Source organism: Roseomonas sp. 18066 (assembly GCF_902706185.1).
GTDB lineage: Bacteria > Pseudomonadota > Alphaproteobacteria > Acetobacterales > Acetobacteraceae > Pseudoroseomonas.
Genome location: NZ_CACSJM010000027.1, coordinates 1 through 47,572, shown reverse-complemented (window position 1 = coordinate 47,572; position 47,572 = coordinate 1). Strand labels below are relative to the sequence as shown.

General features: G+C 70.6%; 41 protein-coding genes and 1 pseudogene. 26 read left to right on the top strand and 16 right to left on the bottom strand.

Annotated elements, in window-relative coordinates:
* Positions 1-127, top strand: a pseudogene (locus tag GVN67_RS08065) (IS5/IS1182 family transposase); the annotation flags it as partial.
* Here GVN67_RS08065 and GVN67_RS08060 read toward each other — a convergent pair.
* A complete protein-coding gene (locus GVN67_RS08060; protein WP_200845167.1) occupies positions 124-1,341 on the bottom strand; it encodes an MFS transporter in 1,218 nt (405 codons plus the stop codon). The pseudogene GVN67_RS08065 and the gene GVN67_RS08060 overlap by 4 nt on opposite strands.
* 209 nt (positions 1,342-1,550) lie before the next feature.
* On the opposite strand from GVN67_RS08060, the gene GVN67_RS08055 reads away from it, so the two are divergent.
* The 3 genes from GVN67_RS08055 (at position 1,551) to GVN67_RS08045 (ending at position 3,775) form a co-directional block, all read left to right on the top strand.
* Positions 1,551-2,252: a helix-turn-helix transcriptional regulator gene (locus GVN67_RS08055; RefSeq protein ID WP_159994600.1), complete on the top strand. Its 702-nt coding sequence runs from the start codon at positions 1,551-1,553 to the stop codon at positions 2,250-2,252.
* A 141-nt stretch (positions 2,253-2,393) separates the two neighbouring features.
* Entirely contained in the window at positions 2,394-3,068 is a 675-nt protein-coding gene (locus GVN67_RS08050) for a ParA family protein (protein WP_159994598.1), read from the top strand.
* Positions 3,065-3,775, top strand: coding sequence for a hypothetical protein (locus GVN67_RS08045; protein WP_159994596.1), 711 nt, complete (start codon positions 3,065-3,067; stop codon positions 3,773-3,775). The genes GVN67_RS08050 and GVN67_RS08045 overlap by 4 nt, the downstream gene beginning before the upstream one ends.
* 173 nt (positions 3,776-3,948) lie before the next feature.
* Here GVN67_RS08045 and GVN67_RS08040 read toward each other — a convergent pair whose 3' ends face one another.
* The 8 genes from GVN67_RS08040 to GVN67_RS08005 form a co-directional block, all read right to left on the bottom strand.
* Positions 3,949-4,848: a replication protein RepA gene (locus tag GVN67_RS08040; RefSeq protein ID WP_159994594.1), complete on the bottom strand. Its 900-nt coding sequence runs from the start codon at positions 4,846-4,848 to the stop codon at positions 3,949-3,951.
* Between the two features lie 290 nt (positions 4,849-5,138).
* A complete protein-coding gene (locus GVN67_RS08035; protein WP_159994592.1) occupies positions 5,139-6,518 on the bottom strand; it encodes an aldehyde dehydrogenase family protein in 1,380 nt (459 codons plus the stop codon).
* A 38-nt stretch (positions 6,519-6,556) separates the two neighbouring features.
* Positions 6,557-8,194, bottom strand: a complete 1,638-nt coding sequence (locus GVN67_RS08030; RefSeq protein ID WP_159994590.1) for a hydantoinase B/oxoprolinase family protein — start codon at positions 8,192-8,194, stop codon at positions 6,557-6,559.
* Positions 8,191-10,266: a hydantoinase/oxoprolinase family protein gene (locus GVN67_RS08025; protein WP_159994588.1), complete on the bottom strand. Its 2,076-nt coding sequence runs from the start codon at positions 10,264-10,266 to the stop codon at positions 8,191-8,193. Before GVN67_RS08025 ends, GVN67_RS08030 begins: the two co-directional genes overlap by 4 nt.
* Positions 10,267-10,316: 50 nt before the next feature.
* Positions 10,317-11,681: a TRAP transporter large permease gene (locus GVN67_RS08020; protein ID WP_159994586.1), complete on the bottom strand. Its 1,365-nt coding sequence runs from the start codon at positions 11,679-11,681 to the stop codon at positions 10,317-10,319.
* Positions 11,678-12,313, bottom strand: coding sequence for a TRAP transporter small permease subunit (locus tag GVN67_RS08015; RefSeq protein ID WP_159994584.1), 636 nt, complete (start codon positions 12,311-12,313; stop codon positions 11,678-11,680). Before GVN67_RS08015 ends, GVN67_RS08020 begins: the two co-directional genes overlap by 4 nt.
* Positions 12,310-13,386 carry a TRAP transporter substrate-binding protein gene (locus tag GVN67_RS08010; protein WP_159994582.1) on the bottom strand — a complete coding sequence of 359 codons (1,077 nt, stop codon included), beginning with the start codon at positions 13,384-13,386 and terminating at the stop codon, positions 12,310-12,312. Before GVN67_RS08010 ends, GVN67_RS08015 begins: the two co-directional genes overlap by 4 nt.
* A gap of 229 nt (positions 13,387-13,615) precedes the next feature.
* On the bottom strand, positions 13,616-14,515 hold the full coding sequence (locus GVN67_RS08005; RefSeq protein ID WP_159994580.1) for a LysR family transcriptional regulator: 900 nt from the start codon (positions 14,513-14,515) through the stop codon (positions 13,616-13,618).
* 224 nt (positions 14,516-14,739) lie between these two features.
* On the opposite strand from GVN67_RS08005, the gene GVN67_RS08000 reads away from it, so the two are divergent.
* Together GVN67_RS08000 and zwf are read left to right on the top strand one after the other, a co-directional pair.
* A complete protein-coding gene (locus GVN67_RS08000) occupies positions 14,740-15,663 on the top strand; it encodes a DUF1796 family putative cysteine peptidase (protein WP_159994578.1) in 924 nt (307 codons plus the stop codon).
* Between the two features lie 147 nt (positions 15,664-15,810).
* Positions 15,811-17,286 (top strand): glucose-6-phosphate dehydrogenase, encoded by a 1,476-nt coding sequence (zwf, locus tag GVN67_RS07995; protein WP_159994576.1) that lies wholly within the window; start codon positions 15,811-15,813, stop codon positions 17,284-17,286.
* Between the two features lie 48 nt (positions 17,287-17,334).
* Here the strand turns inward: zwf and GVN67_RS07990 are convergent, their stop codons facing one another.
* Complete coding sequence (locus tag GVN67_RS07990) at positions 17,335-18,153, bottom strand: aspartyl/asparaginyl beta-hydroxylase domain-containing protein (RefSeq protein ID WP_235035154.1); 819 nt, start codon at positions 18,151-18,153, stop codon at positions 17,335-17,337.
* A 259-nt stretch (positions 18,154-18,412) separates the two neighbouring features.
* Here GVN67_RS07990 and GVN67_RS07985 point away from each other — a divergent pair, with 259 nt between their 5' ends.
* Together GVN67_RS07985 and GVN67_RS07980 are read left to right on the top strand one after the other, a co-directional pair.
* On the top strand, positions 18,413-19,324 hold the full coding sequence (locus GVN67_RS07985) for a dihydrodipicolinate synthase family protein (RefSeq protein ID WP_159994574.1): 912 nt from the start codon (positions 18,413-18,415) through the stop codon (positions 19,322-19,324).
* Positions 19,325-19,383: 59 nt separating this feature from the next.
* The gene (locus GVN67_RS07980) at positions 19,384-20,652 is read left to right on the top strand and encodes a hydantoinase/carbamoylase family amidase (RefSeq protein ID WP_159994572.1); all 1,269 of its coding nucleotides are present in this window, start codon (positions 19,384-19,386) and stop codon (positions 20,650-20,652) included.
* A gap of 63 nt (positions 20,653-20,715) precedes the next feature.
* Here the strand turns inward: GVN67_RS07980 and GVN67_RS07975 are convergent, their stop codons facing one another.
* Both GVN67_RS07975 and GVN67_RS07970 read right to left on the bottom strand, forming a co-directional pair.
* Positions 20,716-22,341: an FGGY-family carbohydrate kinase gene (locus GVN67_RS07975; protein ID WP_159994570.1), complete on the bottom strand. Its 1,626-nt coding sequence runs from the start codon at positions 22,339-22,341 to the stop codon at positions 20,716-20,718.
* A gap of 33 nt (positions 22,342-22,374) precedes the next feature.
* On the bottom strand, positions 22,375-23,172 hold the full coding sequence (locus tag GVN67_RS07970) for a DeoR/GlpR family DNA-binding transcription regulator (protein ID WP_235035150.1): 798 nt from the start codon (positions 23,170-23,172) through the stop codon (positions 22,375-22,377).
* A 139-nt stretch (positions 23,173-23,311) separates the two neighbouring features.
* On the opposite strand from GVN67_RS07970, the gene deoC reads away from it, so the two are divergent.
* The 7 genes from deoC to rbsK all read left to right on the top strand — a co-directional run bounded on the left by deoC (position 23,312) and on the right by rbsK (position 30,695).
* Positions 23,312-23,992 carry a deoxyribose-phosphate aldolase gene (gene deoC / locus GVN67_RS07965; protein ID WP_159994568.1) on the top strand — a complete coding sequence of 227 codons (681 nt, stop codon included), beginning with the start codon at positions 23,312-23,314 and terminating at the stop codon, positions 23,990-23,992.
* 62 nt (positions 23,993-24,054) lie between these two features.
* Entirely contained in the window at positions 24,055-25,122 is a 1,068-nt protein-coding gene (locus GVN67_RS07960) for an autoinducer 2 ABC transporter substrate-binding protein (RefSeq protein WP_235035147.1), read from the top strand.
* Between the two features lie 73 nt (positions 25,123-25,195).
* Positions 25,196-26,692 carry a sugar ABC transporter ATP-binding protein gene (locus GVN67_RS07955; protein ID WP_159994566.1) on the top strand — a complete coding sequence of 499 codons (1,497 nt, stop codon included), beginning with the start codon at positions 25,196-25,198 and terminating at the stop codon, positions 26,690-26,692.
* Positions 26,689-27,681 (top strand): ABC transporter permease, encoded by a 993-nt coding sequence (locus GVN67_RS07950; protein WP_159994564.1) that lies wholly within the window; start codon positions 26,689-26,691, stop codon positions 27,679-27,681. Before GVN67_RS07955 ends, GVN67_RS07950 begins: the two co-directional genes overlap by 4 nt.
* A gap of 13 nt (positions 27,682-27,694) precedes the next feature.
* The gene (locus GVN67_RS07945; RefSeq protein WP_159994562.1) at positions 27,695-28,687 is read left to right on the top strand and encodes an ABC transporter permease; all 993 of its coding nucleotides are present in this window, start codon (positions 27,695-27,697) and stop codon (positions 28,685-28,687) included.
* A 4-nt stretch (positions 28,688-28,691) separates the two neighbouring features.
* Positions 28,692-29,774 (top strand): aldose 1-epimerase family protein, encoded by a 1,083-nt coding sequence (locus tag GVN67_RS07940; protein WP_159994560.1) that lies wholly within the window; start codon positions 28,692-28,694, stop codon positions 29,772-29,774.
* A gap of 9 nt (positions 29,775-29,783) precedes the next feature.
* Positions 29,784-30,695, top strand: a complete 912-nt coding sequence (rbsK, locus tag GVN67_RS07935) for a ribokinase (RefSeq protein ID WP_159994558.1) — start codon at positions 29,784-29,786, stop codon at positions 30,693-30,695.
* Here the strand turns inward: rbsK and GVN67_RS07930 are convergent.
* Positions 30,682-31,860 carry an MFS transporter gene (locus GVN67_RS07930; RefSeq protein ID WP_159994556.1) on the bottom strand — a complete coding sequence of 393 codons (1,179 nt, stop codon included), beginning with the start codon at positions 31,858-31,860 and terminating at the stop codon, positions 30,682-30,684. The genes rbsK and GVN67_RS07930 overlap by 14 nt on opposite strands.
* A gap of 116 nt (positions 31,861-31,976) precedes the next feature.
* On the opposite strand from GVN67_RS07930, the gene GVN67_RS07925 reads away from it, so the two are divergent.
* On the top strand, positions 31,977-32,846 hold the full coding sequence (locus tag GVN67_RS07925; RefSeq protein WP_159994554.1) for a LysR family transcriptional regulator: 870 nt from the start codon (positions 31,977-31,979) through the stop codon (positions 32,844-32,846).
* Positions 32,847-32,851: 5 nt separating this feature from the next.
* Here the strand turns inward: GVN67_RS07925 and GVN67_RS07920 are convergent, their stop codons facing one another.
* Positions 32,852-34,351, bottom strand: a complete 1,500-nt coding sequence (locus GVN67_RS07920; RefSeq protein WP_159994552.1) for an amidohydrolase family protein — start codon at positions 34,349-34,351, stop codon at positions 32,852-32,854.
* A 297-nt stretch (positions 34,352-34,648) separates the two neighbouring features.
* On the opposite strand from GVN67_RS07920, the gene GVN67_RS07915 reads away from it, so the two are divergent.
* The 10 genes from GVN67_RS07915 to GVN67_RS07870 all read left to right on the top strand — a co-directional run bounded on the left by GVN67_RS07915 (position 34,649) and on the right by GVN67_RS07870 (position 44,861).
* Positions 34,649-35,698: an alpha/beta hydrolase gene (locus GVN67_RS07915; RefSeq protein WP_159994550.1), complete on the top strand. Its 1,050-nt coding sequence runs from the start codon at positions 34,649-34,651 to the stop codon at positions 35,696-35,698.
* Positions 35,699-35,776: 78 nt separating this feature from the next.
* Positions 35,777-37,597 carry an allophanate hydrolase gene (gene atzF / locus GVN67_RS07910; protein ID WP_159994548.1) on the top strand — a complete coding sequence of 607 codons (1,821 nt, stop codon included), beginning with the start codon at positions 35,777-35,779 and terminating at the stop codon, positions 37,595-37,597.
* Between the two features lie 54 nt (positions 37,598-37,651).
* Positions 37,652-38,512: an alpha/beta fold hydrolase gene (locus GVN67_RS07905; RefSeq protein WP_159994546.1), complete on the top strand. Its 861-nt coding sequence runs from the start codon at positions 37,652-37,654 to the stop codon at positions 38,510-38,512.
* Between the two features lie 138 nt (positions 38,513-38,650).
* Positions 38,651-39,394: an ABC transporter ATP-binding protein gene (locus GVN67_RS07900; RefSeq protein WP_235035145.1), complete on the top strand. Its 744-nt coding sequence runs from the start codon at positions 38,651-38,653 to the stop codon at positions 39,392-39,394.
* Positions 39,391-40,101, top strand: a complete 711-nt coding sequence (locus GVN67_RS07895; protein ID WP_159994542.1) for an ABC transporter ATP-binding protein — start codon at positions 39,391-39,393, stop codon at positions 40,099-40,101. Before GVN67_RS07900 ends, GVN67_RS07895 begins: the two co-directional genes overlap by 4 nt.
* Positions 40,102-40,137: 36 nt before the next feature.
* A complete protein-coding gene (locus GVN67_RS07890) occupies positions 40,138-41,346 on the top strand; it encodes an ABC transporter substrate-binding protein (RefSeq protein WP_159994540.1) in 1,209 nt (402 codons plus the stop codon).
* Positions 41,347-41,351: 5 nt separating this feature from the next.
* The gene (locus GVN67_RS07885; RefSeq protein ID WP_159994538.1) at positions 41,352-42,215 is read left to right on the top strand and encodes a branched-chain amino acid ABC transporter permease; all 864 of its coding nucleotides are present in this window, start codon (positions 41,352-41,354) and stop codon (positions 42,213-42,215) included.
* Positions 42,215-43,120, top strand: a complete 906-nt coding sequence (locus GVN67_RS07880) for a branched-chain amino acid ABC transporter permease (protein ID WP_159994536.1) — start codon at positions 42,215-42,217, stop codon at positions 43,118-43,120. Before GVN67_RS07885 ends, GVN67_RS07880 begins: the two co-directional genes overlap by 1 nt.
* Positions 43,117-43,581, top strand: a complete 465-nt coding sequence (locus tag GVN67_RS07875) for a GAF domain-containing protein (protein ID WP_159994534.1) — start codon at positions 43,117-43,119, stop codon at positions 43,579-43,581. The genes GVN67_RS07880 and GVN67_RS07875 overlap by 4 nt, the downstream gene beginning before the upstream one ends.
* Positions 43,582-43,637: 56 nt before the next feature.
* Positions 43,638-44,861: an amidohydrolase family protein gene (locus tag GVN67_RS07870; protein ID WP_159994532.1), complete on the top strand. Its 1,224-nt coding sequence runs from the start codon at positions 43,638-43,640 to the stop codon at positions 44,859-44,861.
* Between the two features lie 36 nt (positions 44,862-44,897).
* Here the strand turns inward: GVN67_RS07870 and GVN67_RS07865 are convergent, their stop codons facing one another.
* Entirely contained in the window at positions 44,898-46,511 is a 1,614-nt protein-coding gene (locus GVN67_RS07865; protein ID WP_159994530.1) for an ABC transporter substrate-binding protein, read from the bottom strand.
* An 84-nt stretch (positions 46,512-46,595) separates the two neighbouring features.
* The gene (locus GVN67_RS07860; protein ID WP_159994528.1) at positions 46,596-47,498 is read right to left on the bottom strand and encodes a LysR family transcriptional regulator; all 903 of its coding nucleotides are present in this window, start codon (positions 47,496-47,498) and stop codon (positions 46,596-46,598) included.
* Between the last annotated feature and the right edge of the window lie 74 nt (positions 47,499-47,572).

The window sequence follows — 47,572 nt, the reverse complement described above, 5'->3', positions numbered from 1 at the left end:
CTTCAATCGAATGAAGCACTTCCGACGCATCGCCACCCGCTTCGACAAGCTCTCGCGCAACTACCTCGCTGCCCTACACCTTGTCGGGTCAAGGCTATGGCTGCGGCATTATGAGTCCGTGACCTAGCGCCGCGCCAGGATCAGCGCGCCGGCGATCAGCTGCAGCAGCCCCGCCGTCAGGAACAGGTACGGCGTCTCGAAGCGCAGCAGGCCGAAGGCCGCCGGCGCGAAGGCATAGGCCGCCTGGCCGGTCGCAGTGACCAGGGCCACGGCGCGCGGCAGGTCCTCGGCGCGGAAATCGCGCTGGGCGATCAGCGGCGGCAGCGAGGTGGCATTGCCGATGCCCAGGCCAAACAGCGCGCAGCCCGCCAGCATCAGCGGCACCGAGCCGAAGGACCCGGCCAGCATCAGCGCCGATCCCGCCGCCTGCACCGCCCCGTTGAGCGCCGCCGCCTGCCGCCGGCTGGCCCCGGGCCGCAGCAGCCGCCCCACCACCATCCGCCCCAGGATGGCGCAGCCCGTCGCACCGCCCATGGCCAGCCCCGCGGCGCCGGCGCCCAGCAGCGGCACCAGGATGGAGAAGAGATGCGCCACCAGCCCGATCTGCGCGAAGAGCGCCAGGCTGGCCCCGGCCGTCAGGGTCAGGAAGCGTTTTTCTGTCCAGGGGTTCTGGCCCAGGGGCGCGGCCTCGACGGGTGGCTTGGCCGGGGTTGCCGACAGCGCCTCACCATCCGGCTGCTGGCCCAGCATCGCCGGCGTCGGCGCGAAGAAGCGCCCGGCCATCCACCACAGCAGCCCGGCGAAGATCAGCCCGACCAGGGTCGCGGCCGCCGGAAAGCCGAGCCCGCCGATCAGCGCCACCCAGAGCGGCGACAGGATCAGCCCGCCGAAGCTGGCGCCGTTGAAGGCCATGCCCAGCGCCATGGGGCGGCGATGGACGAACCAGGGCGCGATCGCCGCGTTCAGCGCCGCCGAGCTGGTCACCGCCCAACCGGCTGCGCTCAGCGGCGCCGCCAGGAACAGCTGCCAGGGTTCCCGGGCCAGCGCCCAGCCGAGCAGGCCTACCGCCGTCAGCAGCCCGCCCGCCCGCAGCACGGCGACCTGGCCGAAGCGGCGGTGCAGCCCGGCCAGCTGCGCCACCACCAGCGCGCCCAGCAGGAACTGGGTGGTGATGGCGGCCGAGAGCAGGCCCACCGGCCAGCCCTGCCGCTCGGCCAGGGTCTGGAGGAAGATCGGCGGCCCGTAGAAGCCGATGCCCCAGGCGAAGAAGGCGGTGACGAAGCCGGCCCGCACCACCTTCCAGCCAAAGAATTTTTGTCCGGTCTGCATCGCCGGCAGCATGGCAAAGCCCGGGGCCGCCGTCTGCCCTGGGGTTGTGGAATCTGGTTCCGCCCGGGCGACCGAGGGCGCTGAATTGCTGGCGAAAGTCATGGCGGCGCTCCTGTTATGGCCGCTTGTCTCGCGCGGTTCGGGCCCGCGATGCTACGGCGGCGGCCGAAGCGTCCTGCGCCGGCGCGTGGTAGACAGGATGCCGCACCAGGAGAAAGCGCATGCTGAGCACCGCAGGCTTCGCCGGCATCGCCGCGCTGATCGGCGACCCGGCCCGCGCCACCATGCTGGCCGCGCTGATGGATGGCCGCGCGCTGACCGCCAGCGAGCTGGCCGCCGCCGCCGGCATCACCCCGCAGACCGCCAGCGCACATCTGGCGCGGCTGACCGAGGCCGGGCTGCTGGCCATGGAACGGCAGGGCCGGCATCGCTATCACCGGCTGGCCTCGACCGCGGTCGCGCAGATGCTGGAGAGCATCATGGCCGTGGCCGCGAGCCAGATGGCGGTCGCGCCGGCCCGGCCGCGCACCGGCCCGCGCGACGTGGCGATGCGGCGGCTGCGCAGCTGCTACGACCATCTGGCCGGCCAGGTCGCCGTCGCCATGGCCGATCGCATGATTGCCCGCGGCCAGATCGAGCTCTCTTCGGATGGCGGCGTGCTGACCGAGGCCGGGCGCGGCTTCTTCGCTGAGCTCGGTCTAGCGCTGCCCGAGGCGCGCGGCGGCCGGGTCTTCTGCCGGCCTTGCCTGGATTGGAGCGAGCGACGGCCGCATCTGGCCGGGCGGCTGGGCACCGCGCTTTGCGGCTTCTGCCTGGAGCAGGGCTGGATGCGCCGGGTGGGCGACAGCCGGGCCATCACCGTCACCCCCACCGGCTGGCAGGCGCTGCACCAGCGCTTCTCCCTGTCGCCGCAGGATTTCTGAGGCGGCCCGGTTTTCCCTTGTAAAACCCGGTCGCGGAAAGCCCGGCGCGGGCTGCGCCCCGCAGAAATTTTCCCTTGTAAAACTGGTGGGGGCTGAAGGGCGCGTGTAGCTTGTGCCGATACAGCTACGACGAGGTCGCCCATGCCCACCCGCGCGCCGAAGAAAACCGAGCGATGCCGGATCATCCTGGTCTCCAGCCCCAAGGGCGGCGTCGGCAAGTCCTCGCTGGTGCGCAATATCCTAGTGGCGGCGGCGCGGCGCGGGCTGCGGGCGGAGGGGATCGATTTCGACCCCCAGGGCACGCTGCATAAATGGGCGATCCGCCGCGAACGGGTGCGCGAGAGCTTTCCCGAATGCCCGGAAGTGCCGGTGCGCGAGGCCGAGCTCGGCAATTGGCGCAACGCGCTGAAGCCGGGGGAGGGGACCCAGCTGCTGGTGCTGGACACGCCGCCGAGCATCGAGGTGCATTACAGCGCCGCGCTCAGCCTCTGCACCTCGGCTGATTTCGTGCTGGTGCCGACCGGGGCGACGCAGGACGATGTCGACAGCGTCATGCCCTGGATGGCGACCCTGGCCTCGGCCGAGGTCAAGGCGGCCTTCATCCTGAACAAGGCCAATCGCCGCACCAAGAGCTATGAGAGCATCCGCGCCAAGCTGCTGCAGGGCGGCGCGCTGTGCCCGATCGAGATCCCGCTGCTGGAAGACATCCATGTCAGCGCCGGCAAGGGCCTGGGCGTGCTCGATTTCAACCGGGGCCGCGCCAACGACACCTTCGAGGCGCTGTGGTCCTATGTCGCGCGGGAGGCCAGCCTGTGAAGCGCCCTGGATTGTCGCGCAACGCGCTGAAGTCGCTGGATGTCGACCAAGCCGCCGCCGGCGCGCCGCCTGATCGCCGAGCCAAGGACATCGCCGAGCTGATCACGGTCGACGAGGAGGCGCTGCGCACCATCGCCGAGGTCTTCGCCGGCACCAGCCTGCCGAAGGATCCGCGCAAGGTCCGCTCGCTGCTGAAGCTGCGCGGCGAGGTGACCGAGGCCTGGAGCCAGGCGCGCAACGCCTTCGTGCAGATCGGCCGCGCGCTGAACGACTTGGACAGCGAGCTGACCCGCGACGAGCGCGACCGGCTGCGCCTGGGCTTCCAGCAGCTGTTCCCCTTCAGCGAGACGGTGGCCAGCCAGTTCCGCCAGATCGCGCTGGCCGTCGACGAGGGCCGGCTGCCGCTGGAGGTGCTGCCGGGCTCCTACGGCACCGCCTATCAGCTGGCGCTGCTGAAGCCGGCCGAGCTGGAGGAGGCGCAGCTGCGCGGGCTGCTGCGCGCCGACGTCACGCGCAACGCCGTCATCCAGTTCCGCCGCGAGGTGCTGGCCGTCGCCCGACACCGCCCGGTCGGGCTGGACCGCAACCGGCTGCTGGCCGAGATGCGGCGGATCGAGGCCGATCGCCGCCGCCTGGTCGAGCAGCTGCTGAAGCTGCGCCTGCGCCGGCGGCAGATCAGCGCCATCCTGACCGGCGAGGGCGAGTAGGACGTGGAGTCTGGTGCCAGGCCTTGGAGTCTGGTGCCGCGGCGGGCGTGGAGTCTGCTTCCACCGCCGTGGAGCCTGGTTCCGCTTGGAGTCTGGTGCCACCCCGCCACAAGCCCATGAAAAAGGCGCCCCTCGCAGGGCGCCTTGGACCTTCCCGGGGCAGGGGAGGGGGGTCAGAGCTTGGCGATGGCCGGGCGCGAGGGGGACAGGGTGATGCCGCGCTCGGTGACCGAGACCTTCGCATCCGGGTAGGCGGCCAGCGCCAGCTCAAGGCATTCAATGAAATGCGCGCGGAACTTGCGGATCAGCTTGAAGCCGCCGCCGAACTGGGTGTGCAGCGCCATCCAGCTGACCTCGACATCCTTGGTCAGCACGTGCAGGCGATAAGCCAGCCAGATATAGACATCGATCACCATGGAGCGCGGCCCGATGGCCCGCAGCGCATTCTCCGAGACCGGGACCGGATGGTCCTTCAGCGCCCGGTAGAACTCCTCGTTCAGCAGCACCCGGTCCTGCCACAGCGCCGGCTGGTCGGAGACCAGGTTGGACATGCTGATGCTGCCATCGACGAAGCCGCCATGGCGCATCACCTCCTTGCCGGCGCGGTCGGTGAAGAACTGCAGGCGGCAGTTGGAGATGCGCTTGGCCTGCTCGTTGACCAGCTTGTAGGTGGTGCCGCCGATCGACAGCCCCATGCTGCCCAGCCAGACCCGCATGCTGCGGCCGAGCTCGATCTCGCGCGAGCCCGAGCGGACCGCCTCGCTCTGCAGGAACAGCAGGATGAAGCGGGCATAGGAGCCGTAGGGAATGCCGGTGGGCTTGCCGGAGCGGTCGTAGCCGGATTCCAGCAGCAGGGTCAGGTTGTGCCCCTCGCGGCGCCAGACCACGTCGGTCTGCGGCTTGTGCGGGAAGGAGGTCAGGGCGAAACCGCTATAGGTGAAGCCGATCTTCTCGGCATCCTCGGAGAGCACCTGATAGGCGGCCTCCACCATCAGCCGCTCATGCTTGCTCTCGGCCTGCTGGCGGGCATGGTCGATGCCATGCCGGATGATGAGCTGATGTATCTCGGCCATGGCGCAAAATGGTCGCCAACAACCCCCGCCGTCAATTTGGAGTCTGCTTCCGCAAGCAATTCGAAGGCTATTTGATTCTTCTATTTGTTATGTGGACCCAGGCTCCACGGGAGAAGCGCGAGTCGCGGACCCAGACTCCATGAAAAGCGGAAGCTGACTCCTGGGGATCTTTTGCCGGCGCTGTGGATATCCTGGCGCGTCGCCGTGGAGTCTGCTTCCGCCAGCAGCCGATTCGCAGCGGTTCCAGCGGCTTGGCGACTCGCGGCCGGTTGGGTCACAGGCCGGCTTGGTCACAGGCCGGTGCGGCGGAAGATCCGGCGTAGCCAGCGCAGCTGGTCGCCCGGGCGCGGATAGCGGAAGGGCAGCTCGAGCCGCGCGCTCTGGTGGTAATGGCTGCGCAGGCTGCTGAAATCCTGGAAGCCGGCCTGGCCATGCGCGCGGCCCTGCCCGCTGGGGCCGACGCCGCCGAAGGGCAGGCCGGACACCGCCGCCTGCAGCACATTGTCGTTGCGCACCAGGGCGCCGGAGCGCGTCGCCTGCTGCAGCCGCTGGGCCAGCGCGTCGTCGCGCCCGTGCAAATGGATGACGAGCGGCGAGGGCGCCGCCTGCAGCTGCCGCAGCAGGGCATCGGCGTCGGTCCAGGGCACCACCGGCAGGATCGGGCCGAAGATCTCCTCGCGAAGATTGCTGGCATCGGCAGCAAGATCGACCATCAGCGTCGGCGCGACATGCAGCCGCGCGGCATCGACCTGGCCGCCCTGCAGGATGCGCCCCTGGTCCAGCCGGCCGACCACACGGGCGAACTGCGCCGGATGCGCCAGGCGTTGCGCGCGCTGGCCGTCGGCGCCGTGGAAGGCGACCATCGCGGCGCGCAGCTCGTCGACCAGCCGGTCCCGCAGGCTGGCATGCACCAGCACATGGTTGGGCGCGATGCAGGTCTGGCCGGCATTGAGGAACTTGCCCCAGACGATGCGCCGCGCGGCGATGCGCGGATCGGCGCTGGGCTCGACGATGCAGGGGTTGCAGCCGCCGAGCTCCAGCGTGCAGCTGGTCAGGGTTGCTGCGGCCGCCAGCGCCACCCGGCGTCCCGTCGCCGGCGAGCCCGTGAAGAAGATATGGTCCCAGGGCAGGGCGGTCAGGCGGCCCGCCAGGCCGGCGTCACCCTGCAGCAGCCGCACCTGGCCCGGGTCGAAGCAATCCGCCACCAGGCGCTGCAGCAGGGCCGCCGTGGCCGGCGCGAATTCCGAGGGCTTCAGCAGCACCGTGTTGCCCGCGGCCAGGGCGCTGATCAGCGGCATCAGCGTCAATTGCAGCGGGTAGTTCCAGGGGCTGAGGATCAGCACCGCCCCGCGCGGCGCGTGCTGAACGGCCGCGCGGGCCGGCCAGTGCAGCCAGCCGGTGCCGACGCGCTGGCGCCGCATCCAGCCGGCGAGGTGCTTGCGGACATGCGCCAGCTCCTGCCGCAGCGGCAGGATCTCGGAGGTCCAGGCCTCCAGCTGCGGCTTGCCGAGATCGGTGTGGAGCGCGTCGAGGAAGGCGTCCTCCCGCGCCACCAGGCCTTCGGCGAGGCGCCGCAGCGCCGCCTGCCGCGCGGCCAGCGGCAGGGTCGCGCCGCTGAAGAAGCCGTCGCGCAGCGCCGCCAGCGCGGCCGTTTCGGGGCAGGGGTCCATCCCTGCCCAGATAAGGCCTGCTGGCGGCGCCGCAAGGGTCAGGCGGCGACGTAGCCGAGGCGCTGGTCGAGCGCGCGCGCCACGGCCAGGCGTTCGGCCGCGGCGCCGAAGCCGCCGCCGCCCGAGGTTTCCAGCCGGATGGTGTCGCCCTGCAGCAGCCGCAGGTTGTTGACCTTGGAGCCCAGCGCCTGGCGTTCCCCGCCGCGGATCAGCCACAGCGCGCCGGCGCGGCCGGGCTCGCCGCCTTCGAGGCCATAGGGGCGGTGCTTGAAGCGCTCGAGATTGGCGGTGAAGACGGCCTCGGCGCTGTCGATGCGCCATTCGCGGAACAGGCCGAGCCCGCCGCGCTGCCGCCCGGCGCCGCCGGAGCCGGACAACAGCCCATAGCCGGTGAGCGTGATCGGCAATTCGCTCTCGATCATTTCCACCGGAATGTTCGAGTTGTTGTGCATGCCGTAGGTGTAGCCGTTCAGCCCGTCGGTATCGTCATGCGCGCCGCTGCCGCCGACCTCGATCTCGACCAGCACGCCGCGCTCGCCCTGCGCGCCGATGGTCTGGAAGGAGCAGACATAGCTGACGCCGTAATAGGCCGCCGGCACCCGCCCCGGCACCGCCTTGTGCAGCGCGCCGAGCAGCGTCGTCGCCAGGCGATGCCCGGTCGCGATGCGGTTGGCGACCGGCGCGGGGTGGCGGGCATTGACGATGCTGCCCTCCGGCGCGATCACCTTGACCGGACGATAGCAGCCGGCATTGGGCGGGATCTCCTGGTCGGCGATGGCCATCACCGCATAGGAGACGGCCGAGCCGGAGGAGGCCAGCGTCGCATTGACCGGCCCCACCGCCTGCGGGCCGCAGCCGGAGAGGTCGATCACCATCTCCTCGCCGCGGACCTCGATCACCGCATGGATGCGGATCGGCTTGGCGTCGATGCCGTCATCGTCGAGGAAATCCTCGAAGTCGTAGATGCCGTCGGGGATGCGGCCGATCATGGCGCGCATGGCGCGTTCCGACCCGTCGAGGATGCGGGCGCAGGCCTCGGTCAGCGTGGTGGCGCCGACGCGGTCGGCGAGCTTGCGGATATTCGCTTCCCCCACCGCCAGCGAGGCCAGCTGCGCCTGCAGGTCGCCCCACAGCATGTCCGGGCGGCGGACATTCTGCTTCATCATGGCCAGCAGGTCGTCATTGATGACGCCGGCCTTGACCAGCTTCAGCGGCGGGATGCGCAGCCCTTCCTGGAAGATCTCCGTCGCCGTCGCGGCATAGGAGCCGGCGGCCATGCCGCCCATGTCCAGGTGGTGGCACAGCGTGCCGACGATGGCGATGCGCTGGCCTTCGGCGAAGACCGGGCGGAAGGCCAGGATGTCGGGGATGTGCTGGCCGCCGCAATAGGGATCGTTGGTGATGACGACATCGCCGTCTTCCCAGCGCTCCAGCGGCAGGTGGTCGCGCAGCACGGTGCGCAGCCCGGTGCTCATCGAGTTCAGGTGCTGCGGGATGCGTGCCGATTGCGCGACATTGTCGCCATGCGCGTCGAAGATCGCCGTCGAATAGTCCAGCAGCTCGCGCACGATGGTGGAGCGGCTGGTGCGCCAGACGGTGACATCCATCTCGGCGGCGGCGGCGGTCAGGGCGTTGCGCAGGATTTCCAGCGCGACGGGATCGAGATGCGAGCTCATGCCGCGAGCGCCTCCGTTTGGCCCTTGCTCTGGCGCCGGGCGATCAGCGTGTGGTCGGGGCCGGGGGCGCAGTGCCAGCCCTCGGCGAGATAGATGGTGGTGTATTCTTCCTCGATCAGGGCCGGGCCGCTGATCGGGGCGGTCAGCTGCTCGCGCTGGTGCACGGGCACCTCGCGCCAGGCGTCGCCCAGCCAGATGCGGCGCGCTTCCGGCTTGCGGTCGGCGCCAGCGCCCGGGGCGCGGCGGGTGCGGGCGCGGGCCAGCAGGCCGGTGGCCGACAGGCGCAGCGCCACCAGCTCCACGGGGGCGGCGGTGTTGCTGTAGGAGAAGCGGCGGGCATGCTCGGCATGGAAGGCCGTGAGCAGCGCGGCGAGCGCCGCGGGCTCGGCGGCGGGCGCCTCCCAGGGGATCACCAGCTCGAAGGCCTGGCCGCGATAGCGCAGGTCGGCGGAGAAGTTGAAGCGACGGTCGCCCGCCGGCACGCCATCGGCGGCCAGCAGCGCGTCGCCCTGCTCGCGCAGCTCTTCGAGGAAGCCAGCGACGCGCGGCAGGTTTTCGTCGATCGCCGGCATGACGCGGCTGCGCGTCAGGTCGTGCATGATGTCGGAATGCAGGATGCCAAAGGCGGAAAAGGTGCTGGCATCGGCGGGGAAGATGACTTCCGGCACGCCGAGCTCTTCCGCGACGGGGATGGCGTGCAGACCGCCCGCGCCGCCGAAGGACAGCAGGGAGAACTCGCGCGGGTCGAGGCCCTTCTCGAAGAGAGACAGGCGCGCGGCGGCGGCCAGGTTGGTGTCGGTCACCGCCAGCATGCCGGCGGCCGCCTGCTGCGTGCCGAGGCCGAGCGGCGCGCCGATGCGGGCGGCGATGGCGGCCTCCGCAGCCGGCGCGTCCAGCGGCATGGCGCCGCCCAGGAAGAAGCGCGGGTCGAGCCGGCCGAGGGTGATATTGGCATCCGTCACCGCGGGCTCGGTGCCGCCACGGCCGTAGCAGACCGGGCCGGGGCGGGAGCCGGCGCTGCGGGGGCCGACGCGCAGCCGCCCGGCATCGTCGACCGAGGCGAGCGAGCCGCCGCCGGAGCCGATGGTGCGGATCTCGATCATCGGCAGGCGCACCGGAAGCCCGTCGATCTCGCCCTGGGTCATGCGGGTGACGCTGCCCTCATGGACGACGCAGATGTCGAAGCTGGTGCCGCCCATGTCGACGCCCAGCAGGTTCGGCCGCTGCAGCGATTCGGCCATGCGCAGCGTCGCCAGCGCGCCGCCGGAGGGGCCGGAGAGCAACAGCCGCGCCGGCTGGCGCGACGCGACCTCGGCCGAGCAGACGCCGCTGTTGGACTGCACCAGCAGCAGCCGCGCGGTGATGCCGGCCTCCGCCAGGCGGCCCGTCAGCTTCTGCAGATAGGCGCCAACGACCGGCATCAGCAGCGTGTTCAGCGCCGTGGTCGAGCTGCGCTCATATTCGCGGATCTCCGGGCTGAGCTCGCTGGAGAGGCAGAGCGGCAGCTCGGGGCGCGCGCTCCGGATGGCCTCCGCCAGGGCCTGCTCATGCGCCGGATTGACATGGGCGTTGAGCAGGCAGATCGCGACGGCCTCGGCGCCCAGCGCATCCAGCTGCGCCAGCAGCGGCGCGATGGAGGCGGGATCGATCGCGCGCTCGACGGCGCCGTCGCCGCGGATGCGCTCCGCCACGCCGAGCCGGCGATCCCGCGGGATCAGCGGCGCGTCGTGATGCGGCTTCAGGCCATAGATATCCTTGCGGCTGTGGCGGCCGATTTCGAGAACATCCTCGAAGCCGGCGGTGGTGAGTAGCACGCCCTTGGCCAGGCGGCGCTCCAGCACCGCATTGGTCGCGATGGTGGTGCCGTGCAGCAGGATGCGGATATCGGCCAGGCCGAAGCCATAGCGCGTGGCGGCCTCGTTCAGCCCGGTGATCAGGCCGATCGAGGGGTCTTCCGGCGTCGTCGGCGTCTTCAGGCTGCGCAGCGCGCCGCTGCGCTCGTCCAGGATCTGCAGATCGGTGAAGGTGCCGCCGATATCGATGCCGATTCGGATGAAGGGTTCAGGGGACACGGGAACTCCGCTCGCAGCGTGCTGCGGTGAGGATGGGAAGGGCATGGCGGTCAGCCCATGACCTGCGGCAGCCAGGTGGCCAGCTCCGGCCAGGCCAGCAGGGCCGCGACCGCCACGAGGTAGGCGGCCAGGAAAGGCATGACGCCGGCGAAGACATCGGTGATCGGCCCGCCTTTGGGCCGCATGCCCTGCAGCACGTACATCACCGTGCCGTCGGGCGGGCTGATCTGCGCGATCTCCACCAGCATGGTGACGATGACGCCGAACCAGATCGGGTCGTAGCCAAGGCCGACGACGATCGGGAAGACCACGGGCACGGTGGTGATGATCATGGAGAAGCCCTCCATGAAGGTGCCGAGCGCGAAGTACATGCCGATGATGGCCAGCATGATCGCCCAAGGCGGCACCGGCAGGCCGCCGATCATCGTCGCCACCGTCTGCGGCACGTCGAGGCCGGTCAGCACGTAGTTCAGCAGATAGGCGCCGAGGATGATCAGCCCGAGCAGCGCGGTGTTGCGTGCGGTGGCTTCCGCCGAGGCGTTCAGCATGCGCCAGTTCAGCTTGCCGTCGAGTGCGGCGAAGCCGGCGGCGCCGACGACGCCGAGCGCTGCGGCCTCGGTCGGCGTCGCATAGCCGCCATAGATCGAGCCCAGCACCAGCAGCATCAACAGCAAGGTCGGCACCAGCCCGCCGAGCGCGCGGATCTTCACCGACAGCGGCAGCGCCGGCGGCTTCTCCATCGGGCTGCGCAGCCCGTGGATGGTGATGACGCCGACGAACAGCGCGGTGACCAGCACGCTGGGGATCAGCGCGGCGATATAGAGCGCGCCGACCGAGGTCTCGGTGATCAGCCCGTAGACGATGAAGGTGATGCCGGGCGGGATCAGGTTGCCCATGGCGCCGCCGGCGGCGAGCGAGCCCAGCACCATGCGCTGGCTGTACTTGGTGCCCTCGAAATAGGGCAGCGCCACCGAGCCCATGGTCGCCGCCGTCGCGACGGACGAGCCCGACACCGCCGAGAACAGCGCGCAGGAGGCGATGTTGGTGTGCAGCAGCCCGCCCGGCAGCCGGTTCAGCCAGACGTTCAGCGCCTTGTACAGCCGGTCCGACAAGCCGGCCCGCAGCAGGATTTCTCCCATGAGGAGAAACAGCGGAACGGCGATCAGAACGAAGTTGCTGGACGGCCCCCAGAAGGTCTGGCCGGCGAACAGCCAGAACGGCCGGTCGGAGAACAGAAAGCCGGCGAGCAGCGCCAGCAGCCCGAGCACGGCGGCGATATGCACGCCGGCGCCGAAGAAGACCATGAAGACCGCGACGAGTCCCAGAATCTCGGCGATGGGCAGCGATTGCGTGCCGCTGGCGGCGGCGAAGAACAGCGCGCCCAGCAGGCCCAGGATGAAAAGGATGGCGATCATGCGGCGCGCTCCCGCGCCATGGCGACGGCTTCCAGCGCCTCTTCCGCCTCGTCGTCGATGGTGCGCGCGCCGAGCAGCGCATCGGCCTCGGCGAAGCGGCCCAGCGCCAGCTCCAGCAGCGATTCCACCAGCAGCGCCAGGGTCATCGCCACGAAGGCGAAGAGCCCGAAGGTCCAGATGCCCTGCGGCACCGCCATCGGGATGCGCAGCTTGCTGTTGTCATGCGCGTCGAACATCAGGGATTCGTCCAGCAGCGACCAGGCCGCCCAGGCGGCGAAGACCGAAAAGCCGGCCAGCAGGACCAGGGCCAGCACATGCAGCACGGCGCGGATGCGCAGCGGCATGCGGTTGACCAGCACGTCGACCCGGATATGGGCGCGCGCCGCCAGCGTATGCGCCAGCGACCAGGAGATGCCGGCGGCCAGCATGTAGCTGGTGATCTCCACCGTCGCCGCGCTGGACACATGGAACACCGAGCGGCCGACGATATCGGCGGTGATGAACAGCGCGCAGAGGATGTAGTTCCAGCCGGCCAGATAGGCCATCACGGCGGAGACCCTGGCGATCCCCTGGCGCAGCGCCTGCGCCGCGCGCAGCGGCGCCGGGGCAGGGGCCCCGGCAGCGCGCCTCACGGACGATACTCCACGCCGGAGATCGGCGCGATCACCTGGTTGTAGATCTCGCCGCAGCGCGCGCCGCAGCGCTTGACGAAGCCGGGCAGCACGGTGTTGCGCAGCGTGGCGCGCACCAGCTCGCGATCGGCCTCGCTGGCGGTGACCTCGGTCATCGGCTTGGCGGCGATCTGGTGCAGCCGGCAGCCCTCGGGCTTGCCGATGTTGCAGTCCAGCCCATCGCGGGTGGCGGCGGCGCCAAGGTCCCACAGCTTCTCATGCATCTCGGCGAAGGTCGCCTCCAGCAGGCCGCGCACCTGCGGGTCCAGCTTGTTCCACCAGGCCAGGTTGACCATGTAGCCGGCGACCGACCAGGACAGCGGTAGGTCGGAGATATGCGTGGTCACCTCCGGCCAGCGCGCCGAGGCGCCGCTGCCGGTGCCGGTCACGGCGCAATCGACGACGCCGCGCTCCAGCGCGCTATAGACCTCGGGGAAGCCGACGCTGACCGGCAGGCCGCCGATCTTGTCGACCAGGTCGACCAGCGAATTGCCGAAGGTGCGCACCTTGCGCTCGCGCAGGTCGGCGAGGGTCCGGAACGGCTGGCGGCAGAACAGCACCTGCGCCGGGAAGGGATACAGCACCACCAGCCGGGTGTTGAATCGCTCCAGCTCCTTGTTGGCGACCGGCAGCACGGCCTCGGCGATGCGCTTGGCGGTGGCGATGTCGGGGCTGAGCCCGGCCAGGTCGATGCCGTCGAGGAAGGGCACGTCGCCCGACAGGGTCGACAGCGTGCCGGCGCCGATATCGGCCTGGCCGGAGCGCACCAGCCGGACGATCTCGTTGCCGCCGAGGTTGCGCTCGGCATGCGAGCTCAGCTGCACGGTGATGCGGCCGTTGGAGCGCGCCTGCAGCTGCTCGCGCAGCAGCGGCGTGTCGACGCGGGTGAATTGCGGCATGGTCGGCAGCGGCTGCGTCACCGCGACGATGCGCAGCTTCGGCCCGTCGGGCAGCGTGGCCGGCGCCTGGGCGCCGGCGGTATGGGCAGCAAGGCCCAGCCAGGCGGCCAGGCCGCCCGCGATCCATTTGTTCATTCTCGTGAAGCCCCTGTTGCTCTGCTGGCGGCTTCCGTTTGAATGGGTTCCCCGGCGCCGCACGTTGGTCGCAGCTGCGTTGCGGGCATCGGATCGCAGGGGCGATGCGCTGTCGAATCCTTAATTTGGATCGAAGCGATAAAGAGAATTTATCAGCGGCTCAAAAAATTAACAAAAACAAGGGCAGGCGGAAGGAATTCCCCCTGCACCTCCTTCTTCTTTCTGATCCTCAAGGCGCCTGCTGCATCGCCGCCGCCAGGCGACGCGCCTCGCCGGCCACCGCCGCGGCCAGGTGGCTCTGCGGGCTGCGCAGATAGCTCAGGTGGAAAGCATTGCGCGGCAGGGTGACGTCGGTGACCTCCAGCTGGCGCAGCCGGCCGGCGGCCAGCTCCTGCTGCGCCATCAGCAAGGGCAGGATCGACAGGCCGACACCGTCCAGCACCAGCCGCGTCATCGCCGTCAGCGAGGTGCTGCCCCAGAGCCGCAGCCCCGGCGTGCCGCTGGCCTCCAGCGCCGCGCGGATCTCGGCCGAGAGCGGCGAGCTGTGCGAAAAGCTGACCACCGGCCAGGGCGCCAGCTCCGCCAGCCGCAGCGGCCGCCGCGGCAGGTCGATATCGGCCCGCGCCACCCAGCCCAGGTCGATCCGGCATAGCGGCGCGTTCACCGCGCGCGGATCCTCCACCGGCCCGACCAGCATCACCAGGTCCAGCGCCCCGTCCAGCAGCTGGTCGCGCAGGTTGGGCGTGATGTCGACGACGATGTCCAGCACCAGCGCCGGATAGCGGCGGTGGACGCTCTCCATCAGCTGCGGCAGCAGGGTATGGACGAGGGTCTCGGCCAGGCCGAGCCGCAGCACGCCGTCCAGCGCCGCGGGGGCGGCTACGGCGCGCAGCATCTCGCCGCGCAGCTCCAGCATGCTCTCGGCATAGCGCAGCGCCGCCACCCCCTCCGGCGTCAGCGCGGTGCGCCGCAGCCGGTGCTCGAACAGCGAGACGCCCAGATCCTGCTCCAGTTGGCGGATGCGCGCCGACAGCGCCGGCTGGGTGGTGTTCAACCGCTGCGCCGCGGCGCGGAAGCCGCCCAGCCGCGCGATCCAGACGAAGGTCTCCAGCGATTTCAGGTCGCGCATCGGCGCCAGCGGGGCATGGGGTGTCCGGACAGGGGGCCCGCAGGATAGGAACCGCCGGCGCCCGGCGGCAAGGCAGGTTATCCACAGATTCGGTGGACCGCTTTGTGGATAACGCTGTGGACGGTGCGCGCCGCCGCAGCGGCCGCGCGGACCGCCGGCCGCGGCCGCCTGGACGCCGCGTCACCCGGCGGCAATAATGACGCAACAGCAACAGCGTGGCCGCGATGGACTGGAACAGGCTGACCAACACCGTCTTCCAGCCGGAGGCCTTCGCGCAGCGGCTGGATGCCGCGCTGCGCGAGCCGATGAAGCAGACGGCGCGCGACGGGCTGACGGTCACCGATGCCGACCTGGCGGTGCTGCAGGACAGCTTCGCCGCCGCCCGCGCCCGGCTCGACCAGTATGAACGTATGGCGCTGCAGGTCGCCGAGGCGCGGCGGGCCAATCTGCTGGCCTATCGCGGCATCAAGTTCATCTCGCTGGGCAGCAACTGCTTCGCCCGCTCGGTGGCCACCCGCTGGGGCATCAAGCCGCCGGCGGCGCTGGGCGAGGCGACGCATCCCTTCGACATCGCCATCCACCGCATCGCCAGCATCCCGACGCTGATCGAGACCGATTTCGCCGGCTATCTCGACCCCGGGGCGCTGCAATACCTGCCCGACAAGGGATACGTCACCCACACCAGGCTGGGCGCCACCTTCAACCACGAGCGCGGCGAGGAATTCCACGCCGACAACTGCGCCCTGCTGGTGCGCAAGTATTCGGCGCGGATCGAGAATTTCTACCGCGACATCGCCGCCGCCGACCGCATCGTCTTCATCCTCTACACCAACCGCTGGGTCTCCGGCATCACCCGCGGCATCGAGCGCATCTACGAGGCGCTGCAGAAGCGCTTCCCCGACAAGGATTGGGGCCTGGCCGTGCTGGTCGGCCGGCAATTCGAGGAAACCGCCGACACCGCGCCGCTGCCCGGCCATGAGCGCCCGCGCATGGGCGTCACCGTCCAGCAGATGCCGCTGCCCAAATACAGCTGGCACCGCAACGAGCACGCCTTCAGCCCCGAGGGCCAGGCCTATGAGCGCGCCATGATGGACGGGCTGAAGGCCATCATCGGGCGGATCTTCCCGGACCACGCCGCCGCGGCCTGAGCCTGCCGCCAGAGCGTGATGGCTTGAGGTGGAATCACCGAGAAGCCTGAATCACGCGATCAGACAAAGAGCCAGGGTGAGTTGGCTTCGTTCTTCCGAAGCCAGCTCACCCTAGGCTTCTCTCCCGCACTGCGGCAGGATGCGGCCATGGCCCGTATCCTTCCCGTCGCTTCCTTCGACTGCACGGTCTTCGGCGCGACCGGCGACCTGACCATGCGCAAGCTGCTGCCGGCGCTCTACCACCGGCATCGCGACCGGCAATTCCCCGACACCAGCCGCATCATCGGCGCGGCGCGGGGCGCGCTGGACGATGACGGCTTCCGCCGCCAGGCCGAGGCCGCGCTGCGCAGCCACCTGCCGCCCGATTCCCTGGACGCCACGGCGCTGCAGGACTTCCTGTCCCTGCTGCACTACCGCCCGATCGAGGGCAGCGGCGAGGGCGGCTGGCAGGAGCTGGCGGCGACCCTGGACGAGCGGCCGGGCCAGGTGCGGCCCTTCTACCTGGCGACCTCGCCGGAGCTCTATGGGCCGATCTGCCAACGCCTGGCCCGGCATGGCGCGCTGTCGCCCCAGGCCCGGGTGGTGCTGGAGAAGCCGATCGGCCACGACCTGGACAGCGCCCGCGACATCAACCGCGCGGTGGGCGAGGTCCTGCCCGAGGCGCAGATCTTCCGCATCGACCACTACCTGGGCAAGGAGACGGTGCAGAACCTGATGGCGCTGCGCTTCGCCAACCCGATCTTCGAGCGGCTGTGGCATGCCGACATGATCGACCATGTCCAGATCACGGTCGCGGAAGAAGTCGGCATCGGCGGTCGCGGCGGCTATTACGACAAGGCCGGCGCGCTGCGCGACATGGTGCAGAACCACATGCTGCAGCTGCTGTGCCTGCTGGCCATGGAAAGCCCGATCTCGCTCGACCCCGACGCGGTGCGCGACGAGAAGGTCAAGGTGCTGCGCGCCCTCAAGCCCATCGCCCCGCATGAGGCGCATCTGGCCACCGTCCGCGGCCAATACACCGCCGGCGCCATCGCAGGCCTGCCGGTGCCAGGCTATCGCCAGGACCTGGGCCAGGAGGCCAGCCTGACGGAGTCCTTCGTCGCGCTGAAGCTGCAGGTCAATTCCTGGCGCTGGGCGGGCGTGCCCTTCTACCTCCGCACCGGCAAGCGGCTGCCGCGCAAGGTGTCGGAAATCATCATCGAGTTCCGCACGCCGCCCTTCAGCATCTTCCCGCGCGAGGCCGTCGGCATGCAGCCCAACCGCCTGATGATCCGGCTGCAGCCGGAAGAAGGCATGCGGCTGGAGATGATGACCAAGGAGCCGGGGCCGGGCGGGCTGCACCTGCGGCCCACCGGGCTGGATATCTCGTTTGAAAAGGCCTTCGGCCAGCGCTACCCGGATGCCTATGAGCGGCTGCTCATGGACGTGGTGCGCGGCAACACCACCCTGTTCATGCGGCGCGACGAGGTGGAAATGGCCTGGAAATGGGTCGAGCCGATCCTGCAAGGCTGGACCGATCGGCCGGAAACGCCCAGGCCCTATGCCGCCGGAAGCTGGGGGCCGACGGCGGCCATCGCCATGATCGAACGCGATGGGCGGACCTGGTACGAATCACTCGAATGAAAAAAGGCCGGGGGAAAGAATTCCCCCGGACCCCCATCTTTTTTCTGGTTAGTTGGGGCGGTTACGCAGGGCCTCGGCCTCGGCGTAGAACTTCTTCTCCCACTCCTTGTGGTTGTCCAAACCCTCGCGAATGAACGGGGTGAACACCGCCAGGTTCAGCAGCAGCCAGTTCGTCAGGCGCGCGGGGAAGGCCAGGGGCTTCACGAAGTCGACGAAGAGCACCACCCGGGTCTGGTCGGTGTGGTTCCAGGCCTCGTGCTCATAGGCGTCGTCGAAAATCAGCGCCTTGCCCTCGTGCCAGTTGCAGACCTGCTTGTCGACGCGGATCGCCAGCCGGTCGCTCTGCTCCGGCACGATCAGCCCCAGATGCAGGCGCAGCACGCCGTTATACGGGCCGCGATGCGCGGGCAGGTGCTTGCCGGGCTCGAAGATCGAGAACATCGCCGTCTTCAGGCCGGGGATCTTCTGCACGATCCGCCAGGTTTCCGGGCAGCGCTTGATGTTCTCGGCCGAGGACAAGCCATAGCCGGCCAGGAAGAAGGTCTTCCAGGCGCTGTCCTTGCTGATGGTCTGCACGTCGGTCGAGATGTCGTGGAAGCTTGGCAGCTCGGACTGCCGCAGCAGCACCCGCTCCAGCTCCTGCCGGATCAACGGCCATTCGCGCTCGACCTCGGCCGCCCAGGGGAAGGTGGCATTGTCGAAGACCGGCGGGTTGCCGACCTTGCTGTAGCGCAGGTTGAGCCGCTCCGCCCCCGAGACCAGGCTCATGAAGAAGCGGGTCATCAGGCTGGGACGCGCCAGCGGCGCGATGTTCGCGGTGGTGAAGCTCTGCTGCGGCTCGGCCGTGCGGGGCGTGCCCTGTTGCAAACTGATCTCCTGATCCTTTGTCCGCGGCCGCGGAGCTTCTGCCCGCTTTCACCCCCCGCCGGCAATGCCGCGGATGGGGTGGCCCCTGCGCGTGATTATACGCGCTTGCGAGTCATTGTCATGGTCCGGTCATGCACCGCCTGCCTCACGGGCGCGGGAGCAGGCTTGACAGCGGGGGTTGGAGGCGCGGTGGGGCCAGGGCAGGATGGCCGGCAGCGGCCCGGCTCGAGGCCGCGCGACCAGGAGAGGAAGCCAGGACATGGTCTATCGCGGCGTGTTTCCGGTGGTGCCCACCATTTTCGATGCCCAGGGCGCGCTGGACCTGGAGGGGCAGCGCCGCGCGGTGGATTGCATGATCGATGCGGGATCGCAGGGATTGTGCATCCTGGCCAATTTCTCCGAGCAGTTCGTGCTGTCGGATGCCGAGCGCGAGCTGCTGCAGGACGAGATCCTGGGCCATGTCGCCGGGCGGGTCCCGGTGATCGTGACGACGACGCATTTCTCCAGCCGCCTCTGCGCCGAGCGCAGCCGCCGCGCCCAGCAGGCCGGCGCCGCCATGGTGATGATCATGCCGCCCTATCACGGGGCGACGATCCGGGTGCCCGAGGCGGCGGTGTTCGAATTCTATCGCCAGGTGTCGGAGGCGATCTCGATCCCGATCATGATCCAGGACGCGCCGGTGGCGGGGACGCCGCTGTCGGTGCCGCTGCTGGCACGGATGGCGCAGGAGATCCCCAACGTCGCTTATTTCAAGATCGAGGTGGCGCAGGCCGCGTCCAAGCTGCGGGCCTTGATCGAGGCCGGCGGTGCGGCGATCGAGGGGCCCTGGGATGGGGAGGAGGCGATCACCCTGCTGGCCGACCTGGATGCCGGGGCGACGGGGGCGATGACGGGGGGCGGCTATCCGGACGGGATCCGGCAGGTCACCGACCCCTATTTCGCCGGGGACCGCGCGGCGGCGGTGGCGGCGTATCAGCGCTGGCTGCCGCTGATCAATTACGAGAACCGGCAGGCCGGGTTGCTGGCGGCGAAGGCGCTGATGCTCGAGGGTGGCGTCATCCGCTGCGATGCCGGGCGGCATCCGGTGGCGCCGATGCATGACGCCGTGCGGGCGGGGCTGCTGGAGATCGCGCGCGGCCTGGACCCGGTGGTGCTGCGCTGGGGTCGCTAGCGCCATCACCGGAAAGCCTGGATCATGCGATTGAACCAAGAGCCGGGTTGGGAATCAGAATGAGCCGATTGGGCGCATCGATCGATCGGCTGCAGGCCGATGCCGCGGTTCTCTTCGAGGCTGTCGCCGCGGCGTCTCGAGACGTCGAGGGCGTCACCCGCGCCGCCTACGGGCCGGAGGAAACGGCCGCCGGCGAGATCCTGGCCCGATATGCGCGGGAAAACGGGCTCGAGGCGGCGTGGGACGGCGTCGGGAACCTGCATGTCACCCGGCCGGGGAAGGGGAGCTCGGGCAAGGAGATCATCATCGGCTCCCATCTCGACACGGTCCTGCGTGGCGGCAACTACGATGGCCTTGCGGGTGTGGTGGCCGGCGTGATCCTGCTGGTGGCGCTGCGGAAAGCCGGGATCGAGACCGGCCACAGCCTGCGCGTGATCGGCTTTCGCTGCGAGGAGAGCCCCTGGTTCGGCCATGCCTATGTGGGCAGCCGCCTGTTGATGGGCACCCTGTCACGCGACGAGCTAAAGGGGCTGACGCATGCCACCTACGGCAAAAGCCTGTGGCAGCTGCTCGAGGGGTTGGGGCTCGATCCTGAGGAGTCGCTGCGTCGCCGGCAGATCGAGCCCGCGCGGGTCCACGCCTATCTGGAGCTCCATATCGAGCAGGCGCCGCTGCTGGTCGCGCTGGATCGGCCGGTCGCGGTGGCCCATGCGGTGCGCGGCAATATCCGCCACCCCAAGGTGACGGTGACCGGCGAATATGGTCACTCGGGCGCCATGCCGCGCCATCTGCGGCAGGACACGGTCATCGCCACGGCCAAGCTCCTGGCCGCGATCGACGGCGAATGGAAGCGGCTGGTCGAGGCCGGTCATGACGACCTCGTCTACACCACGGGCATGATGCAGACGAACCCGGCGGTGCATGCGATGACCAAGGTGCCGGGCGAGCTGAGCTGGAGCTTCAATGTCGGCGGGACCCAGGACGAGGTCGTGCGGGGGCTCTACGATTTTGCTTTGGCCAAGGCGGATGCGCTGGCGCGGGAGCATTCGGTGCGGTTCGATTTCGGACCGCGCGCGGGGTCGATGGCGTCGCCGTTGGACCCGGCCATCATCGAGGCGGCGGTCAAAGCCGGTCAGGATCTTTCAATCCCGATGGAGGTGATGCCGACGGTGGGCCACGATGCTTCGACCTTCGAGAAGCAGGGCATTGCCTGCGGCGTCATCCTGATCCGCAACCAGAATGGCAGTCATAACCCGGCGGAATCCATCGAGATCGAGGATTTCTACCTGGGGGTCAAAGTGCTCGGCGAGACGGTCCTGTCGATCTGAGCGCTTGGCTGGGGATCATAGCGGCGGCAGCACAGACAGAAAAAAGATGGGGTCCAGGGGAATTCATTCCCCTGGCCTTGCTTCCATGATCTTTCGGTATTTGATCTGATCCTCATACATTTCCTTGAAGATCGCGTATTTCTTTTCGTGGTAGATTTTGGCGGCTTCGTTCGGCCGGATCGTCTCGCCCGCCCCGCTCATGCTGTTCATCGCCTGGTCGAGGTTGTCGAAGGCCTTTCCGGCGACCGCCCCCAGCATGGCCGCGCCCAGCAGGATGGCTTCGGGCTCGCGCGGCAGCACCAGGCTGCAGCCGGTGGCGTCGGCGTGCTCGCGCAGGAAGACCGGGTTCTTGGTGCCGCCGCCGCAGGCCAGCACCGTGTCGATGGCGTAGCCCTGGTCGTTCATCGTCTCGATGATGTGGCGGGTGCCGTAGGCCACGGCCTGCAGGGTCGCCAGATAGAGCCGCGCCAGGTCGTCGGCGGTGGCCGACAGCTTCAGGCCGGAGATCATGCCGGTCAGCGAGGCGTCGGCGCGGGGCGAGCGGTTGCCGTGGAAGTCGGGCATGACGTGCAGGTGCCGGGTCAGGCGGGCAGGGTGGTCGAGGCCTTCCGACAGCCGCTCCAGCCGGGCGTTGAGGGCCTGGTAGATGGTCTGGCCGGCGGCGTCCGCGGCGGCGCGCTCGGCGGGGTAGGCGGCGTGGGTGGTGATGACGTGGTCGATCAGGGCGCCGGTCGCCGACTGGCCGCCTTCGTTCAGCCAGAGGCCGGGCAGCATGGCGGAGAAATAGGGGCCCCAGACGCCGGGGACAAAGCGGGCCTCGGGCGCGACCGCCATGTGGCAGGAGGAGGTGCCGCCGATCAGCGCCAGCCGCCGGTTCAGCGGGGGCTCGCCCGGCAGCGCCGCGCCGATGACGCCGAGGCCGCCGGCATGGGCGTCGATGGCCGAGGCGCCGACGGGGATGCCGGCGGGCAGGCCGAGCTCGGCCGCGGCCTGCGGCTGCAGGGTGCCGATCAGGGCGCCGGGGGGCAGGATCTCGGTGCCCAGCCGGGCGAAGCCTTCATCGGCCAGGACGCCGAGGCCGATGGCGCGGAAGAAGCCCTCGTCCCAGCGGTTCTCGTGGCCGAGGAAGGTCCATTTGCAGACGGTGGAGCAGAGCGAGCGGGTGGTGCTGCCGGTGGCGCGCCAGGTCAGGTAGTCGGGCAGGTCGAAGAAATGCGCGGCGCGGTCGAAGCTTTCGGGCAGGTTCTCGCGCAGCCAGAGCAGCTTGGGCGTCTGCATCTCCAGCGAGACGCGGCCGCCAACATAGCGCAGCACGTCGTGGTCGCCAGCATTGATGCGGGCGGCCTGGTCGCCGGCGCGGTGGTCCATCCAGACGATGGTGTCCTGCTGGGCCGCGCCGTCGGGGCTGACGGTGACCGGGCGGAAGGCCTCGTCGAGCAGCACCAGCGAGCAGGTGGCGTCGAAGCCCAGGCCGCGGACATTGACCTCGCCGATATCGGACAGCGCGCCGCGGATGGCGGTGGCGATGGCGGCCCAGATGTCGTCGGAGCTCTGCTGGACATGGTCGGGCGCCGGGCGCCAGGCGCGGATGGCCTGCGACGCCTGGCCCAGCATGCGGCCGTCGAGGGTGAAGGCGCCGGCCCGGGCGCTGCCGGTGCCCACGTCGATGCCGATGACGATGTCCTGCATGCGGGGCGCCTCCTGGTCTGACGAGCCGGCGGGTTACGGAGCGGGGGGGGCCACGTCAAGCCGGCAGCCCGCCGTGGTCAGCGCCGCGGCGGGGCCCTCGGGCAGCGTGGCGTCGGTCAGGATGCGGGCGAAGGCGGAGACCGGGGCGAAATAGGCCGGCTTCAATTGCCCGAGCTTGCTGCCATCGACCACCAGCAGGGCCTCGGCGGCGCTGGCGAGCGCCATCTGCTTCACCGGCACCTCGTTGAAATTGGTGCAGGTCACGCCCTGGATCGCGTCCACGCCGCCGGCCGACAGAAAGGCCTTGTTCAGGCGCAGGCGGCGCAGGCTGGCCAGCCCCTCGTCGGAGGAGAAGGTATGGGCGGAGGGGTGGAACAGCCCGCCCAGCAGCACCATCCGGGTATGCGGCCGCCGCGCCGCCAGGTTGGCGATGTTCAGCGCATAGCAGACGATGGTCAGCTGCGGCCCGGGCGGCAGGCTCTCGACGAAGTGCGGCATGGTGGTGCCGCAATCGACGAAGATGGTGTCGCCATCGGCCACCAGCCGGGCGGCATGGGCGGTGGCCTGGCGCTTGGCGGCGGCGTGCTGGTCCTGCTCGGTTTCCAGCGCGTATTGGCCGGGGCGCTGCAGGCTGCCGGCTGGCACCACATGGCCGCCGAGCAGGGTCAGGCGCAGCCCCGGCCGCGCCAGGTCGCGGCGCAGCGTCATCGAGGAAACGCCGAGCCATTGCGCCGCATTCTCCAGCCGTGCGGCGCCGGTCTGGCGCAGCATCTCTTCCAGTTGCGCCAGGCGGCGGGCGCTTCTGCTGGTCCGGGCGGCGGCGTCGGCCAAGCGGGTCCTCCCTGTGGGCTGCCGCTTGACGGCGGCGGGGCGTGATGTGAGGATTATAACAACTGTTACTAATCTGACAAACGCGCGGGGAGGGTTTTCCGCTGGAAAATCCGGCCGGCGCGGCGACGAGGACAAAGCCGTGACCCTTTCCAATGCCGAGCTGGCGACGCTGATCGACCACACCCTGCTGAAGCCCGAGGCTTCGGCGGCGGAGCTGGAGCGCTGGGCGGCGGAAGCGCGGCAGCACGGCTTCGCCTCGGTCTGCGTCAACCCGGTGCATGTGCGGCGGATTGCCGGGCTGCTGGCCGGCAGCGGCGTGAAGACCTGCTCGGTGGTGGGCTTCCCGCTCGGCGCCAGCACGGCCGCGGCCAAGGCGCATGAGGCGGCGGGCGCGGTCGCCGACGGCGCCGACGAGATCGACATGGTGATCAATATCGGCGCGCTGCGCGACGGCCGCTTCGACGAGGTGCAGGCCGATATCGCCGCGGTGCGCGCCGCCTGCGTCGGCCGCGTGCTGAAGGTCATCATCGAGACCTGCCTGCTGACCGACGCGCAGAAGCGCAGCGCCTGCGAGCTCTCCGTCGCGGCGGGTGCCGATTTCGTGAAGACGTCCACCGGCTTTTCGACGGGCGGCGCCACCGAGGCCGATATCGCCTTGATGCGCGGCGTGGTTGGTGCTGCCCTGGGCGTCAAGGCTTCGGGCGGCGTGCGGACCCGCGCCCAGGCGGAGGCGATGATCGCCGCCGGCGCGTCGCGCATCGGCGCCAGCTCGGGCGTCGCGCTGCTCGGCGGCGCGCCGGTCACCCCCGGCGCCTATTGAACCACCGGCTACAGGCCATCGCGCCCGCAGCCGGGCGCGCCCAAGGGAAGGAAACAGCAATCATGGTCATGATCAACCGGCGCGGTCTCGGCGCCCTGGCGGCGGGCGGCATGCTGGCCGGGGGCCTCGGCGCCCGCCCGGCCTTCGCGCAGGCGGCCAAGGCGGTCGATGCCAGCAAGGTTTCTGGCGACATCAACGCTCGCGTGGCCCGCAAGAAGGTCATCGCGACCGTCGTCAAGGTCGACGGCATCGCCTGGTTCGACCGCATGCGTGCCGGCGTCAAGCAGTTCGGCGAGGACCAGGGCCACGACACCTGGATGGTCGGCCCGAGCCAGGCCGATGCCGCCGCCCAGGTGCAGCTGGTCGAAAGCCTGATCGCGCAAGGGGTCGACGCCATCTGCATCGTCCCCTTCTCGGTCGAGGCGGTGGAGCCGGTGCTGCAGAAGGCGCGGCGCCAGGGCATCGTGGTGATCTCGCACGAGGCCTCGGGGCTGAAGAACATCGACTACGACATCGAGGCCTTCGACAACCACGCCTATGGCGCCAAGCTGATGGAAGTCCTCGCCCGCGACATGGGCGGCGAGGGCAAGTATGTCGCGACGGTCGGCAGCCTGACCTCGCAGTCGCAGATGGAATGGATCGACGGCGCCGTCGCCTTCCAGAAGCAGCATTTCCCGCGCATGCAGGAGGTGACCCGCCGCATCGAGACCTATGACGATGCGACCACCGACTACAACAAGCTCAAGGAAGTGCTGACCGCCTACCCGGACCTGAAGGGGATCGTCGGCGCGCCGATGCCGACCTCGGCGGGGGCAGGCCGCCTGATCGCCGAGCGCAAGCTCGCCGGCAAGCTGTTCTTCAGTGGCACCGGCCTCGTGTCGGTGGCGGGGCAGTATCTCCGCAACGGCGACATCAACTACATCCAGTTCTGGGACCCCGCCGTCGCCGGCTATGCCATGAACGTCATGGCGGTGATGGCGCTGGCGAAGAAGTCGATCGGCGCCGGCATCGACCTCGGGCTCGCCGGCTACGGCAAGCTCGAGGCGCCGGATGCGGCGCGGCCGAACATCCTGGTGGGCCAGGGCTGGGTCGGCGTCACCAAGGACAACATGGCGCAGTACAACTTCTGATTTTCTGTCTGTTCCGGCGCGCGGGGTTTCCGCCCCGCGCGCCGGCTGCGTCTTTCAAGGGTGACGGGGTTCCATGACCGCTCCGCTGATCGAACTGCGCCACCTGGGCAAGAGCTTCGGGGCCGTGCATGCGCTGAAGGACGTCTCGCTGACCATCGGGCGGGGCGAGATCCATTGCCTGGCCGGCGAGAACGGCTCCGGCAAGTCGACGCTGATCAAGGTGATCTCCGGCGTGAACCAGCCGGATCGCGGCGAGATCCTGATCGACGGGGAGAAGATAGAAAACCTCTCCCCGCGCCAGGCCATCGCCCGCGGCGTCCAGGTCATCTACCAGGATTTTTCGCTGTTCCCGAACCTCAGCGTCGCCGAGAACCTGGCGCTGTCGACCGAGCTGCAGGCCGGAAAGAAGCTGGTCTCCTGGCGCCGCGTCCGCCAGATCGCCGAAGAGGCGACGCGCAAGCTGGGCGTCGCCCTCGACCTCGACGCGCTGGTCGAGACGCTGCCGACGGCCGGCAAGCAGCTGGTCGCCATCGCCCGCGCGCTGATGTCCGACCCGCGCCTGCTGATCATGGACGAGCCGACCACGGCGCTCACGGGGCGCGAGGTCGAGGCGCTGTTCCGCGTGGTGCGCGACATCCAGAGCCGCGGCATCGCCGTGCTCTTCGTCAGCCACAAGATGCGCGAGATGCTGGAGATCAGCGAGCGCATCACCGTGATCCGCAGCGGCGAGGTCGTGGCCGGCGGCGACATCGGTGATTTCGACGAGGCCCGCATCACCCGCGCCATGACCGGGCAGGAGCTGGCGGCCGAAGGCTATCGCTGGGAGGGTGATCCGACCGCTCCGGCTTTGCTGGACGTGCAGGGCCTGACCGTGGCGGGCCAGCTCGAGGATATTTCCTTCAGCCTGAAGCCCGGCGAGATCGTCGGCGTCTCTGGCCTGCTGGGCTCCGGCCGCACCGAGCTGGCGCTGGCGCTGTTCGGCATGAAGCGCGGCTATGCCGGCGACATCCGCCTCTCGGGCCGCGCGCTGCGGCTCGACGGCGTCCAGGCCGCCATCGCCGAAGGCATCGGTTACGTGCCTGAGGACCGATTGACCGAGGGCCTGTTCCTGGCGGCGACCATCGACCGCAACATGCTGGCCACCTCGCATGACCGCCTGAGCCGCTTCGGCGTCATGCAGAACGGCCAGGCGGCGCGGGACTCGGAAGAAATGATCCGCGAGATGGCCATCGCCACGCCCACCGGCAACCGCCCGGTGACGCAGCTCTCCGGCGGCAACGCCCAGCGCGTGGTGATCGGCCGCTGGCTGATGAACGACCCCAAGCTGCTGATCCTGAACGGCCCGACGGTCGGCGTCGATGTCGGCTCCAAGGCCGGCATCCATCGCAAGATCCGCGAACTTGCCCGCGCCCGCGGGCTGGGAGTGCTGATGATCTCCGACGACCTGCCGGAGCTGGTGGACAACTGCAACCGCATCCTGGTGCTGCATCGCGGCCGCCTGGTCGCCGAGCTGGAGGCGGAGGAGACCAGCGAGGCCGACCTCTCCGCCCGGCTGGGGGCGCTGCAATGAGCGCGCTGGCCAATGCGCTGCGCCGCCATCCGGAGCTGATGGTCGCGGCCGTGCTGGTGATCGCCGTGCTGGCGATCGGCACCATCAACCCGGTCTTCTGGCAGGCCTCCAACCTGTTCAGCCTGCTGCGCGCCAGCGTCATCACCGGCATCCTGGCGCTGGCCGTGCTGCTGGTCATGCTGTCGGGCGGCATCGATGTTTCCTTCCCCGCCTTCGCCATCGCGGCCATGTACCTGACCGTCAAGGCGATGATCGCCTGGCAGTTCGACGGCGTGCTGCTGCCCTTCCTGATGGCCAGCGCCATCGGGTTGGGCCTTGGCCTGGTGAACGCGGTCTTCGTCCATTACCTGCGGATGATCCCGCTGATCGTGACGCTGGGCACCGGCACCGCGGTGCGCGGCTTCATCCTGGGCGTGGTCGGCACCAGCCAGATCAACATCGACCAGATGCCGCCGCTGCTGATCAACTTCGCCCGCGGCGAATTTCTGTCAGTCACCCAGGCGAATGGGAGCGAGGCAGGGCTTTCTTCCATGGTGCTGGTCTATGCGGGGCTGGCCATCGCGGTGCATCTGATGCTGCGCCACACCATGCTGGGCCGCGGCATCTATGCGCTCGGCGGCGGCGAGGAAGCGGCGCGCCGCGTCGGCTTCAACACCCGCCGCATCACCTTCGTCATCTATGGGCTGGCAGGCGCGCTCGCCGGCTTCGCCGGGCTGCTGCACGGCGCCATGATCTGGACCGCCAATCCGCGCGACATGGTGGGCCTCGAGCTCGATGTCATCGCCGCCGTGGTGCTCGGCGGCGCCAGCATCTTCGGCGGCCGCGGCACGGTGATCGGCACCATGCTGGGCGTGCTGACCCTGGTCGTCATCACCAACAGCCTGATCATCCTGGGCGTCGACACCACCTGGCAGCGCGTCGTGGTGGGCACCATCGTCATCGCGGCCACGGCGGCCACCGCCTGGCGCGACCGCAAGCGCATCGCCTGAGGGAATGGCACCGATGAGCACCCTGCTCCAGCGGCTGCGCGGCAGCGACACCAACCTGCTGCAGCTCGTCATCCTGACGGTGCTGATCTTCGCCGGCATGGCGGCGCTGAACCCCGAGCGGTTCCTGCGCCCCTATGTCTTCGAGAGCATCACCTTCATCGCCCCCGAGCTCGGCCTGCTGGCCATCGCCATGATGGTCGCCATGCTGACCGGCGGCATCGACCTGTCGGTCATCGGCATCGCCAACCTGTCCTGCATTCTCGCGGGCCTGTTCTTCCATTCGGTCGGCGGGCCGCGCGGGCCGGATCTGGTGAACATGCCGCTGCCGCTCGTGCTGGCCGGCATCGGCATCGCGCTCGCCACCGGGGTCGTGGCCGGCGCCATCAACGGGCTGCTGGTCTCGCGCATGCGGGTCACCCCGATCCTGGCCACCATTGGCACCGGCCAGATTTTTACCGGCATCTGCCTGGTGCTGACGGGCGGGCCGGCGGTGGTGGGCTTCCCGGCGATCTGGGGCCAGTTCGGCAACGGCACCGTCTTCGGCATCGCCGCCCCCCTGGTGGTCTTCGTCGTGGTGGCGGGGCTGGTCTGGTTCGTCCTCGCCCGCACCGCCTTCGGCATCAACCTGACGCTGATCGGCACCAACCCGCGCGCCGCCGTCTTCGCCGGGCTGCGCACCCAGCGCACCGTTTTTCTGTCCTATGTGATGACGGGCGCGCTGGCGTCGGTGGCCGGCGTGCTGCTGTCGGGGCGGACCAACGCGGCCAAGTCCGACTACGGCGTCTCCTACCTGCTGCAGGCGGTGCTGATCGCCGTGCTGGCGGGGACCAACCCGGCCGGCGGCCGCGGCTCGGTGCCCGGGATCGCGCTGGCGCTGGTGGCGTTGATGCTGCTTTCATCCGGCCTGCAGATCATGCGCTTCAGCAACTTCCTGGTGGACCTGATCTGGGGCGGCTTCCTGCTTCTCTCCATCGCCCTGGCTGCCCTCCGGATGCGGAGCCGTTGACGCCATGACCGCCCATATCCCGCTGCACGAGGCCCTCGCCGGCACGGCACCGACAGAAATCCTCCGCCAGGGGGAGCTGTCGGCGACGCTGTTCCGCTTCCCCACCGGCATCCCGGCGCTGCGCCTGGCCAATGCCCGGGGCGAGGTGGTGGTGCTGCCCTGGATGGGCGGCATGGTCTGGTCGGCCCGCTTCGACGGCGTGGACCTTGCCATGCAAAGCGGCTTCGACGCGCCGCAGCCGGCCCAGAGCATCGCCGAGACCTATGGCTGCTTCGCCTTCCACAGCGGGCTGCTGCGCAACGGCGTGCCCGGGCCGGAGGATGACCACGCCGCCCATGGCGAATTCCCCTGCGCGCCGCTGCAGCGCGCCTGGCTGGAGCTCGGCCAGGACAAGCGCGGCAGCTTCCTGCGGGTCATCAGCGAGCGGCATTACGTCATGGGCTTCGGCGCGCATTACCGCGCCTTCCCATCGGTGACCTTGCGCCCCGGCGAGACGCTGTTCGACATCGGCCTGTCGGTGCAGAACGCCGGCGGCAAGCCGATGGAATTGATGTATATGTGCCACATCAATTTCGCCTTCGTCGCCGACGGCATCATCGAGCAGCCGGCGCCCTTCACCCCCGACCGCACCCAGGTCCGCCGCGCCGTGCCCGCCCATGTCACGCCCAGCCCGGCCTATCTGTCGCTGATCGAGGCGCTGGCGCAGAACCCGGCCCGGATGCAGCGCCTGTCCGAGCCCGCCGCCTACGACCCCGAGCAGGTTTTTTACCTGTTTGGCCTGGGCACGGACGCGGCGGGGGACACGCATCTGATGCTGCGGCGCCCCCAGGGCGACGGCTTCGGCATCGCCTATTCGCCGCAGAAATTCCCGCAGACGGTGCGCTGGATCATGGCCGATCCCGACCAGCAGGTGGCGGCCTTCGCGCTGCCCTCGACCTGCCAGCCGGAGGGCCATGCCGCCGAGACCCGCAAGGGCCATGTGCAATGGCTGGCCCCGGGCGGGCGGGCGGATTTCACCGTGCGCGCCGGCTATCTCGACCGTGCCGCCGCGCAGGCCTGCGGCACTCTCATCTCTTCTCTGCGATAGGAGCGGGCCATGGGCGCGCGCATCGGCGTGGTCGGCAGCAATATGGTCGACCTGATCACCTATATCGACCGCATGCCGGCCGCCGGCGAGACGCTGGCGGCGCCGCGCTTCGCCATGGGCCATGGCGGCAAGGGCGCCAACCAGGCGGTGGCGGCGGCCAAGCTCGGCGGCGACGTGCTGCTGGTCAGCCGCGTCGGCGATGACCTGTTCGGCGGCGGGACGATCAAGAATTTTTCCGACCTTGGCATCGACACCAGGCATGTCCGTGCCGTCCCCGGCACCCAGAGCGGCGTGGCGCCGATCTTCGTCGAGGCCTCGGGCGAGAACCGCATCCTGATCATCAAGGGCGCCAACGAGCACCTGCTGCCCGCCGATGTCGACGCCGCGGCCGAGGATCTGAAGGGCTGCGCGCTGATCCTGCTGCAGCTCGAGATCCCGCTGGAGACGGTCTACCACACCATCGCCTGGGCGGCGGCGCAGGGCATCCCGGTGCTGCTGAACCCGGCGCCGGCGGTGCCGGAGCTCGATGTCGAGCGCATCCTCGGCGCCACCTTCCTGGTGCCGAACCAGACCGAGCTGACCATCCTGACCGGCCTGCCCGCCGGGACCCGCGCCGAGGCCGAGGCCGCTGCCAAAACCCTGGTCGCCCGCGGCATCCGCCAGGTGCTGGTGACGCTGGGCGCCGAGGGCGCGCTGCTGGTCACCGCCGAGGGCGCCGAACACGTGCCTTCGGTCCGCGTCACCCCGGTCGATACCAGCGGGGCGGGCGACGCCTTCATCGGCGCCTTCGCCCAGCATTACGTGGCCCAGGGCGACACGCTGGCGGCGATGCGCTGGGGCGCGCGCTATGCCGCCGATTCCATCACCCGGCCGGGGACGCAGTCGGCCTTCGCCACGCGGGCGGCCTTCACGGCTTCCTGAGGGCCAGCGCCGCCAGCAGCGCGAAGACCAGCATGCTGCCGGGCAGGCCGATCTGCACCGGCAGCGGCAGGGCGCCGATCATGCCGGCGCCCAGCGCGCCCACTGCCATGTGCACCGCGCCCAGCACGGCGCTGGCGGTCCCCGCCGCGCCCTCCACCGCCATCAGGGCCAGCGCGATGGCCGGCGGCGCCATGAAGCCCACCCCCATCTGCGACAGCACGGTCAGCCCCAGCGCCAGCCCGGCCGGCAGCAGTCCGGCCGCCGACAGCCCCAGGAAGGTGGCGGCCGAGGCCAGCATCATCAGCGTGCCGATCTGCACCAGCTGCGCCGGGCTGCGGCGCAGCCGGGGCGCCAGCAGCCCGCCGGCCAGGAAGCCCAGCGCATAGCCGGCCGGCGCCAGGCTGACCGCCAGCGTCCCCCAGCCGAAGACGCCTTCATACAGGCGCTGCGTGGCGGCGACCTCGGCATAGGCCCCGCCGATGGCCGCCGCCGTGCCCAGGGCAAACGACAGGAAGACACGGTTGCGCAGGACCTTGCGGTAGCTGCCGAGCGTCGCCACCAGCCCGCCCTGGCGCGAGCGGCTGTGGTGGCTCTCCGGCAAGGCCAGCAGCACGGCGAGCATCACCGCCGCGCCGCAGGCGGCGGTCACCGCCAGCGAGGCGCGCCAGCCGAAGCGGCCGGCGATGCCGCTGCCCAGCACCGGCGCCAGGCCCGGCATCACCGCCATGGCCAGCGTCAGCAGCGACATCACCCGCAGAAAGATCGGCCCGGCGAAGCGGTCGCGGGCGATGGCGCGCGGCAAGGCGAGCCCGGCGCTGGCGCCCAGCCCCTGCAGCAGCCGTGCCGTCAGCAGCATCGGCCCGCTGCTGGCGAAGGTCGCCAGCACGCCGGCCAGGATGAACAGCGTCAGCCCCGCCAGCAGCACCGGCCGCCGCCCATGCCGGTCGGAGAGCGGCCCGACCACCAGCTGGCCCAGCCCGATGCCGACCAGCACGGCGGAGAGGATCAGACCTGCCTGCTCGAGCTCCAGCGCCAGGTCGGCGGTGATGCGGCCGAGCGAGGGCACCACCAGGTTGGTCGCCATCTGGCCGAGCGCGGTCAGCGCCATCAGCAACAACAGGGTGCCGGCCGGCAGCGCGGGGCTGCCGGGGTTCGAGCTGCTCATTCTGCGTTTATCCCGGGGAGTCTGGTGCCGCGCGCGCGGGGGCGTCGGGCGACAGAAGTCTCGACGCCGGCCGGCCTGTCCAATAATGCTTGGCCGTATGACGATAAGGCCAGCTTATGCAGGGGGTTGAGCTGCGGCATCTGCGCTGCCTGGTGGCGCTGGCCGAGGAGGGCAGCTTCGGCCGCGCCGCGCTGCGGCTGGGCACGACGCAGCCCGCCGTCAGCCAGCTGCTGAAGCGGCTGGAGGACATGATGGGCCAGCGGCTGGTGCACCGGGACCGGCTGTCGCTGTCGCTGACCGCGCTGGGCGAGCAGGTGCTGCTGCAGGCGCGGGAGGCGCTGGCGGCGGTCGATGGCGCGCTGGAGGCGACGCGGCGCAGCCTGCGCGGCGAGGCCGGGCGGCTGCGGGTGGGGCTGAGCGTGCCCTCGCTCTATGGCGGGGTGCCGGCGCTGATCCGGCGGTTCCGCGCCGCCCGCCCCGGCGTCTCGGTGGCGATGACCGTGCTGCCCAGCACCGAGCAGCCGGCGGCGCTGCTGGAGCGGCGGGTCGACGTGGCCTTCGGCGCCGCCGATCCGCGGGTGGACGGGCTGGCGCGGCGGGTGCTGGCGGATGAGGCGATGCAGGTGGTGCTGCCGGCCTGGCACCGGCTGGCGGCGGCCGCGTCGCTGCCGCTCTCCGCCCTGCGCGACGAGGGCTGGATCATGCCGCCGGCGCCGGTGCCGCTGCGCGACGAGATCCTGGGCCAATTCCGCGCCGCCGGCTTCACGCCGCGGATCGTGGCGGAGAGCACCGACTTCCTGACCACCTTCGGCCTGGTGATGGCCGATGCCGGGCTGGCCCTGGCCGCCGACAGCTTCGCCGATTTCGCCGGCCCCGACCTGGTGCTGGTGCCGCTGACGGGGCCGGCGCCGCGGCTGGTGCATGCGCTGGCCTATCGCCAGGATGACGGCTCGCCGGTGCTGCGCGCGCTGCTGGAGATGCTGTGACGGCGTCAGTCGCAGACATAGCGGTTGAGCGGATAGGGCTGCCGGGCGAAGGCCGGGCAGAAGGCGCCGACCACCGGCTCCAGCTGCTCGAACAGGACCTTTCCCGAGGCGTTGAGCGCTTCCAGCCGCTCGCGCGCCGCCTCGGCCTCGACGGCCAGCCTGGCCACGTCCAGCGTCAGCAGCGTCCGGTCGCGCACCACCATCCGCCCGGCGATCATGACATGGCGGACCGAGGTGGCGTCCTCGGCATGCACCAGCTGGTTGACCGTCCAGTTATGCGGGATCCAGGTGATGGCCGCGAGGTCGAGGAAGACGATGTCGGCCTTCATGCCCGGGGCGATGCGGCCGATCCCCTGCAGCCCGAGCGCCGTCGCCGAGCCGACGGTCGCCGCATGGTAGATCTCGTCGGCGCTGGCCCAGCCGCGCGGGTCGGGGCCCTGGCCCTTGGAGACCATCGAGGCGCCGCGCATCGCCTCGTACATGTTCTGGTTGTCCGAGCAGCTGGCGCCATCGGTGCCCAGCCCGACATTGACGCCGGCATCCAGCGCCTGGCGCAGCCGGAACAGCCCGTTGCCCAGCCGCATGTTGCTGCCCGGGTTGTGCACCAGCGAGGCGCCGCGATCGGCCATGCGGCGCAGGTCGTCATCCTCCAGCCAGACCGCATGGGCGGCGGTGAAGTCGGCGCCGAGCAGCCCCTGGGCATCGAGCTCGGCGACCAGGGTGCGGCCATAGCGCTGCAGCCCGGCCACCGCCTGCACCTTGCTCTCGCCGACATGGCTGTGCAGCGGCACGCCATGCTCGCGCGCCAGCTGGCCGCAGCCGCAGAGGAAGGCGGTGGAGCAATGCAGCGGGATGGTCGGCGCCACGGCGGCACGGATGTCCTGGCCGTCCCAGCGCCAGTGGCGCAGCACCTCGGCGAGGCTGGTCAGCGTCGCCTCGCCGGCCGGCAGCCGCATCTTGTCGACGGCGGCCTGCAGCGCCGGGGGCAGGCTGTCGCGCAGCCCGGGGATGGCATCGTAGAAAGTCGTGTCGGCGACCATCGGCGCCAGCACGGCGCGCATGCCGACCCCGGCATAGGCTTCGGCCGCGGCATCCATGCCGTCGCGGCTGGGGCCGGGGAATTCGTAATACAGGTCGTAAGCCGCGGTGCAGCCCTTCAGCACCATCTCGGCGGCGCAGATCTGCGCCGTCAGTTTTTTGTCTGAAAGAGCCCGGTTGCCGCCGATCCAGGGGGCGGCGGCCAGCAGCAGCTCCAGCGTCCAGCGGTCGCCCTGGCCGCGCGCCAGCCCGCCATGGCCATGGGTATGCGCGTTCACCAGGCCGGGATGCAGCAGCATGCCCGTGGCATCGATCCGCGTGGCGCCCTCGGGCGCGGCGAGGTTCGGCCCGACCGCGCGGATGACGCCGTCCTCGATCAGGATATCGGCGGGCTCGGCGCGGCGCAGCGCCGCATCGGTCAGCCGGCCGCCGGCGATCAGGGTGACGCCGGGTTGGATGGTGGCCATGCGGGTTCTCCTTCAGGTGCGGCGGCCCGGCGCGACGGGCGGGAAGCGCAGGATAGCGATGACGGCCCGGATGACCACCGTGCCGGCGGTCCGATTCCGCCCGGCGCGGCGCCGCCGGCATCGGCCGGGGCGCAGAAAATTCGCGGCCTCTCCGCCGGCGGGCGCGCCCGCGCCCGGGGTGGCGCGCCGGGCTTTCTCGCCTGGCAGGGCCGCGCCGCGCGGTCGTTCTGAATCGACATCGGTAGCCGCTTCAGGCTTGCTGGGCGCCAGGGAACAGGCCACGCGGGGGAGAGCGCCATGGCGCAGCGTCTGGTGCATTTCGCGTCCAACCGGCTGTGGGACGAGGCCGGCGCGGCCTTCGGCGCCAGCTGCGCGGCGCCGCCGGAACGGCTCTGGCTCGGCGCCGTGGCGGTGGGCCTGCAGCCCGATCCGGATGGCGAGGCCGGCGCGGTCGGCGCCCCCGTCGTCGACGGCATCGATGATTTCGCGGACGCCCAGGGCACGGCGGCGACGGTGCTGGCCGAATGGCTGGACCATGCCGAGGCGGCGGGCGCCGTGCCGCTGCTCACCGTGCATGGCTTCAACTACAATTTTGCCGAATCCTGCGCCCGCGCCGGCAATTTCTGCGACGTGGTCGAGGCGGTGGCCGGGCTGCGCCTGGCGCCGCTGGCCTTCTGCTGGCCGAGCAACGGCGTCGGCAGCCTCGACGAATATCGCCGTGACCAGCAGGATTGCGACAGCTCCGGCCCGGCGCTGGCCCGGCTGATCCGGCAGATCGGCCTGGCCGCCGCGGGGCGGGCGCGCAAGCCGGTGTATCTGGCGCATTCCATGGGGGCGCGGGCGACGCGCTGCGCCATGCAGGCGCTGGTGGCGCAGGGCGGGCTGCCGGCCGCGGCGGTCTTCGCCCAGGCCATCGTCGTCGCCGGCGACGAGGCGGCGACGGTGCTGGAGCCCGGCACCGGCGCGCTCTGGCCGCTGGCGGCGGTCGCCGACTGGGTCACCATCGGCGTCTTCGCCGGCGATTCGACGCTCAGCCGGATCAGCGGCCTGCTGAACGGGATGGAGCGGCTGGGCGCCGGCGGCCCGGTCACCGCGCCGCCGCCGGCCAGCCGGGTCTTCGTCGTCGATTACGGCCTGGCGGTGACCTGGCGGGAGGTGCCGCCGGGCGGCACCAGCTGGAACTACCAGGGCCACCAGTATTACCGCAACGACCGGCCGATCATCCGCGACCTGGCGCTGGCGCTGGGCGGCACTGCCTCGCCGGAAGGCATCGCCGGGCGCCGCTGGGCAAGGGTCGAGCAGGGCTATGCCATCCGCGAGATCGCCGGCCGTCTCTACCTGGCCTGAGCGGCGTCTCGGCTCTGGCGGCGCGGCGGGGCTTGCTCTTGAATGGCGGCCGCGGGCTTCCCGCCCAAAGGATCCACCATGGCCGCCGCGGCACCGCTCGAGACGCTCAGCCTGGACGCCGCCCGCCTGGCGGAGGCCTATGCCGCGGGCCTGGCCCCCGAGGCCCTGCTGGCCGAGGTGCTGCGCCGCATCGAGGCCGCCGGCGACCCCGCCATCTGGATCAACCGCCGGCCGGCCGCCGACATCCTGGCCGAGGCCGCCCGCCTGCCGGCCCGGCGCGCTGGCGGCGATTTTCTTCCCCTGTATGGCCTGCCCTTCGCGGTGAAGGACAATCTGGACGTCGCCGGCCTGCCCACCACGGCGGCCTGTCCTGACTTTTCCCATTATCCGGCCGAGACGGCGGCGGCGGTGGCGAAGCTGACCGCCGCCGGCGCCGTGCTGCTGGGCAAGACCAACCTGGACCAGTTCGCCACCGGGCTGGTCGGCGTCCGCTCGCCCTATGGGGTTCCGAGAAACGCCTTCGACCCGACGATGATCCCGGGCGGGTCGAGCTCCGGCTCGGCGGTGGTCGTGGCGCGCGGGCTGGCCAGCTTCAGCCTGGGCACCGACACCGCCGGCTCGGGGCGCATCCCGGCGGCCTTCAACAACATCGTCGGCCTGAAGCCCAGCCGCGGGCTGGTCAGCAACCACGGCATGGTGCCGGCCTGCCGGTCGCTGGACTGCGTTTCTGTCTTCGCGCTGACCGTCGAGGATGCTGCGGCCGTCTCCGGCGTGCTTGCCGGCTTCGACCCGCGCGATGCCTGGTCGCGCCAGGCGCCGCCCGGCTTCGTGACGCGCATCCCGGCGCCCCAGAAGTTCCGCTTCGCCATCCCCCGCGCTGTCGACCGCGATTTTCTGGGCGACGCCGAAGGGGAAGCCCTGTTCCAGGCCAGTGTCGCCCGGCTGAAGGCGCTGGGTGGCGAGGTCGAGGAAATCGACTTCTCGCCGTTCCAGGAAGTGGCACGGCTGCTCTACGGCCCCTTCGTCGCCGAGCGCACCCATGCGCTGCGCGAGTGGCTGGCCGAGCGCCCCGACAGCCTGCACCCCGTCACCCACGCCATCATCGCCAAGGGCCAGGCCTATTCCGGGCTGGAAATCCTCGATGCCCGGCAACGGCTGCAGGCGCTTGCCCAGGCGATTCTTCCCATCTGGTCGCGTATCGACGTGCTGGTGGTGCCGACCGCCGGCCGCGGCTTTTCGCTGGAAGAGCTGGCGGCCGAGCCGATCGCCTGCAATTCCGCGCTCGGCCGCTACACCAACTTCACCAACCTGCTCGACCTCTCGGGCCTCGCCGTGCCCGGCGGCTTCGACAAGCGCGGCTTCCCGGCCGGCGTCACCCTGCTGGCGCCAGCCTTCCATGACGGGCTGCTGGCGGGGCTTGGCGTGGCGCTGCAGCGCGCGGCCGACCTGCCGCTGGGCGCCACCGGCGCGACCCTGCCGCCGGCCCCCGCCGAACCGCCCGCCGCGATCCAGCCGATGGTGGAGATTGCCGTCTTCGGCGCGCATCTCGACGGCCAGCCGCTGAACCCGGCGCTGCGGGGCCTGGGCGGCGTGCTGCGCCGCGCCTGCCGCACCGAGCCCTGCTACCGCCTGCTCGCCCTGCCGGGCACCCTGCCGCGTCCCGGCCTGCTGCCGGCCCGCGATGGCGTCGCCATCGATGGCGAGGTCTGGGCGCTGCCCTCGACCGCGCTGGGCGCCTTCCTGGCGACGATCGCGGCGCCGCTCGGCCTCGGCCAGGTGCGGCTCGAGGGCGGCCCGGCGCTGGGCTTCATCTGCGAAGGCGGCGTCGAGGGGGCGGTGGATATCAGCGCCCATGGCGGCTGGCGCGCCTTCCGCGCCGCCAGCGCGGCCGCGGCCTGACGCTGGATGAGCCAAGCTGGGCGGCCCGCGCCGCCGGGTCTATAGACGGCGGCCATGGACATCGATGTGCATGGCTCGCTGGACACGCCGGATGGCGCGCGCCTGACCCTCTATCGCCTGGGCCGTCGCGACGCGCCGCCGCTGCTCTGGGGCCATGCCAATGGCTTCGCCACGGCCAGCTACCCGGCGCTGCTGGCCGACCTGGCGCAGGACCACGACCTCTGGGCCTGGGACGCCCGCGGCCATGGGCAATCGACCCTGCCGGAAGGTGTCCCCGTCGCCGAGGCGGTGACGCTCGACCGGCTGGGCGCCGATGCGCATCTGGTGGCGCAGGCGGTGCGGCAGGCGACCGGCGCCTGGCCGCAGGGGGCGGCGCATTCCTTCTCGGCCCTGGCCATGCTGCTGGCCGGCGTCGCCTGGCCCAGCCTGACCCTGTTCGAGCCGCCGATCATGACGCCCGCTTTGCTGGAGCGCCCGGCAATCCGCGAGGGCATGCGCCAGCGCGTCGCCGCCACCCTGTTCCGCCGCCGGCTGTGGGACAGCCCGGCGCAGCTTTTCGCCCGCCTCCGCCCGCACCCGGCCTATGCGCTGATCGACGATGCCGCGCTGCAGGCCCATGCCACCGCCCAGCTGCGCCCGGAGGAGACCGGCTGGCGCTTGCGCTGCGCCCCGGAGACCGAGGCCGCCATCTACCAGGCCGTCGGCAACTTTTTGACATTCGAGTCGCTGGCCAGGGTGACCGTGCCCTGTTGCTTCGTCGCCTCCGACACCGAGGCCGGCGACTGGCTGCGCGGGGTGCAGCCGCTGGCCGCCGCCGCCTGCCACGGCCGCGCCGTGGTGCTGGCGCGGACCACGCATTTCCTGCCGCTGGAGAACCCGGCTGGCGCCGCGGCGCTGGTGCGGCAGGCGAGCTGACCCCTTCGCAGAAAGCCTCTTGCGTCCTGGCTTTTTTCCGCCTTCGCTGGCGGCATGGTGCAAACCTCGCTGCCGGCCGACCGCGCCTCAGCCTCCCGGCCCGGGACCGCGGGCGGGGCGGAGTCTGTCCTCGACGTCGTGGACGTCACCCGGCGCTTCTTCGGCATGGCGGCGCTGGACGGGGTCGGCTTCAGCCTGCCGGCCGGGCGCATCACCGGGCTGATCGGGCCGAATGGCGCGGGCAAGTCGACGCTGCTGAATGTCGTCTCCGGCCTGCTGCGCCCGGATGCCGGCGCGGTGCGCTTCCAGGGCGAGGACATCACCGGGCTGAAGCCGCATCGCCTGGCGGCGCGCGGGCTGACCCGCACCTTCCAGATCGCCCGCGGCTTCCCGAAGATGAGCGTCTTCCAGCACCTGATGCTCTATGGCCCGCGCCAGCCGGGCGAGCGGCTGCTGCAGGCGCCGATGTGGTCGCGCACCGCCCGCGACCGCGAGGCCGAGCTCGCCGAGCGGGCCCTGGCCATCGCTGGCCGGCTGCGCCTGTCGCCCTTGCTGGACGCCCCGGTCACCGCGCTGTCGGGTGGCCAGAAGAAACTGGTGGAGATCGGCCGCACGCTGATGGCCGAGCCGCGCATGATCCTGCTCGATGAGCCGATGGCGGGGGTGAACCCCTCGCTCGGCGCCGAGATCGCCGCCCATCTGCAGGCGCTGAACGCCGAGGGGATTTCGCTCTGCCTGGTCGAGCATGACATGGCGCTGATCCGGCAGCTGTGCCACCACGTCGTGGTCATGGCGGAAGGCCGCACCCTGGTCACGGGGAGCTTCGAGCAGGTCGCCGCCAACGCGGAAGTGCAGGAAGCCTATCTGGGGCGCCGGCATTGACCGCGGCCCTGGTCGCCGAGGGCCTGGTCGCCGGCTATGGCGCGGCTGAGCAGATCCTGAAGGGCGCCTCGGTCGCGGTGCAGCCCGGCGAGATCGTGACGATCATCGGCCCGAACGGCGCCGGCAAGTCGACGCTGCTGAAGGCGGTGGCGGGGCTCTTGCGGATCGCCGAGGGCCGCGTCGCGGTCGGTGGCCGCGACGTGACCGCCGACGACGCCATCGGCCGGGCGCGGGCGGGCCTCGCCTTCGTGCCGCAGGAGGCGAATGTCTTCGCGCGGCTGAGCGTCGCAGAAAATCTTTCCATCAGTGGCTTCCTGGACCCCAAAGGTTCCAGCGCCGAGCTCGAGAAAATATATGCCCGCTATCCGATGCTGGCGGGCAAGCGGCGGGCCCTGGCGCGCAGCCTGTCGGGCGGGCAGCGGCAGATCCTGGCCATGGCCATGGGGCTGATGCAGCAGCCCTCGATGATGCTGCTGGACGAGCCGACCGCGGGCCTGTCGCCGCGCGCGGCGGAGGAGCTGTTCGCGGCGGTGATCGACCTGAACCGCGCCGGCCTGCCGGTGCTGATGGTCGAGCAGCATGCGGTGGAAGCGCTGCGCATCTCCCACCGCGGCTACGTCCTGGTGGCCGGGCGCAACAGCGTCGAGGGCGCCGGCCCCGCGCTGGCGGAAGATCCGGAAATTCGCAGGCTGTTCCTGGGTGGCTGACCAAGAGCCCGAAAACGGGCGAGGGGAGAGAGTGAGATGACCGCGTCTTTCGCTGATCTGTCGCGTCGTTCGCTGCTGGCGACGGCGGCCCTCGCGCCGCTGGCCCTGCCGCGCATCCTCCGCGCCGAGGGGCAGGGGCCCTTGCGCATCGCGGCGCTGTCGCCGCTGACCGGTGCCGGCGGCACCTATGGCCCGGCCATGGTCAAGGCCATCCGCGCCGTGGTCGAGGAGGCCAACAAGGCCGGCGGCATCCTCGGCCGCCCGGTCGAGCTGGTGGCCGAGGACGACCAGACCAACCCCGAGGCCGCCGTGCGCGCCGCGCGCAAGCTGATCGATGTCGACCGGGTGGTCGGCATCTGCGGCGTCTGGGCCTCCTCGGTCGCCGCCGCCGTCGCGCCGCTCTGCTGGGAGAGCGGCACCATGATGCTGGCCACCGCCGGCGCCGATGCGCTGACCGCCCTGCCGCATCGCGGCTTCTTCGCCCGCACCCAGCCCAACACGACACTGCAGGGCAGGAAGTTTGGCGAATTTGCCCTCAGCCAGAACGCCAAGAAGATCGTCATGCTGTCGCCGCAGACGCCCTTCGCGCAGAGCCAGTACGAGAACATCGCCGCCGCGGTGAAGCCCGCCGGTGGCGCGGTCGAGCTGCTGATCTATGACGACAAGAAGCCCTCCTACCGCACCGAGGTGCAGCAGGCGCTGCGCGGCAAGCCGGATGCCATCGTGCTGGGCGGCTACCTGCCCGACACCACGGTGCTGGTGAAGGACCTGCTGCGCGCCGGCTTCACTGGCACCCGCATCGCCTTCGCCTATTCGGTCAACCAGAAGCTGATCGACAGCGTCCCCGCCGACACGGTGGAGGGCATCTTCACCATCGCCCCTTCCCCGGCCGAAGGGTCGCCGGCCTGGAAGCACATGGCCTCGGTGACGGCCATGGAAAACCCGGATCCTTACTCCACCCAGAGCTACGACCAGGCCAATCTGCTGCTGCTCGCCATGCAGGCCGCCGGCACCGCCAGCGGCACCGCCATCCGCGATAACCTGCGCAAGGTTAGCCAGGCGCCGGGCGGCACCAAGGTCGGCACCATCACCGACGGGCTGGCGGCGCTGAAGGCCGGCCAGGCCATCAACTACGAAGGTGCCAGCGGCCCCTGCGACTTCACCGACACCGGCGACATCATCGACTGCCAGTTCCGCTACGAGCAGGTGAAGTCGGGCAAGCTGACCCTGCTGCGCATCGCCTGACCGGCATGGAAGCCCTGCTGCAGGCGGTGGTGAACGGGCTGCTGGCGGGGTCGCTGATCGCGGTGCCGGCGGTGGGCTTCACCGCCATCTTCGCCATCCTGCGCTACCCCAGCTTCGCCATCGCCGGCTATGTCTCGGTCGGCGCCTTCGCCGGGTGGTGGGTGAACACCCGCTTGGGCTTCGGCGCGCCGCTCGCCGTGCTGGTGGCCTTCGCCGCCGGCGGCGCGGCGGGGCTGCTCTGCGAGCTCGGCGCGCTGCGGCGGCTGATGCCGGCGGGCGCCCTGACGGTGGCCATCGCCTCCATCGCCGTGAACCTCATCCTCGAAAATTTCTTGCGGTTTTTCTTCGGCAACGACCTGCGCGGCTTCGACCTGCCGATCCAGCCGGACCTGATCATCGGCGGCATTTTTGTCGGATTGCAGCAGATCTGGAACCTGGTGTTGGCGGTGGCCGTCGTCGCTGGTGTCTTCGCCTTCCTGATGTTCACCCGCTTCGGCCGCGCCATGCGGGCCGTCGCCGACAACCCCGACCTGGCGCGCCTCAAGGGCATTGACCCGGCGCGCATCGCCGCCATCGCCGTGGCGCTCGGCGCCGGGCTGGCCGGGGCAGGGGGGGTGCTGCTCGGCCTCGACACCTCGATCGACCCGATGACCGGCTATCGCGTGCTGCTCGCGGTCTTCGCCGCCGCCGTGCTGGGCGGGCTGGGCTCGATCCCCGGGGCGGTCGCCGGCGCGCTGGCGCTGGGCATCGCCGAGGAGCTGGCGCTGCTGGTGGTGCCGGCGACCTATCGCAGCGGCGTCGGCTTCGTCGCCATCCTGCTGATCCTGACCTTCCGCCCGCGCGGGCTGCTGGGCGAGAGGGCAGCCTGATGCTCTCCTACCTGCTTTTCTCGGTCACCATCGGCGGCATCTACGCGTTGCTGTCGCTGGCGCTGAACCTGGCCTGGGGCGGCGCCGGGCTGGTCAATCTCGGCCTCGCCGGCTTCTTCGGCATCGGCGCCTATGCCACCGCCTTGGCCACCGGGGCCGGGGCGCCGCTCGCCATCGGCCTCTGCGTCGCCATGGCGGCCGGCGTGCTGGCGGGGCTGGCCATCACCGGGCTCACGCTGCGGCTGCGCGACGACTACCTCGCCATCGTCACGCTCGGCTTCGGCGAGATCGTCCGCCTGGTGGCGCTGAACGAGCGCTGGCTGACCAATGGCGCCGACGGCATGTCCGGCATCCTGGCCCCCGGCAAGGCGGCGCTGGGCGTCGTCGGCTTCAACCAGGCCTGGGCGGGGGGCGTCACCCTGGTCGTCCTGCTGGTCTGGCTGCTGCTGCGCCGCCTGGACCAGAGCCCCTTCGGCCGCGCGCTGCGCGCCGTGCGCGAGGACCAGGAGCTGGCAGGCTTCGCCGGCAAGCCGGTGCTGCGGCTGAAATACCAGGCCTTCGCGCTGTCGGCCGCGGTCGCCGCGCTGGCCGGCGCGCTCTACGCCCATTACCAGTCCTATATCTCGCCCGACCACTTCCAGCCGCTGATCACCATCTACATCTTCCTGGCCGTCACCGCCGGCGGCATCGGCCGCCCCGTCGGCGCGGTGCTCGGCGCCTATTGCGTGGTCGCCTTCCTGGAAGCCACCCGCTTCCTGGCCGCCGTGGTCCCCGGCATCGAGGCGGTGCAGGTCGCCGCCCTGCGCGAGGCCCTGGTCGGCCTGTCCCTGCTGCTGGTGCTGCATCTGCGGCCCAAGGGCATCCTGCCCGAGCGCATCCCTCCTGCCCCGAAGGCGCCCTCATGACCGAGCTGCTCGCCCGCCTGGCCGAACCCGGCCAGCCCGAAAGCCTCTACCGTGCCCTGCAGGACGAGATGCAGCGCCTCGTCGGCCACAGGCTGTTCACGCTGCTCTATGTCGACGGCGCCGATGTCGCCCGCGTCTGGTCCAGCCACCCGGCCGAATACCCGACCTCCGGCCGCAAGACGATGGGCGCGACGCCCTGGGGCGCGCATGTGCTGGCCGAGGGCAAGCCCTATCTCGGCACCGACAAGGCCGGCATCCGCTGGGCCTTCTATGACCACGCGCTGATCGAAAGCATGGGGCTGGGCTCGGTGATCAACCTGCCCGTGCGCTACGACGGCGAGACCATCGGCACCTGCAACCTGCTGGACGCCGAGCACCATTACGACGAAGAAGCGCTGAAAAAGATCGCACCGCTTGCCCCGCTCTTGATCCCGGCCTTTCTGGAAGCCAGAAGAAAGTAAGCAAGAACGGGGGGAAGTATCCCCCCGTGCCCCCTTCTATTTTTGGATAATAAGAAATGAGCACGACCTTCTTCAGCAACGCGCGGATCGTCGATGGCACCGCCGCGGAGCCCTCCGAACCCCAGGGCGTCGTCGTCGAAGGCGGCCGCATCAAGGAAGTCTCGCCCACCGCCAAGGCGCCCTCCGGCGCCACGGTGATCGACGTCGCCGGCAAGACCCTGATGCCCGGCCTGATCGACGCCCATGTCCATGTCGTCGCCGTCGAGGCCAGCCTGGGCCGCAACGCGACGCTGCCCGACAGCCTGATCATGGCCCGCTCCATCAAGCTGATGGGCGAGATGCTGGACCGCGGCTTCACCACCGTCCGTGACGTCGGCGGCGCCGACCACGGCCAGGTCCTGGCCACCGAGCAGGGCTATGTCCGCGGCCCCCGCCTGGTGATCTCCGGCAAGGCGCTCAGCCAGTCCGGCGGCCATTGCGACTTCCGCGGGCCCTTCGACAACGCCCCCAGCCAGTTCGAAGGCCGCCTCGGCGCGCTGGGCCGGCTGTGCGACGGCGTGCCGGAAGTCCGCCGCGCCGCGCGCCAGGAAATCAAGGCCGGCGCCCGCTTCATCAAGATCATGGCCAATGGCGGCGTCGCCTCGCCGACCGACCCGATCCATTTCCTCGGCTTCTCGCGCGAGGAGATCACCGCGGCGGTGGAAGAGGCGCGCAATGCCGGCGGCTATGTCTCGGCGCATCTCTACACCGACGAAGGCATCCGCCGCGCCGTCGAATGCGGCGTCCATTCGCTGGAGCACTGCAACCTGATCACCCTGGAGACCGCGCGTTTCGCCGCCGAGCAGGGCGCGGTCGCGGTGCCGACGCTGGTGACCTACGACAAGCTGTCCGAGGAAGGCGAGGCGCTGGGCATCGGCGCCGAGGCCGTGGGCAAAGTCGACGACGTCCGGTTGAAGGGCATGGAGTCGCTTTCCATCATGGCCGAGGCCGGGCTGCCGATGGCCTATGGCAGCGACCTGCTGGGCCCGATGCACCGGCACCAGTCGGAGGAATTCGTCATCCGCGGGCGGGTGCTGCCGGCGCAGCAGGTGATCGCTTCGGCGACCTATATCGCGGCTCGGCTTTGCCGCTTGGAAGGTCAGATTGGTGTCGTCGCCGAGGGTGCCTTCGCCGACTTGATTGTCGTCGACGGCAATCCCTTGGCTGATCTGTCGTTGCTGACCGGCCAGGGACGTTCGATCCCGTTGATCATGAAGGCCGGTGCTTTCTTGAAGAAATAGAAGGGGGATTCGGGGGAATACTTTCCCCCGACCTTTTTACGCCCAGTTCCGGCTGGTGAAGTCCATCGCGAACGACCCTGACGGCTTCCAGTTGATATCTTTCCGCTTGCCCGTGAAGTTCACCGTCTGGTGCAGCACGGTATAGGCCGGGTCGTCGCGCTCGCAGATCTGCAGCATCTGGCGCAGCGCCTTGCGGCGGGTTTCCAGATCGGTCGATGTCTGCAGCGCTTCCAGGGCCTTGGCCGCGTCGTCGTTGCGCCATTCGCCGCTGGCCCATTGCTGGCCGCCGGGGCCGAAGGCGGCCATGGCGCCGACGGGGTCGTTGAAGAAGGCGGTGTTGGAGTTGTCGCGCAGGCCGCGGGTGGCGTCGGCCTGCAGGATCTGCGACCAGTTCTCCTTCATCTCGATGACCACGTTCAGCCCGGCCTGGCGCCAGCCTTCCTGCAGCACCTGCGCGGTCGGCGTCTGGTTGGTGTAGTAGTTGTTCAGCAGGCGATAGGGGATGGGCTCGCCCTTGTAGCCGGCCTCGGTCAGCAGGCGGCGGGCTTCGGCCAGGTCGAAGCGGGGGGCTTCCCAGTCGGCGAGCGTCATCGGGCCGAAGAAGTCGAACTGCATGCCGCGCGGCACGCCGCCGGCGCCGTCCCACAGCGCGTCGACGATGCCCTGGCGGTCGATGGAGTGCGTGATGGCGCGGCGGATGCGGGCATCGCGCAGCACGGCATGGGTCTTGTCGAAGGCGGTGACGCGGTGGTTGGCGATGGCGCGGCCCAGCACCTCGTGGCGCGGGCTGCCGCGGACCACGGCGATCTGGTCGGGCGGCAGGTCGCAGGCGAAGTCGTAGTCGCCGGCGCGGAGGCCGTTCACGCGGGACGAGACCTCGGGCACCTGGACGAAGCGGATGCTGCGCAGCGGCGGGCGGCCGGCCCAGTGGGCGTCATTGGCTTCGAGCAGAAGGTAGCTGTCGGGGCGGTAGTCGGCGATACGATAGGGGCCGGTGCCGACCGGCTTGCGCGCCCAGGTCAGCCAGTCCGGCGCGGCCTCGAAGGCGCGCTGGCTGATGATGGCGCCGGCGGGGCGGGCCAGGCGCCCTTCCAGCGTCACGTCGGGCAGGCGGTTGACCAGGCGCAGCGTGCGGGCATCGACCACCTGCATCCGCTCGAAGCCGGGGAAGGCCAGGCGGGCGATGGCCGGCACCTCCGGCGGCGGCTGGCGGGTGCCGGCGCCGGCGGTGGTCGAGGTGAACAGCCCGCCCGCCGGCGCCGCGCTGCCGTCGCCCCACATGTGCTCGGGCCCGAAGGTGAAGGCCACGTCTTCCGCGGTCAGCTTGCTGCCGTCGTGGAAGCGCACGTCGGGGCGCAGCACCAGCTCCAGCGTGCGCTCGTCGATGCGGCGCCAGGATTCGGCCAGCGCCGGGCGCAGCGCCATGTCGCCGACCCAGTCCAGGTCGATCAGCGGCTCCAGGAAGCTGGCGACGACGCGGGTCATCACGTTGGACTGCTCGCGCAGCGGCTCCAGCGTGTTGCTGGTGCTGATGGTCTGCACCGCGACGGTGATGGCCGGGCGCTGGTCGGCCTGGGCGATGGCGAAGCGCGGCAGGGCGGCCGCCAGGCCGAGGCCGAGCGCGGCGCGGCGGGGGAAGGCGATGGTCATGGGACGTTGTTCCAGCCGGACGAAGGGGGCGCAGACTGCGCGTCGCTTCCTGCATCCGCTTGACGGCGCCGTGACATCTCCGCGTCAGGCGGGGCTCAGCTGGGTCCAGTCCTGGCGCAGCACCTCCAGCAGCGCCTCGCAGGCCGGGTTGTCGGCGCCTTCCCGCCAGGCGAGCATCAGCTCGGCCGCCGGGATGCCCGGGCCGGCCAGCGGGCGCAGCACCACCTCCGCCTGGCGCAGCTTTTCCGCCGCCTGCGGCACCACGGCGATGCCGAGGCCCGCGCCGACCAGGGCCAGGATCGAATGCGTCTGGCTGATGAATTGCAGCCGGGTCGGCACCACCCCGGCCTGGCGGAACAGGCCGAGGATCAGGTCGTGGAAATACCGCCCCTCGATGGGGGGGAAGGTGATCAGCGCCTCGCCCACCAGGGCCGGGATCTCGACCTCGGCCGCCTCCGCCAGCCGGTGGCCGCGCGGCAGGGCCAGGCGCAGCGCCTCGCGCTGGACGAGGGCGGTGCGCAGCCCCGCGATCAGCGGCTGCGGCCGCAGCAGGGCCAGGTCGACCTGCCCGGCCTGCAGCGCCGCCACCTGGTCCTGCGACACCATCTCCCGCAGGCTGAGCTCGATCTCCGGCAGATGCGCCCGGGCGACGCCGACCAGCCGCGGCAGCACGCCATAGCCGGAGGAGGCGGTGAAGCCGATGGTGATCTGCCCGCGCTGCCCCTGGGCCACCCGCCGCGCCTGCTGGGTGGCGTTCTCGGCGGCCTGCAGCAGCCGGCGCGCATCCCGCAGGAAGGCTTCCCCCGCCGGCGTCAGCCGCACCGCCCGGCTGCCGCGCAGCAGCAGCACCAGGCCCAGCTGGCGCTCCAGCTGCTGGATCTGCCGGCTCAGCGGCGGCTGGGTCATGTTCAGCCGGGCGGCGGCGCGGTGAAAATGCAGCTCCTCGGCGACGGCGACGAAGCAGCGGAGCTGGCTGAACTCGAACATCGATGCAGTATCGGCATCAACCGATGCCAAAACAAGCTTGGACGGCTTGTTTTGGCATCGGTTGATGCCGATAC

Bases quoted from the DNA above. Each gene is read 5' to 3' on its own strand.
- GVN67_RS08020 (WP_159994586.1), bottom strand. From the start codon at position 11,681: ATGATCGCCATCCTTTTCATCCTGGGCCTGCTGGGCGCGCTGTTCTTC.
- GVN67_RS08055 (WP_159994600.1), top strand. From the start codon at position 1,551: ATGCTGAGCACCGCAGGCTTCGCCGGCATCGCCGCGCTGATCGGCGAC.
- GVN67_RS07975 (WP_159994570.1), bottom strand. From the start codon at position 22,341: ATGCAGGACATCGTCATCGGCATCGACGTGGGCACCGGCAGCGCCCGG.
- GVN67_RS07960 (WP_235035147.1), top strand. From the start codon at position 24,055: ATGGTCATGATCAACCGGCGCGGTCTCGGCGCCCTGGCGGCGGGCGGC.
- GVN67_RS07865 (WP_159994530.1), bottom strand. From the start codon at position 46,511: ATGACCATCGCCTTCCCCCGCCGCGCCGCGCTCGGCCTCGGCCTGGCG.
- GVN67_RS07880 (WP_159994536.1), top strand. From the start codon at position 42,215: ATGCTCTCCTACCTGCTTTTCTCGGTCACCATCGGCGGCATCTACGCG.
- GVN67_RS07890 (WP_159994540.1), top strand. From the start codon at position 40,138: ATGACCGCGTCTTTCGCTGATCTGTCGCGTCGTTCGCTGCTGGCGACG.
- GVN67_RS08005 (WP_159994580.1), bottom strand. From the start codon at position 14,515: ATGCGCGACCTGAAATCGCTGGAGACCTTCGTCTGGATCGCGCGGCTG.
- GVN67_RS07920 (WP_159994552.1), bottom strand. From the start codon at position 34,351: ATGGCCACCATCCAACCCGGCGTCACCCTGATCGCCGGCGGCCGGCTG.
- GVN67_RS08030 (WP_159994590.1), bottom strand. From the start codon at position 8,194: ATGAGCTCGCATCTCGATCCCGTCGCGCTGGAAATCCTGCGCAACGCC.
- GVN67_RS07940 (WP_159994560.1), top strand. From the start codon at position 28,692: ATGACCGCCCATATCCCGCTGCACGAGGCCCTCGCCGGCACGGCACCG.
- GVN67_RS07875 (WP_159994534.1), top strand. From the start codon at position 43,117: ATGACCGAGCTGCTCGCCCGCCTGGCCGAACCCGGCCAGCCCGAAAGC.
- GVN67_RS07950 (WP_159994564.1), top strand. From the start codon at position 26,689: ATGAGCGCGCTGGCCAATGCGCTGCGCCGCCATCCGGAGCTGATGGTC.
- atzF (WP_159994548.1), top strand. From the start codon at position 35,777: ATGGCCGCCGCGGCACCGCTCGAGACGCTCAGCCTGGACGCCGCCCGC.
- GVN67_RS08000 (WP_159994578.1), top strand. From the start codon at position 14,740: ATGGACTGGAACAGGCTGACCAACACCGTCTTCCAGCCGGAGGCCTTC.
- GVN67_RS07955 (WP_159994566.1), top strand. From the start codon at position 25,196: ATGACCGCTCCGCTGATCGAACTGCGCCACCTGGGCAAGAGCTTCGGG.
- GVN67_RS08060 (WP_200845167.1), bottom strand. From the start codon at position 1,341: ATGCTGCCGGCGATGCAGACCGGACAAAAATTCTTTGGCTGGAAGGTG.
- GVN67_RS08035 (WP_159994592.1), bottom strand. From the start codon at position 6,518: ATGGACCCCTGCCCCGAAACGGCCGCGCTGGCGGCGCTGCGCGACGGC.
- GVN67_RS07985 (WP_159994574.1), top strand. From the start codon at position 18,413: ATGGTCTATCGCGGCGTGTTTCCGGTGGTGCCCACCATTTTCGATGCC.
- GVN67_RS07980 (WP_159994572.1), top strand. From the start codon at position 19,384: ATGAGCCGATTGGGCGCATCGATCGATCGGCTGCAGGCCGATGCCGCG.
- rbsK (WP_159994558.1), top strand. From the start codon at position 29,784: ATGGGCGCGCGCATCGGCGTGGTCGGCAGCAATATGGTCGACCTGATC.
- GVN67_RS08010 (WP_159994582.1), bottom strand. From the start codon at position 13,386: ATGAACAAATGGATCGCGGGCGGCCTGGCCGCCTGGCTGGGCCTTGCT.
- GVN67_RS07885 (WP_159994538.1), top strand. From the start codon at position 41,352: ATGGAAGCCCTGCTGCAGGCGGTGGTGAACGGGCTGCTGGCGGGGTCG.
- GVN67_RS07930 (WP_159994556.1), bottom strand. From the start codon at position 31,860: ATGAGCAGCTCGAACCCCGGCAGCCCCGCGCTGCCGGCCGGCACCCTG.
- GVN67_RS07925 (WP_159994554.1), top strand. From the start codon at position 31,977: ATGCAGGGGGTTGAGCTGCGGCATCTGCGCTGCCTGGTGGCGCTGGCC.
- GVN67_RS07860 (WP_159994528.1), bottom strand. From the start codon at position 47,498: ATGTTCGAGTTCAGCCAGCTCCGCTGCTTCGTCGCCGTCGCCGAGGAG.
- GVN67_RS07915 (WP_159994550.1), top strand. From the start codon at position 34,649: ATGGCGCAGCGTCTGGTGCATTTCGCGTCCAACCGGCTGTGGGACGAG.
- GVN67_RS07945 (WP_159994562.1), top strand. From the start codon at position 27,695: ATGAGCACCCTGCTCCAGCGGCTGCGCGGCAGCGACACCAACCTGCTG.
- GVN67_RS08050 (WP_159994598.1), top strand. From the start codon at position 2,394: ATGCCCACCCGCGCGCCGAAGAAAACCGAGCGATGCCGGATCATCCTG.
- zwf (WP_159994576.1), top strand. From the start codon at position 15,811: ATGGCCCGTATCCTTCCCGTCGCTTCCTTCGACTGCACGGTCTTCGGC.
- GVN67_RS07905 (WP_159994546.1), top strand. From the start codon at position 37,652: ATGGACATCGATGTGCATGGCTCGCTGGACACGCCGGATGGCGCGCGC.
- GVN67_RS08040 (WP_159994594.1), bottom strand. From the start codon at position 4,848: ATGGCCGAGATACATCAGCTCATCATCCGGCATGGCATCGACCATGCC.
- GVN67_RS07870 (WP_159994532.1), top strand. From the start codon at position 43,638: ATGAGCACGACCTTCTTCAGCAACGCGCGGATCGTCGATGGCACCGCC.